We start from the raw sequence: 51,886 nt of genomic DNA on the forward strand, positions 1-51,886 counted from the left end.
GATAGATTTTATCCATCATCAAAAACTTGTAACAAGTGTGGATTTATAAAGAAAGATTTAAAACTAAAAGATAGAGTTTATAGATGTCCACACTGTGGAGCAGTAATTGATAGAGACTTAAATGCTTCACTAAATTTATCTATGTATAAATTAGCATAGTTTCACAAGCAAGAAAATGCTAATATGTAGGATTCGTTGTATCCGAATTTAAGCCTTTGGAGAATCATATCAAACGAAAGTAGCTATGGCAAAATCGGATTCAATGAAGAAGGAAATAAACAAATTTTTATATTTTTATAGATTTTTGGCAACGGCTATCTAAATGAAAAGATTATTAGTAGTTTTTGTAGTTTTATTAACATTTCAAGCGGTAGCTTTAGCTTCTCCTAAAAATATAGATTTGCGAGAATATCAGCAAGCTACTGGTACAATTAATGTATTAGCAGCACCTTTTGAAAATGATAATTTTTATTTAGCTACATTTAATTTTGATGAACAAAATAAAGGTGATAAAGTTAATTTTTATCAAGGTACTTGTATTGTAGATAAAGAAAATCAGAAAGTATTACAGCCTTTATTAGTAAAAAGAGTTATTGGTAGCGAAGATAAAGTGTCAGAAGTTGTGCTAAATAAGCGACAAGAAATGCCATATTTGCAGGATTTTAGAACAGTACAAACAAATTCTAAAAAGCCAAAAGTTTATACAGGTGGAGAGACTACAAATATTGTATTATTAGGAAGATATAAGGTAGTTACTTCAATGGGAACTTTTGAAGATTGCATAGGTATCAAAATTTATAATGAAGAAACTGGCGAAGGCATGATACAATATTTAGCTAGAGGCTATGGCGTTGTTTATTTAGAAGGTGTACATTCTGATGGTAGTAAAGTAGAAATCGCTTATTTAAGTGAAATTAGACCATTAGATGAAGCTCAAATCGAAGAATTCAAAACAAAATATTTCGTTTGATAAAAAGACAAGGAACTGGTGTAATTACTTAATTTACACCAGTTTTTTTATATAAAGATATAATATCTATCTGGATATTATGAAAAAGATTTTACATATATTTTACATTTATTTTACTTTTTTCTACTAGAAAGCATTACTCACTTATTTATATAATTAAATAGTAATCGAGCGAATTTTATTTTGAAAATATGTGTTAGAAAATTATTTTGGAGGAATATTTAATGAGTGAGGGTTTGAAAATTGCTTTTGAATTATTAGGCGGTTTGGCATTATTTATCTACAGTATGAACATGATGAGCCAAGGTTTACAGAATATGGCTGGAGAAAAAATGCGTTATGTACTTAGCGTATTAACTAAAAATCCAGTTGTAGGTGTATTAGCTGGTGCATTAGTTACATGTGTATTACAAAGTTCTAGCGCTACAACAGTAATGGCTATCGGTTTTGTTAGTGCTGGATTAATGAGATTACCACAAGCAATTTCCATTATTTTTGGTGCAAATATCGGAACAACAATGACTGCGCAATTAATTGCTTTTAAACTTAGCGATTATATTTGGCCAATCGTATTTATCGGTTTTATGGTTTATTTCTTTGCTAAAAGTGATAAATTAAAAAATATTGGTCAGACAGTATTTTTCTTTGGTTTATTATTCGCAGGTATCGAAATCATGGGCTCTACTATGAAGCCTCTTGTAAATGCACCAATCTTTACAGAACTTATCGCTAGTGTACATGATAATCCAATTTTAGGTTTATTATTAGGTACAGTTATGACAGTAATTGTACAGAGTTCTAGTGCTACAATTGCAGTATTACAGAACTTTGCAGCTCAAGCTGGTGTAGATGGTAACAGTATCATCGGTCTTCAAGGTGCATTACCTATTTTATTAGGTGATAATATCGGTACAACAATTACTGCTTTATTAGCGTCTATCGGTCAATCTAAAAACGCAAAACGTACAGCTGTAGCTCATAGTGTATTCAATATCACAGGTAGCATCGTGTTCTTATGTGTATTACCATTATTTGCTCAGTTTGTAATGTATATTTCTCCTGTTGGACCAGAAACAGCAGTTATTTCTCGTCAAATTGCAAATGCACATACTTCATTTAATTTAATAAATACTTTATTATGGTTACCACTTATTCCAATAATGGTAAAAATAGTTTGTTTTATTGTTCCAGATAGAAAACCAGCTCTATCTACAGAACAAGTTAAGTCTGAAGCTGTTTAATATAATAAATGATAATATAGAAATAAAAAGCGAAGAAATTTTTCTTCGCTTTTTTTATTTTTTATTTTGGATAAAAAATAAAACTGTGCTTTAATTTTTATTTTAAAGCACAGTCTTTTTTAGATTTTAAAGTTTTCAATGATACTATTATAAATATTATCTAGTTCTTCTTGTGTTGGTTGATTAGCAATACGAATCATATCATGGAAGATATTGAGTCCTGCTTCTTCAAGTTCTTTTTGTACGAGAGCAATGCTTTGTCCACCCCAGCCATAAGAACCAAAAGCTAAAGCTTGACGGTCGTTTTTCTTAGGTACTAGACCTTTGAGATAGCATAAGAAGGCAGCTACATTTGGCATCATACCATTATTTAAAGTAGGAGAGCCAACAGCGATATATTTACTATCAAGAACTTCAGTCATAATATCAGAATAATGATTAGTTTTTAAATCGAAGAATTTTGCACAAATTCCTTTTGCTTGGAATGCTTCTGTGATTGTTTTAGCCATAATTTCTGTAGAATTCCACATGCTGTCAAATACTACAACAGCTTTATGTTCATCAGCTTCAAAATTGCTCCATTTTGCGTATAAATCTAAAATATCTTTAATATGTTTACGCCAGCTTATGCCATGACCTGTTAAAATCATGTCAATATCAAGTGTGGAAACTGTTTTAAGAGCAGTTTGAGCTTGACGACCATAGAGCATTAAAATATTAGCATAGTATTTTTTCGCTTCATGCATTAAAACAGCATAATCAACTTCATCATCAAAACGTTCATTAGTAGCGAGATGTTGACCAAAACCATCATTAGAGAAAAGAATTTTTTCTTCTGGGCAATAAGTAACCATGCTATCTGGCCAATGAAGCATAGGTACAGGAACGAATTTTAAAGTGCGTTTACCAATATTTATGCTATCACCGGCTTTTACGCCCTGGTAAGTATGTTCACCGCAGAATTTAGCAATATTTTTTAAACCATTTGGTTGGCTGACAAAAATAGTAGCATTAGGGCATTTTTGAGCGATTGCATCTAAAGAACCAGAATGGTCAGCTTCTAAATGATTGCAAACAATGTAATCAATTTTTGCTGGATCAATGATAGAAGAAATACGACTTAAGATTTCATCACTAAAAGTTTTTTTAGTAGCGTCAATTAAAGTGATTTTTTCATCAAGTATTAAATAGGCATTATAAGTGCTACCGCGTCCAGTTTCATAACCATGAAAATTGCGAACGGACCAATCAATGGCACCTACCCAATAAATATCATCACGTATTTTAGTAGCTTTCAAGATATCTTCCTCCTGTAAAAATAGTTTTATAGAAATTAAAAATTAGCTGTTTTATTTACAGTAATTATTATACAATTTCAAAACTATAATTACAACATATAGGTAGGGTTATTTAGCAACAAATTGAGAAATATTATCATTTATTTCTTGAGCATAGATTTTTTTGGCGATAACATCACCATGTAATCCGTCCATAGCATATTCTGTTGGCAATATTGGTGGACTGTTCAAAGCTTTTGCTGTATCAATATGTGGCTGTGTGCGAATGAAATCGTTAACTAAATTTAAATTATATTGCCATACTTCAGAGGTTTCTTCATTGAATACTTTTTTTATATTATAAGGATTTATAGGTGCTAAAGTGAGCAGTATAGGTGTGATATTATTTTCATAACATTTTTCTTGGATTGTTTTTAAATCATTGATTACATTTTCGGCAGGCATACCAGCACGAAGACTATTAGTTCCTCCCATGATTAATAAATATTGTGGGTGGAAAGGCAGTACATCATCATCAAAACGTTGTACCATAGTTTCGCTTGTATCTCCGCTACAAGATAAATTAATAGTAGGGAAATTTAAATAATAAGCATAACTATATGCCCAATCTGCTGGACCAAAAGATAAATGCCCACCTCCATGACTGATACTATCGCCAAAAATTGCGATTTTCCAATTGTCTTGAGGTTCATTTTTGAAAATTTGAGCATCAGAATATACACCAACAGGATTTCCTTCATCATCTAAACCGCGTACACGCCAATAAAAAGTGCCAATACGAGGTTTTTCATCATAAAGTTCACCACCTGTGATTGTTTTGGCATAAATACGATATTTAGAAGGTGCTGTGCCATTAGGATTTTCTGGAATGTTATCGGTAACTTCTATTTCAAATTGAGTGGCATTTACATTAGGAATAAACGTATAAACAGGATAGAGAAGTGTAGTGCCGTTTTTTTCATTATAAATAACATGTGGTATAGGTGCATTCATTTGAGGTGCTTGATTAGTGGCATATAGTTCCTCTAGAGCTGAAAATTTAGTGATAGGATTGTGGTCTATATCCATAGAACGAATACGCCAATAAAGAGGAGTCTTTCCGTTCAGTGCATTTGGGGCAATTTGAGTCAAATCAAGTTGTTTAGCATTTGTATAAACAGAGGCTGTATAATATAAATGTTCAGAAGATAATTCTTCATCACTTAAATCATCAGGAATGGTATCAAATAATTCTAATTCATAATAAACAGCATTTAAATCTTCCCTCCATTCTAAAAGAGGCATATTATTACTAGGGTCTTGTAGAGGAAAGTGAGATAAAGCTACTAAGGCTGGTGCTAATGGAGTTTTTTCTGAAGTTGATATTTGGGCTGTATTTTTTGTTTCTGCATCAATAGTATCATTATTTTGTAGGGATAAATGCCAACTTAAAGTTATTAAAATTAAAATGATAAATAAAAATTTTTTGTTCATAAATAAAAATCCTTCATATATAAATAATAAATAGTTAAAAAGATTATATACCTAGGATTTGACTCTAAGTCAAGAAAAAAATAAAATTTTAAATGTTTTTGAAGAAAGACTAGATTTTTTAGAGCTTTATGTGGTACAATATATATCGCGTCTAGCTATTGAATACATAGTATTTAATCTAGCCATCTTGCAAATTGTTTTATAACATGATAAACTATTTTGGTACAATTATAATGATGAAAGGGTGAATTTCTTGCCAAACATTAAATCTTCTATTCTCAGCGTAAAAACAGATGCTATGCGTCGTGCAAAAAATGTTTCTGCTAAATCTGCTATAAAAACTGCTTCTCGTAAAGTTCTTGATGCTGTTGCTGCTGGCAATGCTGAAGAAGCAAAAGCATTACTTGTAATCGCATGCAAAAAAATAGACCAGGCTGCTGCTAACAGATTATTCCATAAAAATTGCGCAGCTCGCCGTAAATCTCGTTTAGCTCGCCGAGTAAACAGCTTAAGCAAATAATTGCTAATCAAAGTAAGGACTGATTTCCAAAAGAAAGCAGTCCTTTTTCGTTTTTATAGATAAATTAATTTATTTTAAGGAGAAAGTTTTATTAAAGATGAATATAGAATATTTTTTAATAAAAAAATGCCATTAAAATAATGGCATAATCTTGTATATTAAGAGTAAAATAAATTATTTTTATTAGATTTTAAAGACAAAATTTTATAAGAAGATTTTCGATTAAAGCAGGCTCATTAGAGCCTGTTTTTAATTTATAATCAGCATCAGCTATATCTATGATCATTTGTTGAATTTTATCTAAACTGAAATTTTGAGCTTGTTTGATGATTTTTTCAGTGATAAATGGATGTAATTTTAAAATAGAAGCTATTTGTTTTGTAGATTGACCTTCACTGAGATAAATTTTTACATGCCAAAGCTGGTCTATTTGACGAGCTAAGAATTTTAATAAACGCAGTGGATGTATACCTGCTTGTTGTTGAATGGTAAATAATTCTAAGGCAGTGGCAATATCTTTATTGCCTAAAGCTTCCCAAAGGCGAAATGTGGAAATTTCAGGGATACTAGAAAAATTATCTTCAAGAAATTGGCGATTGATAAGTGTTTTTTGTGGATAGAGTGTGAGTTTTTGTAATTCTTGGTCTAAAAAACCAAGGGAGATTTTTTCCATGGATTTTATAGCTTCTAAAAAATAAGCATAAGCTTCTCGATCAAAGCGGAGATTTAGCTCACGAAGGCGAGAGTTGAGCCAGTCATTGATGTTCCAATAAGCTATAGCTTCACATTCTACTATAGTGCCAAATTTTTCAATAGTTTTAATGAGTTTTCTACGTTTATCGATTTTGCCTAAGTTATATTGTAAAATCAATATACTATAATCAGGCATATTGGCGGTATAATCTAAAAATAATTGTTCATCTTCTTTATCTTTAGCAGATAACTTGTCTTGGAATATCTTCAAATCTTTGGCGATGATGATATTATGTTCGCTGAAAAAAGGAGAACTATCTAATGCTTGTAAAATAGCTTTTGTATCAGCTGTGCTATCAAAATATTGAACAGCTTCTTCGTCGTTTTGTGGATTTAATAAAGTCAGTAATTTTTTGAGATAATTTTCAGCTAAATATAATTCTTCACCAGTGATTAAATAGACTGACTTTAATTGTTTAGCTTGTAATTGTTTTATTGCATCATTATATTTCATGGGAAATCCTTTGCTTAAAATATATTAATTTAAAAATGTTTTGAGGGAATAATTATAGCCATCAGTATAAATTACTATAGCTCCCTTTTCATCTGTGCGGAGAATTTTTGTAGGTAGATTATTCAATCTATCAAGAACTTCTTTGTTAGGGTGACCAAAGCTATTATATTTGCCCACAGAGATGATAGCTAATTGAGGTCGTACATGTTCTAGAAATTCTTGTGAAGAAGATGTTTTAGAGCCATGATGAGCAACTTTTAAAATTGTAGAGGCTATATTTTTATTTAATAAATATTTTTCTTGTGTTTGCGGTAAATCACCTGTAAATAACACAGAAAAATTATGATATGTTAATTTTAGTACATTTGAACTATCATTGCTAGATTTTAAATTTTCTTTTTCATCATTTTGAAGAAATTGGAAATGAATATCTTCTAAATTAAAAGTAGTGTTTTCCTTAGCTATAATAGCTTTGGCTAATAAGGGATTATTCAGTGGTAATTTTAAAATTTTAGCATATAAATCTTTATCTTCATCAGCGATAATTAAATGATTTACAGGTATTTTTTGTAAAATGGAATTAGCTCCACCACTATGGTCAGCGTCAGCATGGCTCAAAATTAAATAATCTAATTTATTGATACCATAATGACGTAAATAGGGTAAATCTACGTAAGAACCAATATCAAAATCAGAATTAATAGAACCACCTGTATCAATGAGTATACTATGTTGATGGGGCGTGATGATAAGGCAAGCATCACCTTGACCTACATCAATAAAGTGTATTTGTAGAGGAGAAGGCTTTATCATAAAATAACAAGAAAAAACAATCAGGCTAATACTACAGATATAAGTGATAAATTTATATTTTTGTAAAAGTAAATATAAGTATTTGCGAATTTTGATATTTAAAGTTATAAAAATAAGGGAGTAATAAATTAAAATAGCTGGAAAATCTAATGGCGGTACATAAATACTAGCAAAGGGAATTTTGGTGAGTAAAAAAGTTGCTTCATTGCTTATGCTTAAAATTAAGCTGGCAAAAATAAATAAAATTTTAGTGATAAAAGGAAAGATAAATCCTAAGATAAAAGCTATTAAACCTAAGATGATGAGAATTTCCAATAGGGGAATAATGATTAAATTGGCTAGTAGGGAGCTAAGAGATAAACTGGTGAAATACCAAATAATAATAGGAAAAGCAAAGATTTGAGCACTCATGGTTAAAGCTAAATTATCTATTAATAGTGAAGGCAATTTTAATTTATTTAATTTAGAGCGTAATATGGGCATTAAATAGACAAGACCAGCTGTAGAGGCAAATGAAAGCTGAAAACTTATATTGAATAATAATAGAGGATCAAAGAGCAATAAAATCAAAGCAATAATACTTAATAAATGTTGAGCCGTAGATTTTTCCTCAAGATATAGAGCGATAATGCTAAGTAATCCCATTATGCTAGCACGTATGACAGGTATACTAGCACCGCATAGAATAGTATAAAAAATAATGAGGATTAATAATAAGATTAAATTAAAAAAGCGAGGCAGATGTAAAAATTTACCTAAAGATAATAAAAATAGAGAAATCAAGCTGATATGAGAGCCTGATACGGAAAGAATATGAATAATACCAGTGATGGAGTAAGCTTCTAAGATGTCTTTTTCGATATTATACCCACCAAACAGCATAGCAAAAATCATATTAGCATCATTTTCAGGCATTGTTTGATACATGGATTGCAAAAAAGATTGCTCTATTTGATAGCAAAATTCTTGAAGCGAGAATTTATCAGATGTATTTAATATTTTTAAATTTTGTTTACCAATGGAAAATGTAGCATAGATACCTTCTTCTTGGGCAGAAAGCTCACGATCGACTAAATTGGGATTGTGATAATTTTGGATTAAGCGGATAGTACCTGTGGCAGAAATCGTATCATTGATTTTAGCAAGATTATCTAAATTTTTTTGTTTTTGATAAAGATAAACTTTTCCTGTTGTAGTTTTTTCTTCCTTTTGCTTGATGGATTTAGTATCAACAACATATGTTAAATGATATATACCAGCACTGTCTTGGCGGATTTTAGGCATTTGACAGATAATACCAGTTAAAGTGATTTCTTGATTGTCATAGTTTTTTATATTGTCATCGGCAATGAAGGTAAAAGAGAGATAACGCATTACACCTAAAAGGAAAAATAAAATAAGATATAGTAAAAATGTAAGTTTATATTTACGCAAAGTAAAATAGAAGGCTAGTATTAGATTTACTATAATTAAACAAAAAAGGTGTGTATATGACTTAGAAATTTCAGGAGTTTTCATCATCATATACACACCTAAGCTGTAGAAAAGAATTATAAAATTAATGAAAAGTAAGGGCGATTGCCCATAATGTATCTTAATCATAATATGCCTTCTTAAATAATAAAATAAATTATTTGTTAGATTTAAAAGATTTTAAGTAGAAATTTTATCTTGCATTTTGCTAAATTTAGCTTCACCAATACCTTTGACATTTTTGATATCTTCGATAGAAGAAAAATTACCATGTTCTTGGCGATAATCGATGATTTTTTGAGCAGTTGCAGGGCCAATTCCAGGTAAAGTATCTAAATCTTCTTTTGTCGCAGTATTTATATTGATTAAATTAGAAGATGAATTATTATTAGGACTGTTGGAATTAGTATCATTGACCTGTTCATTAGAATTGTTGACAGGTGTTTTACTGCTCACTTGAATTTGCATACCATCAGTTAATTTTTGAGCTAAATTGATTTTGGTTTTATCTGCAAGTGGTGTAAAATCGCCACAGGCTTTAATTGCATCAGCAATGCGACTATCACTAGGTAATTCAACTAAACCAGGAGAATTGACTTCGCCAGAGACATAAACAGTGATTGTAGTATCTTCTTGTTTATCTTGAGTCTGTGTTTGCGTATTATCGGTGATAATAGGAGTAGTATCTTCTTGTGTGTAAAGATAATAAAAAGTTGAAACACTAGCAAATAGAGCTATACAAAATAAAATAAGTAGCGATTTTTTATACATAGGCATATAAATCATTCTTTCTAATTATAAAAACAAAAAGGAAATATTAATTTTTTAAATCTTGGCATTTAGCGATTAAATCAAGTACAGCGAAATCTTTATGTTTAATATCTTTTAACACTACTAAAGCATTTGGATATTCGCCATTTTGACAGAGCAGATAGCCAAGATTTTTTAAGATGAAGTCATTTTCATCATCTAAAAGTAGAGCTTGGCGCAATAAAAAAATAGCTGATTGAAGATTATTATGTGTGCGGAAAATATCAGCTAGATAATTAAATAGCCAAATTTTTTTCTTATAAGATAAAACTTGAGACATGATGCATTGACTCACTTGCTCGCAAGGTGTGGCTAAAATAGTAGAAATATTTTCTTTATTGGCTATTTGCATATCCCAAATTTGATTGATTGTATTTTGTAGAGCTGGATTTATATTGGTATTAGTATCAGGCATGATGACTCCTTTTGCACTATTGATAACAGTGGATTGATGAACAGTTAAATTGTGATTAACAGGATTTTTTTGCTTTTGTGTCTTTAAAGACTGTCTACGTTGTTTTTGATAAGTATTTAGATTAGGACAACGGCGCATTAATTTATCAGCTTTAAATATTTTTTTGAGTTTTTCAATAATCATATCTAAAAGTTGATAATCTTTTTCATTTTTTAAAGTGATTTTATTGGATAATAGATGATTTAATGTAGTTAAAGCTTCTTCTTTTTTTCCATGAACTAATAAAAGTTGAATTTCTAAAAGTAGACTACGGCAATCTTGCGGAGATTGAGCTTTTAACTTTTGTGTCCAATTGAAAGCGCGTTCATAATCATGTAAACATAAATAGGTATCAGCTAATTCGTAGATGATATCACTATCTACGATATTTTTTTCAAATAATAATTGAATGCAAGATAAAGCTTCTTCATAGAGTTTTTGTTGTTTGAATTGATGGATTTCTATAAGAAAATCATCTTTAGTCATTTCATTTGAAGATGGCTTATTATCGGTAGTGATATTTTGAGTTGATATTTCTTCTGTAGTTGTATCTTCTGAGGAAGATGGATAGAGATTTTTAAATACGCAGTAAGAAGTATCAGAAGTGTTTGGTTGATTAAAAGAGGTTTGTTGAAACCATTTTGGACGTTTTTTCAAAAAAATACCTCCTTTGAAGGTTTTGTAGGTAAATTGATATTGGCTTGACTAGCTAATACTAGACCGCTTACAGTTTTAGCGCCATGATTTTTTAAAACCATAGCACAATTTTTTAGCGTACTGCCTGTGGTGAATATATCATCAATCAATAGACATTTGCGATTTTTTACATCAACATAATCTTTTAACGTAAAAGCATTGGCTAAATTTTCTTGACGTTCATGGCGTAGTAATTGATATTGTGATTTAGTTTGTTTTGTACGCTCAAGAATATCGCAATAATTAAAATGATGTTTATCAATCCATGGTTTAAAAATTTTTTCAACTTGATTAAAACCACGTTTTTTTAATTTATTTTTGTGTAGGGGTACTGGGATTATCATATCATAAGTGGAAAAATCCCAGTCTTCATCTAAATATGAAAATAATGGTTTTAAATAAGCTAAAGTGGCAAATTTATTTTGATATTTTAATTCGTGAATTAAATTCTTAAGTCCTGTATCGTATTTACCTATAGCTATAATAGGTGAAATATATTGCCGAATATCTTCATCATAAGCTAGATTTTCATTGCGGATAATTTCTTCTAAACAAGAAGGACACCACATACCTTTTTGTTCTACATAGGCATTACAAGAAGGACAATGGCTAGGAAATAGAAATTGCATAATAGCTTGATAGATATTATTTAACATGATAAAGAACTCTTTTCTAAAATAGCTTAAATTAATTTATGGGCTAAACGTTCAGCAAGCAGTGTATATCTTTTTTGTGTTCGATTACTTTGAATAGCAGTCATCAATGCTTTTTTTGAGCCAATGATGATGACTTTTTGTTTGGCTCTAGTGATAGCTGTATAGAGTAAATTTCGTTGGAGCATGATGTAGTGGCTAGTTGATAAAGGAATGATGACTACTTTATATTCACTGCCTTGACTTTTATGCACACTTGAGGCATAAGCTAGAGTTAATTCGTTTAGTTCATTTTTTTCATAGGTAACAATATGGTCAAAATAATCTACAGTTAATTTTTCGTTGTTGATATCTTGGATAAAACCAATATCGCCATTAAATACATTTTTTTGGTAGTTATTGCGGATATGCATGACTTTATCGCCAACGCGAAATGTTTGTGAAGAATATTTTAATTCATCTTGATTTTTTTTAGGATTTAATTGTTCTTGAAGCATTAGATTTAAATTTTCTACGCCACATAAAAAGCGGTGCATAGGAGATAAAATTTGTACGTCTTTGAGAACATCAAAACCTTCATGAGGTAAATCTTTAGTACATAAATCAAGGATTTTTTGTGTAATGGAAGTATCGTCATTTAATTCATAAAAGACAAAATCGCTGTATTGTTTGCGAAGGTCAGGCAATCTACCAGCGTTTATGATATGTGCATTTTGGATAATCATGCTTGTTTGAGCTTGGCGGAAAATCTCATCTAAGCGAATAGCAGGGACTTTTTGCGAACGGATGATATCTTTAAGTACAGAGCCAGGGCCTACGGCAGGGAGTTGGTCTGTATCACCGACTAAGATGATGCGACAACCATCTGGTACAGCATTTAAAAAATGGTGCATGAGGACTATATCTACCATAGAAACTTCATCTAAGATAATGACATCAGCATCTAATTGGTCATCGATATCTTTGCTAAAGCCTAATTGTAAATTATCATCTTGAGCTAAATTATTTGCTTCTAACAAGCGATGGATAGTTAAAGCTTTTTGCCCTGTTGTTTCGCTTAAGCGTTTTGCAGCTCGTCCAGTTGGTGCTGCTAGGCGAATTTTTAATCCTTGGGCTTTTAAAATGGATAAGATGCCTTTGATTACAGTCGTTTTACCAGTACCAGGGCCACCAGTGAGTACTAAAACTCCGTGATGAAGACAAGCTTTGATGGCTTCTTTTTGTTTTTGTGCAAGTTGGATTTGATTGTCTTTTTCCCATACTTTGATAAATAAAGAAAGATTATCTTCCGATAAAGGCTCAGTTGCTTGTTGTAATTGAAGTAGACGCGTAGCAACTTTTTTTTCGGCATAATAAAGATATGGCGGATAAATTAAAGTTTCACCACCAACTACTTCAGTATTTAAAGAGCCAATATCAATGCGTTCTTTTAAAATAGTGAAGATGATTTGATTATTTACTTGCAATATTTTTGCTGTTTTATCGACAAGAGCCATTTCAGGGATACAGCAATGACCATTGTTGCAAAGTTGCATTAAAGCATAGTCTATGCCTGAGATTATGCGTCGTTTATCCTCTCTTTGTATGCCAAGATTAAAAGCCAGTTTATCAGCTGTTAAAAAACCTATGCCTTCTATATCTTGAAATAAGCGATAGATATCTTTTTCCATGATATCTATTGCAAAAGAACCGTATTTAGCAAAGATTTTACCTGCATAAGTATTGGATATACCATGATTTTCTAGCCAAACCATGATTTCAGTGAGTTCGCTTTGTTCAAGATAAGATGTAGAAATTTTTTCTGCTGTTTTTTTGCCAATACCAGGAACTTTTAATAATTCATTTGGTGATTTAGCAATTATTTCTAAAGTTTTTTCGCCAAATTCAGCGACTATTTTCTTTGCCATGGCAGGGCCAATGCCGTTGATTGCCCCAGAAGCTAAGAATTTTTCAATGCCGGATATTTCTGTAGGGGCAACAGTTTTATAAGTTGTAGCTTTAAATTGTTGCCCAAATTTAGGGTGCTTTACCCATTCCCCTTCGATTTCTAATAGTTGCCCAATGAGTGGAGCTATGCCGTTTAGGGTAACTGTTATCTGTGTAGAAAGTTTTTCTGGTGATAATTTTAAAACAGTGAAGCGATTATCTTGACTGGCAAAAATAATCGTATCGACTGTTCCACATATTTTTTCCATAAGTAAAGCCTTTCTATTATTTATGATAAATTTATTATTTTATGCTTTATTTGCTAATTCTTCAGTTAATTTATCCCATTCGATATATTTTTCTTCTAGTTCTTGTTCTTTTTGAGCATAAGCTGTAGCTATTTCATGACTTTTATTGGGATCTGCTTGCAGTGTTGGGTCATTCATTTGATATTCTAAACCTTTTAATTCAGCTTCAAACATAGCGATAGTAGCTTCGCAACGCTGTATCATCATGGTTAATTTTTCACTGCTCATAGCAGAAGCTACATGTGCATTTTTAGGTTTTGCTTTTTCTTGTTTTGTCTTAGGCGTAGTTTTATTTTCAACAGTAGCTTTTTTATTTGAAGTTTCTTGAGTAGACTCAAGTTCTTTTTGCATTTCTAATTTTTTTTCACGATAATAGCTATAATTTCCATTATACTCTGTTAAATGTCCGTTTTCTAATTCACAAGTGAAGTTAGTAACTTTATCTAAGAAATAACGGTCATGGGAAACGACGATAAATGTACCAGGGAAAGCCATCATCGCTTCTTCAATAGCTTCTTTAGCAGGAATATCCAAATGGTTTGTAGGTTCGTCCATTACGAGGAAATTTGCACCAGTTAACATCAATTTCAATAAAGCCAAGCGAGATTTTTCTCCACCGGATAAATCGCCGATTAATTTATAAATATCATCACCTTTGAATAAGAAAGCACCTAGACAGTGGCGAGCCTGTTCATCATTTAAACCAAATGAAGATAAGATTTCATCAAAAACAGTATTGCTAGGGCAAAGACCTTCATGTTGCTGGGAATAATAGCCGATTTTTACACGACTGCCGATTTTAATATTTCCTGTAGGAGATTGTAATTCGCCTAAAAGTAGTCTCAATAAAGTTGTTTTACCAGCACCATTAGGGCCTACGATAGCTACACCATCACCTTTGCGAATTAATAAAGATAGATGTTCAAAGATTTTATGATCGCCAAAGCTAACAGATACATCATCAAGTTCAGCTACACGTTGAGCACATTCTTCTGGTTTATGGAACATAAAATAATTAAAACCTGATTTTTGTGGCGGTAAGATAATGCGTTCTAAACGCTGTAATTGTTTTTCACGACCTCTAGCTTGTTTTGCTTTGACACCTGCTTTATAGCGACGAATATATTCTTCTGTTTCGCGAATATGTTCTTGCTGTTTAGTATAGGCAGATTCTAAAGCAGCTCGTCTTTGAGCTTTTACTTTCATGGCAGTGGAATAGTTACCATCATATAAAACAGTTGTTTTATTTTCTAAATCTAAAATCTTAGTGGCAACTTTGTCTAAGAAAAAACGGTCATGAGAAATTAAAAGTACGCCACCTTTATAATTGCTCAAAAAGCCTTCAAGCCATTCAATCATTTCAATATCTAGATGGTTTGTTGGTTCATCTAAAAAGAGAAAATCTGGCTCACGAAGTAATGCTTTAGCTAAACAAATGCGAGTGCGTTGACCACCTGAAAATAATGTTGGGTTTTTAGGAAAGTCTTCTTCACTAAAGCCAAGACCAAAAGCAACGCGACGAAGACGGCTTTCATAATCGTATCCGCCTAATTGTTCAAATTTATCAGAAATACGACTATATTCCTTCATTAAATCTTCAAGTTTATCATTATCATCTAAGTTTTCAATTTGTTTTTCCAATGTAGTTTTTTTCTGTCCAAGAGCAATGATATCAGCAAAAGCAGATAGGAGTTCGTCATATAAATTATCATGAGTGAAATCTGATTGCTGTTGCATATAGCCGATAGTATCTACACTATCAATACTGATGCGTCCAGTATCATATTCTTCAATACCTAAAAGACATTTCATTAAAGTGGATTTACCAGCACCATTAGGGCCAACAAAACCAATTTTATCGCCACGAGCCACATCAAAGGAGACATTATGAAATAATTCTTCTATACCAAAGGATTTTCCTAAATCTTGAATGCGTAAAATTCCCAAAATAACACTTCCTTTATAATTTATAACTATATAATATAATTTAAATTTATAGACCTATATAATTAAATCTTGCTACTCCATGAAGATATAGCAAGATTTAATTTAAAATAATTTAATTTTGTTTTTGATAATCTAAGCCAATATTGACTGTTGCTTGACCAGAGCTTCCTCCTGACATAATAGTACAAGTAAATGGCATACCATAGAAACAATCTGTTTCATGTTCATTTGCTGTAATAGTTGTATGTTCACGAGAAGATGTATTTCCTGTTTCAACACTAGAAATTTTAAAACCTTTGCGTTTTAAGATATCTGCAACTTCTGCACCAGCTCCATTGATACCGCTGGAATTGATGACTAAAACGGTTATATCTTCATTTTTTACAGGTTCAACTTTTTCTTTAGCAGGAGCGGTGTTATCTTTTTGAGTTGAAGATCTTTCTTCGCTTGAAGGAGTTTCTGTTGTAATATCGCCCATTTTTAAACCTTTAGGCAAAGATTTTTCATATGCTTTTATTGTAGATTCAGTATCTTTTTGAGCAGTTTCATTTAAGGTAATTCCCATATTTTGCGCTATTAAATTTCGTGTTTTGGCAATATCTGGTATCCAATAGCTGATATCTTCGATATAAGCAGGTTGTCCAGGAACCATACTAGAAGATAAGCCATTTTGTTGAATTGTAGGCAAATTGGATACTAAGGCAATCATTTCACTCAATGGCATATTAGTTTGAATAGCTGAGGAAATATTGCTTAAAATATCTGGTAGTTTTGGTAGGATAGATGGTGATATTGCTTGTGCAAGGAAAGCTTTCATGAATTTTTGCTGACGATTTATACGACCGATATCGCCCTCACCATCGCGATAGCGAACATATTGAATAGCTGTCTTACCATTTAAATGCTGAAGTCCTGGTTGAAGGTCGATAACAAGACCACCATTGTCGTCCCAAGGGTCTTCATAATACATGCGTTTTTCTACATCAATATCAACACCACCAACAGCGTCGATGATTTTTTCAAAAGCTTGGATATCTATAAGAATATAATAATTAATCGGTACATTTAAAAATGATTCCACTACTTTTTGCGTGAGCTCATGACCACCATAAGCGTAAGCGTGATTTATTTTGTCATAATCATTTTTTTCGATATGTACTCTAGTATCACGTGGCAAAGATAATAAAGAAGCTTTTTGTTCATTTGGATTATATGTTAAAACCATTAATGTATCACTGCGACCGACATCATCAGCGCGTCTATCTACACCCATTATCATGATATTAAGAACGTTTGTTTGTTCTGTGGTTATAGTTGGAGGATTATCAGAGGAAGAATCAGAGTTAGCAAAGACAAATCCAACTAATACTAATAATAGAATAATAATTAGAGCAATAAGACGATTATAGTTTTTCTTCTTTTTATATATTTTTTTTGGCGGTGGAGGAGAGGGTGGATCATTTTTTTCTCGCCATTCCCTGCTGAGCCAATCTGGAGTATTTAATGTATCAATATCATTTTTATCGTTATCACTAGTTGTATCGTGTTTATTTGTATCATCAATTTTATTTTCCAAAATAAAAAACTCCTACTAATTTATTCATACATTATGCTAACTAAGTTAGTATATCAAATATAAATTATCATTTCAATTTATATAAAAATAAATATTTATAAATGTTGTGTATAAATATACGAATAAAGGGAGAAAAATTTTTATAATTTTACAATATATAGTTAATTTTTGCTTGATTTTTGTTGAATAAAACTTTATACTAAAAGAAGCAAACAGCTTTTTTGTTCTGATATGAAAAATGACGTGGAAAATCATGCATTTATGGGATGAAACGGCTTGGGCTTAATTGAACTTTTTAAGGAGTTTTACAAATGGATTTTCAAGACAAAACACTAGTATGTAAAGATTGTGGTAAGGAATTTGTTTTCAGTGCAGGAGAACAAGCTTTTTATGCAGAAAAAGGCTTTGAAAATGAACCAGCACGTTGCCATGAATGCCGTGATAAAAGACGTCGCGAACGTGAAGGCGGAAAAGAACAGCGTCAGATGTATACTGTAGAATGTGCAGAATGCGGAAAAGAAACACAGGTTCCTTTTGAACCAAAAGGAGACCGTCCAGTTTATTGTCGTGATTGTTTCAACGCTAGACGCAATAAATAATTTAGTTTAATCGGCAAGGAGGCTTGGATATTTCCGAGCCTTTTTTAAGGTTAGATGTAATTATAATTTTATAAACAAATTTAAAGAAGGGAAGTTACATAATGAGTAAGAAACTATTAACTTTATGTGCTCTTTGTATGTTTGCTGTAAGTGCACTTTTCGCTGGCTGTGGACAAGATAGTTCTGATAAAGCAGCTTCTAGCGGAGAAAAAGTATTACGTGTAGGTACTAATGCTGACTTTGCTCCATTTGAATTCCAAGACGAAAATGGTAGCACAGAATATCAAGGTTTTGATATGGATTTAATCAGAGCTGTAGCTAAAGAAATGGGTTACACAGCTGAAATTCAAAATGTTAACTTCGATGGCTTAATTCCTGCTATGGAATCTGGCAATATTGATATAATTGCTTCTGGTATGACTATTAATGAAGAACGTAAAAATCAGGTAGAATTCTCTGCTCCTTACTATATTTCTGGTCTTACTATCGTTGTTCCTAAAGACAACACTGATATCAATGGTTTTGCTGATTTAAAAGGCAAAAAAATAGCTGTACAGATCGGTACAACAAGCATGGAAGAAGCACAGAAAATCGAAGGTGCTGAAGTAAAAGCTTTAAATAGTTCTGCTGATACATTTATGGAATTAAAAGCAGGTAACGTTGATGCAGTTATTAATGACCTTCCTGTAAATGATTATTATATTGTAAAAACTAAAGCTACTGATGTAAAACGTTTAGATGATAAACTTACATCTGAAGAATATGGTTTTGCAATGAAAAAAGGTAATACAGAATTAAAACAAAAAGTAGATGCAGCTTTAAAAACACTTAAAGAAAATGGTGAATATGACAAAATCTATGAAAAATGGTTTGGTACAAAACCTGCTAAATAATAGATTTTGTATTTAACATAGTAACCTAGAAGGACACTGTCTGATGGTCAGTGTCCTTTTTCTATAATAGAAGAAAGTGAGGAGGTTTTATTTTTGGATTTTAGATTTGATATTATTATCAATGCTTTTCCATTACTTATTGAAGGTGCTATTTTTACAATTCAAATTACAGCACTAAGTGTTGCAATTGGTATTATTATTGGTTTATTTGTTGGTGTTGCTCGCATTAGTAAAATTAGAATAATTAAATGGTTAGCAGCTATCTACGTTGACTTTTTACGTGGAACACCTTTATTAGTACAGATTTTCTTGATATATTTTGCACTACCTGTATTAACAGGTATAAAAATGAACCCATTTGTAGCAGCTATTGCTGCTTGTAGTATCAATAGTGGTGCATATGTAGCGGAAATTTTTAGAGCAGGTATACAATCTATAGATAATGGTCAGATGGAAGCAGGTCGCTCTTTAGGTTTATCTTGGTTCCAGACAATGAGATATATAATTATTCCTCAGGCTTTTAAACGTGTAATACCACCACTAGGAAATGAATTCATCGCTTTATTGAAAGATTCATCATTAGTGTCTGTTATTGGCTTTGAAGAGTTAACTCGTCGTGGTCAATTAGTTATTGCTAGAACATATGCTTCTTTAGAAATTTGGGTTTGTGTTGCTTTAATTTATTTAATAATGACATTATCTATTTCTCGTTTTGTAGCATATTTAGAGCGGAGGTATCAAATTGATGATAGAAATTAAAAATCTGCATAAGTCTTTTGGTCATGTAGAAGTATTAAAAGGCGTAGATGTTTCCATTGAAGAAAAAGAAGTGGTAGTTATAATTGGACCAAGTGGTTCTGGTAAATCTACATTACTTCGTTGCATGAATTATTTAGAAGAGCCTACAAGTGGAGATATCACTGTAGATAATATGAAACTCGATAAACATGCGGATATCAATAAAATTCGTGAAAATATCGGTATGGTATTCCAACGTTTTAATTTATTTCCACATATGACAGTATTAGAAAATATTGTACTTGCACCAACAAAAGTGTTGAAAATTTCACGTGATGAAGCAATCTCAACAGCTATGGATTTATTACAAAGAGTTGGTTTAAAAGAAAAAGCTAATTCTTATCCAAGTCAGTTATCTGGTGGGCAACAACAACGTGTGGCCATTGCTAGAGCTCTTGCAATGAAACCAAAAGTTATGCTCTTTGACGAACCAACATCAGCTCTTGACCCAGAAATGGTAACAGAAGTATTAGATGTTATGAAAAGCTTAGCTAATCAAGGTATGACAATGGTTGTAGTTACTCATGAAATGGGATTTGCTCGTGAAGTTGGGGATCGTGTATTATTCGTAGATGAAGGTCGTATCATTGAAGAAGGTACACCAAAAGAAATTTTTGAAAATCCTAAACAAGAACGTACAAAATTATTCTTATCTAAAATTCTTTAAAATTAAAATCAAATATTCTAGTTTAAATCGCATTTTAAGCTAGAATATTTGATTGACGCTCATCTGGTAGTATGCTATAATTTATTATTACCGGACGTGCGATTATTTGTCGTAAAAAAACTAAATAAAAATTAGTTTGAGATGAGTAACGTTCAAAATTTTTAACATAAAAAGCGAGAGTTCTTTTGATTTTATTTCAAAGAAAATAAAGCTTTATGTTAAGTTTTAGGTAAGCAAATAGCAAGCCTATAAAGTTAGTTGTTCTTTAAAAACACAAAATGTAGGACTTCATATTTTAGAAGCTACAAAGGAGTTTTGGCAGTTCCTTTAAGAGGATATACTTCTTAAAAATCTTCTATTGGCAATTATAGCTGTTAAGTATTTAAGTACTGTAGTTATCATTGTTGAGCGAAGAATGTCAATATATTTGATTACGTTATAGAAAATATTTTTCTATAGCTTTATATATTTTGGAGTGAATGAGGTGTACAAAGGAATATCTTTGTCAATTACAAAGCAAGGTCTTTAAAGAGAAAAAGTGCCTTGCCTTTTTAACGTTTAATGTATGTTGATAGTGAAAACATATCAAAGCGTGTAGACAAAAGATAAGAAAACACTTTATTCATATGTTTAATATTTAGTTTCAATTCGGTTTGAGGGGTGAAGATTTTAATGTTCAATCCTGTCTCAGTTGGTAAACGGACCAGGTATAGCTATGCCAAAATCAAAGAGGTTATGGATATGCCTCATCTTCTGGATATCCAGAGAAATTCTTATGATTGGTTTATGAAGGAAGGATTACAGGAGATTTTCCATGATATCTCTCCAATTCAGGGATTTACAGGAAATCTTGTGTTATCGTTTGAAGGTTTTTCTTTAGGAAAACCTAAATATGATATTGATAAATGTAAAGAACGCGATGCTACGTATTCTGCTCCTTTACGTGTCAATGTACGCCTGGTTAATAATGATACTGGCGAAGTAAAGGAACAGGAAGTTTTCATGGGTGATTTCCCACTCATGACAGAAACAGGTACATTTATCATCAATGGTGCGGAACGTGTTATCGTAAGTCAGCTCGTTCGTTCTCCTGGTGCTTATTACGGTGAAAATATTGATCCTACTGGTAAAAGATTATATAATGCCACAGTTATTCCAAACCGTGGTGCATGGATAGAGTTTGAAACAGATTTAAATGATGTTATTTCTGTTCGTCTTGACCGCAATCGTAAATTACCAGCTACAGTATTAATCCGTGCATTAGGTTATGGTACAAATGATGCTATTATGTCTTTATTTGATAATGATGAACGCATTAGAAACACTATAGACCGTGATAATACAGTAACAAAAGAAGAAGCATTAGTAGAAATCTACAAAAGACAGCGTCCAGGCGACCCACCTACTGTAGATAATGCTAAACAACTTTTAGAACAGCTTTTATTTGATCCTAAACGTTATGATTTAGCAACTGTAGGTCGTTATAAATTAACTAAAAAATTAGGCTGGAAACGTCGTCTTTTAGGCAAACAATTAGCTGAGCCATTAGTAGATAAAGAAACTGGTGAAGTTTTAGTTCCTGCTGATGTTACAATTGAAGCATCTATGGTTGAAGATATTACTATCGAACAAGAAAATAATATCTTCGGTGAAGATGAACATGCAATTGTTTATATTAAAGATAAAAACAATAATAGAATTAAGATGATTTGTTCTCGTACTTTACCATACAATCATCGTACAATTACTATTAACGATATTATTGCATCTATTAGTTATTTATTAAACTTAATGGATGGACATGGACATAAAGATGATATCGACCATTTAGGAAATCGTCGTATCCGTTCTGTTGGTGAATTGTTACAAAATCAATTCCGTATCGGTTTATCCCGTATGGAACGTGTAATCAGAGAACGTATGAATACACAAGATAATGATGTAATTACACCACAAGCTCTTGTAAATATTCGTCCTGTTGTGGCAGCAATCAAAGAATTCTTTGGTTCTAGCCAGTTGTCTCAGTTCATGGACCAGAATAACCCACTTAGTGAACTTACACATAAACGTCGTTTATCTGCACTTGGTCCTGGTGGTCTTAGTCGTGAACGTGCAGGGTTCGAAGTTCGTGACGTACACAACTCTCACTATGGTCGTATGTGTCCTATCGAAACTCCAGAAGGTCCAAACATCGGTCTTATCGGTTCCCTTGCAACATATGCTCGTATTAATGAATTTGGCTTTATGGAAACACCTTATCGTAAAGTCGATAAAGTTAATAAACAAGTAACAACAGATGTTCGTTATTTAACAGCTGATGAAGAAGATGATTTAGTAATTGCACAAGCCAATGAACCATTAGATGAAAATAACTGGTTCAAAGCTCAGCGTGTAACAGCACGTGTTCATGAAGAAACAATGCTTGTTGATGCAGATAGTGTAGATTACATGGACGTATCACCAAAACAGATTGTATCCATTGCGACAGCAATGATTCCATTCTTAGAAAACGACGATGCTAACCGTGCCTTAATGGGTGCGAACATGCAACGTCAGGCTGTACCTCTTTTCAGAACACAGGCACCACTTGTTGGTACTGGTATGGAATATAAAGCAGCTTGTGACTCTGGTGTTATGGTACTTGCAAAACGCGCAGGTGAAGTTGTTAGAGTAACAGCAGATTACATTGAAGTTCGTGCAGACGAAACTGGTGAAATCGACCATTATAAATTACAAAAATATTTACGTTCCAACCAAGGTACATGTATGAACCAAGTGCCAATCGTGTACAAAGGTGATCATGTAGAAGCAAAAGAACCTATCGCTGATGGTCCAGCAACTGATCATGGTGAATTAGCTCTTGGTTACAACGTTATCGTAGCATATATGCCTTGGGAAGGTTATAACTACGAAGATGCGATTTTATTAAGTGAAAAACTTGTAAAAGAAGATATTTACACATCTATCCATATTGAAGAATATGAATGCGATGCTCGTGATACAAAACTTGGACCAGAAGAAATCACACAAGATATTCCAAACGTAGCAGAAGATGCTCTTCGCGACCTTGATGCTGATGGTATTATCCGTATCGGTGCAGAAGTTCGTGCAGGTGATATCTTAGTTGGTAAAGTTACTCCAAAAGGAGAAACAGAACTTACAGCAGAAGAAAGATTATTACGCGCTATCTTTGGTGAAAAAGCTCGTGAAGTTCGTGATACTTCCCTTCGCGTTCCACATGGTGAAGCTGGTCGAATTGTTGATGTTAAAATCTTCAACCGTGCTAATAATGATGAATTACCACCTGGTGTAAATCAGTTAGTACGTGTATATATTGCTCAAAAACGTAAAATCTCTGTCGGCGATAAAATGGCTGGTCGTCATGGTAACAAAGGGGTTGTATCCCGCGTTATGCGTGAAGAAGATATGCCATTCTTACCAGATGGTACTCCAGTAAATATCGTGCTTAACCCATTAGGCGTGCCTTCACGTATGAACATCGGACAGGTACTTGAAACACATCTTGGTATGGCTGTTCGTGAACTTGGTATGCAGATTAAAGCAGGAGATCCAACAGTAGAATCTCGTTTACGTGCAATTGGTTATGATTTTGATAAAAATGGTATGCCAAAACCAGACGTTGCTGGTATTCACATTGCAACTCCAGTATTCGATGGTGCAAAAGGTAACGAAGTATTTGAAACACTCAAAGCTTCTGGTTTCTCTGATAATGGTAAGACTATTTTATATGATGGTCGTACAGGTGAACCATTTGAAAATCCTGTTACAGTAGGTTGCGTGTACATGCTTAAACTTCATCACCTTGTTGATGATAAAATCCATGCTCGTTCAACTGGTCCATACTCTCTTGTTACTCAACAGCCACTTGGTGGTAAAGCACAATTTGGTGGTCAGCGTTTCGGGGAAATGGAAGTTTGGGCTCTCGAAGCATATGGTGCAGCTTATACACTTCAAGAAATTTTAACAGTAAAATCTGACGATGTTGTTGGACGTGTTAAAACATATGAAGCTATTGTAAAAGGTGAAAACATTCCTGAACCAGGTGTTCCAGAATCCTTCAAAGTTCTCATTAAAGAGTTACAAAGTATTGGTCTTGATATCAAAGTTCTTTCCGAAGATGCACAGGAAATTATGATTAATGATATTGAAGATGATATCAATGAAACTGCAAGAGAACTCGATATGGATGCAACAGCAACAAAAGAATCTTATGGTCAAGCAGTAACAACAGATGTTTCTGAAGAAAATGTAGTAGAAGATGATTATACTACTGAAGAACCAACAGATGATATCATTGCTGATCTTGGTGCAGATAATTTTGACGAATAATATAATGGTTTAATTTAATCGATTTAAGAGCATTTATAATTATAAATGCTCTTAATCAATAAATTGAAATAGTGATATAGTAATGTAGGTAACTTTTATTTGTTTAATAAAAGTTTTTTAACAGATGCAAGGCTGAATTTTAAAGAAAGGGAGTGACAGCCCCTTGTTAGATGTAAATAATTTTGATTCTATGCGCATAGGACTAGCTTCTCCAGAAAAGATTCGTGAATGGTCTTATGGCGAAGTAAAAAAACCAGAAACTATCAATTATCGTACTTTAAAACCTGAACGTGATGGTTTGTTCTGTGAAAGAATTTTTGGTCCTACACGTGACTGGGAATGTCATTGCGGTAAATACAAACGCATTCGTTATAAAGGTATTGTCTGTGACCGTTGTGGCGTAGAAGTAACTCGTGCAAAAGTACGTCGTGAACGTATGGGTCATATAGAGCTCGCTGCACCAGTATCTCACATTTGGTACTTTAAAGGCATTCCAAGTCGTATGGGTCTTATCTTAGATGTATCACCTCGTTCTTTAGAGAAAGTATTATACTTTGCTTCTTATATAGTATTAGATCCAGGCGATACACCTCTTATTAAAAAGCAACTTTTATCCGAAAATGAATACCGTGAGTATTATGATAAATATGGCTCTAGCTTCAAAGTAGGCATGGGTGCTGAAGCGGTAAAACAGCTTTTAGAAGAATTAGATTTAGATAAAATGAATAAAGAATTACGTGAAGAACTTCGTACTTCTAGCGGTCAGCGTAAAGTTCGTGCTATTCGTCGCTTAGAAGTAGTAGAAGCTTTCCGTAAATCTGGCAATAAACCATCTTGGATGATTCTTGATGTAGTACCAGTTATTCCACCAGAATTACGTCCAATGGTTCAATTAGATGGTGGTCGTTTTGCTACATCTGACTTAAATGATTTATATCGTCGTGTTATCAACCGTAATAATCGTTTAAAACGTTTATTAGACTTAGGTGCACCAGATATTATCGTGCGCAATGAAAAACGTATGCTTCAAGAAGCAGTTGACGCACTTATCGATAATGGTCGTCGTGGTCGTGCTGTAACAGGCCCTGGTAACCGTCCACTTAAATCTTTAAGTGATATGCTCAAAGGTAAACAAGGTCGTTTCCGTCAGAACTTATTAGGTAAACGTGTTGATTACTCTGGTCGTTCCGTTATCGTTGTAGGTCCTGAACTTAAACTTCATCAATGTGGTTTACCAAAAGAAATGGCTCTTGAATTATTCAAACCATTTGTAATGAAAAAACTTGTAAATTCTGGACTTGCACACAATATTAAATCTGCAAAACGCATGGTTGAACGTATTCGTCCAGAAGTTTGGGATGTATTAGAAGAAGTTATTAAAGAACATCCAGTTCTTTTAAACCGTGCCCCTACGCTTCACCGTCTTGGTATTCAGGCTTTTGAACCTGTACTCACAGAAGGTCGTGCACTTAAATTACATCCACTTGCTTGTACAGCTTACAATGCTGACTTCGATGGTGACCAGATGGCTATTCACCTTCCACTTTCAGCAGAAGCTCAAGCAGAAGCTCGTATTTTAATGCTTGCTGCTAACCACATCTTAGCACCAAAAGATGGTGGTCCAATTATCACTCCATCTCAGGATATGGTACTTGGTTCTTACTATTTAACAATCCTTCGTCCAAATGCACAAGGAGAAGGAAAAGTATTTACTGATATAAATGAAGCTATTTTAGCTCATCAACATAAAAATCTTCAATTACAAGCATTAATTCAAGTTCGTATGGAAGGATATGGCCTTGTAAAAACAACTCTTGGTCGTATGATTTTCAATGAAATTCTTCCTCCTGAAATTCGTGATTTCTATCAAGTAACAAAAGTTTCCTTAGAAGCTGATACACCAGAAGCTCGTGAAGCTTTAATTAAAGGCTTAAAAGGTAAAAAGATGGCTGAACCAATCGTTAATAGCGAAGGTAAAGAAATCGTTCCAGCTGATACAGCTGTTGATGCTGGTTATATTAAAAACTTACTTGCTAGTGATGCTAAAGAAGCTATTGTTCATGGTGGTAACTCTGGACAATGGTATCTCGGTTACAAAACAGGTAAAAAAGAACTTGGTAAATTAGTCGCTAGATGCTTTGAAACATTTGGTGGTTCTAAAACTGCTGAAGTAATTGATAATGTTAAAAACTTAGGTTACCATTATGCTTGTCTTGCTGGTATGACAGTTGCTATCTCCGATATCATCGTTCCACCAGAAAAGAAAGAAATTTTGGCAGCTACAGAAAAAGTTGTTAACCGTGTTGAACGCGACTATAATCGTGGTCTTATCACTGAAGACGAACGTTATAAGAAAGTTGTAAAACTTTGGAGCGATGCTACAGATGACGTTGCTGATGCGATGATGGCTAACATGGATACATTCAATAATATCTTCATGATGGCTGACTCTGGTGCCCGCGGTAACAGACAGCAGATGCGTCAGCTCGCTGGTATGCGTGGTCTTATGGCTGATCCATCTGGTAAAATCATCGACTTACCAATCAAAGCAAACTTCCGTGAAGGCTTAACAGTGTCTGATTACTTTATTTCTTCTCATGGTGCTCGTAAAGGTCTTGCCGATACAGCACTTAGAACAGCTGACTCTGGTTACCTCACCCGTCGTCTTGTTGACGTTGCTCAAGACGTTATCGTTCGTGAAGATGACTGTGACGTTGTAGGTATTAACCTCGTACGTGAACGTGCAAAACTTGCTGCATCTTCTAGCGCTGCAATCAAAGAACTTGGCGATAGCTTAAAAGGTCGTGTGCTTGCAAATGATATCGTTAGTCCAAAAACAGGCGAAGTTCTTTATGCTGCAGATACTACACTTGATGAAGAAGCTCTCAATACTATTGGTGAACATAATGTTAGCGAAATCGTACTCAAAGGTTCCGCTATTTATGAAGGACTCAACTCTATGTCCACTGAAACAATAGCTCTTGGTGCTCCTGAAGAAAATGTACGTAAATCCATTAAACATGCTATGATGCATGAAATGCTTGGCAAAAATACAACTGATGCTGTTTATGATAGTACAGGCGCAGAAATCATTCCTGCAAATACACCACTTACAGAAGAATATATCGAAGCTGTATTAAATAGCGACGCGAAAGAAGTTAAAGTTCGCAATAACAACATTCGTGGTATCGAAGTTGAAGCTATTAAAGAAGGTAACGGTATTATTGAATCTCTTGAAGATCGTATCGTAGGACGTGTATTAGCAGAAGATATCATTGATCCTGCTACTGGTGAAAAAATCGCTTCTCTTAACGAAACTGTTACACCAGCTCTTGCTAAAGCAATTTGTAAAGTACGTGAAAAAGTTTCTATTCGTAGCGTACTCACATGTAAATCTCAGCTTGGTGTATGTATTAAATGTTATGGTCAAGACCTTGCTACAGCTAATCAGGTTGAAGTTGGTGAAGCAGTTGGTATTATCGCTGCTCAATCTATCGGTGAACCTGGTACACAGCTTACAATGCGTACATTCCACTCCGGTGGGGTTGCCAGTGACGAAGATATCACACAGGGTCTTCCACGTGTTGAAGAATTGTTCGAAGCAAGAAAACCAAAACATCATGCTATCATTGCTGAAATCGAAGGTACTGTTCTCATTTCTGAAGATAAAGAAATGCGCATAGTTACTATTACACCAGATGAAGGCGAATCTAGAGAATATTTAATTCCTTATGGTTCTCGTCTCATTGTTAAAAATGGTGCAAGAATTAAACCTGGTGATAAAATCACTGAAGGTTCTATTAATCCACATGATATCTTACGTATTTGTGGTTTACGTGAAACTCAGCGTTACCTCGTATACGAAGTACAAAAAGTATATAAATCTCAGGGTGTTGGTATCAACGATAAACATATCGAAGTTATGGTTCGTCAGATGCTTCATAAAGTTAAAATTGAAGATTCTGGTGACACTGATTTCCTCCCTGGTGAATATATTGATATCAATAGCTTTGAATCTGCAAATGCTAAAGCTATTGAAGAAGGCGGTATTCCAGCCGTTGCTCGTCCAATCCTTTTAGGTATTACAAAAGCTTCCTTGGCAACAGATTCCTTCTTATCTGCAGCATCATTCCAAGAAACTACTCGTGTTCTTACTGATGCAGCTATCAAAGGTAAGGTTGATCCACTTATCGGTCTTAAGGAAAATGTTATTATCGGTAAATTAATTCCTGCTGGTACTGGTATGAGTAGATATAGAAATATCAATGTAGTAGATTTAGATGCTGCTGAACATGAAGCACAAGAAGAAACTACAGTTACTGAATAAGATTAATAAAAAGCAAGATACTTTATTGTATCTTGCTTTTCTTTTTTATGAAATTAATTATAAAAAAATAAAGATTTATTGATACTTTATAAATCTATTTGTTGAAAAAAAATGAAATATCCATTATAATAAAATTTGTTTGATTAGATAAGTTGTATTTTGTTAAAGAAAGTTGTAATACAACATTAGGAAGTATATAAGTTTATATAAAATATTTAAAAATATATAAAAATATATATAAATCCTAAAATTAAAAAAGGGGTAGTAAAAAATGACAGACATTAATAATTTATCAGTTAATGCCATTCGTGTATTAGCAGCAGATGAAGTACAGAAAGCAAATTCTGGACATCCAGGTCTTCCACTTGGCTGTGCACCAGTTGCTTATGAACTTTGGGGCAAACATATGAACCACAATCCTAAAAATCCTAAATGGGTTAATCGTGACCGTTTCATTTTATCCGGTGGACATGGTTCTTCTATGCTTTATGCTCTTTTACATTTATTTGGTTATGGTTTAACTGTAGAAGATCTTAAAAATTTCCGTCAAGATGGTTCCTTAACTCCAGGTCATCCAGAATATGGTCATACTGTTGGTGTTGAAGCTACTACTGGTCCACTTGGTGCTGGTATGGGTATGGCTGTTGGTATGGCTATGGCTGAAGCTCATTTAGCTGCAACTTTCAATAAACCAGAATTCCCTGTTGTAGACCACTACACTTATGTATTAGGTGGAGATGGCTGCATGATGGAAGGTATTTCTTCTGAAGCATTTTCTTTAGCTGGTACATTAGGTCTTAGCAAATTAATCGTTATTTATGATAGCAACAAAATCTCCATTGAAGGTAGCACAGATATTGCTTTCACTGAAAATGTACAAAAACGTATGGAAGCATTTGGTTTCCAAACTATCACTGTTGAAGATGGTAACGATTTGGAAGCTATCGGCAAAGCTATTGAAGAAGCAAAAGCTGATAAAACTCGTCCTTCTTTCATCACTGTTAGAACTCAAATTGGTTATGGTTGCCCTGCAAAACAAGGTAAAGCTTCCGCTCATGGTGAACCTCTTGGTGTAGACAATGTAAAAGCTATGAGAGAATTCTTAGGCTGGGAAAGTGAAGAAGCTTTCTATGTTCCACAAGAAGTTTATGATAACTACAATAAATTAGCTGAAAATGGTGCTAAAGCTGAAGAAGCTTGGAATACACTCTTTGCTGATTATTGTGCAAAATACCCTGAATTAAAAGCTCTTTGGGACAAATACTTCGGTGAAGTTGATGCTAAAGGTCTTCTTGAAGATGAAGAATTCTGGGCTTATGAAGATAAAGCAGTAGCAACTCGTGCTCTTTCTGGTACAATGATTAACCGCTTAAAAGATAGATTACCAAATCTCTTCGGTGGTAGTGCTGACCTTGCACCTTCTAACAAAACTCATATGAATGATGCTGGTGATTTCAGCAAAGATGATTATCTTGGCAGAAACTTACACTTTGGTGTTCGTGAATTCGCTATGGCAGCTATCGTAAATGGTATTCAATTACATGGTGGCTTAATCTCTTATGGTGCTACATTCTTCGTATTTAGCGATTATACAAAACCAATGCTTCGCTTAGCTTCCTTGATGAATTTACCTGTAACAATGGTATTCACTCATGATAGTATCGGTGTTGGTGAAGATGGTCCTACACATGAACCTATTGAACAATATGCTATGCTTCGTTCTTTACCAAACTTCAACTTATTCCGTCCAGCTGATGCTACAGAAACAGCTGCTGGTTGGTATTTAGCTGTAACAAGCAAAACTACTCCAACAGGTCTTGTATTAACTCGTCAGAATTTACCACAGCTTCCTGGTAGCTCCAAAGAAGCATTAAAAGGTGGTTATGTAATCGCTGATTCCACTAAAGAAACTCCAGATGCAATCATTATCGCAACTGGTTCTGAAGTATCTTTAGCTTTAGATGCTAAAGCAGAATTAGCAAAAGAAGATATTGATGTTCGCGTAGTAAGTATGCCTTGCGTAGACTTATTTGAACAACAATCCGCTGAATACAAAGAAGCAGTTCTTCCAAAAGCTATTCGTGCTCGTGTAGCTGTAGAAGCTGGTACTGATTTTGGTTGGGGTAAATATGTAGGTTTAGATGGTGCTGTTGTAACTATGCATGGTTTCGGTGCTTCTGCTCCTGCTGGTATCTTATTCAAAAAATTCGGCTTCACTACTGAAAATGTAGTAAATACTGTTAAATCTGTTCTTTAATAAGCAGTAAATATTTTTATAGAAAAAGACGATTGTCTATGGCAATCGTCTTTTTTGTATTTTTACATAAAAATAATAAAATTTTATAACAATTTTAGTTAAAAAGTAGTATAATGTTTTAAGTTTATAAAATGCGTTTTATAAACATCATTTGTTAATGCACATCAAAGATACTGTGCGAAGAATAAGGGGAGTGTTATGAAAAGTTTTAAACTGACAAAAGAAGAAGCTACAATGTTAGCACAAAAATATGCTACACCATTAGAGGTGATTTCTTTAGAGCATATTGAGGAAAATTATAATTTATTGTGCAAACATATACCGAGGTTGAAGGTTTTTTATGCAATCAAAGCTAATTCAGCGAAATGTATTTTAGAAAAGCTGATAAAATTAGGCTCTAATTTTGATGTTGCTTCAGCCGGAGAGATAAGGCTATTGTCTAAAATGGGTGTATCAGGGGAGAAAATGATTTATGCTAATCCTGTAAAGACGATAGAAGGGCTGATTGAAGCTAGTAAGGTAGGTATAAAGCGATTTACTTTTGACAGTGAAAATGAAATTGATAAAATAAAAAAATATGTACCAGAGGCAGAAGTTTTAGCTCGTGTGAAGATTAAACAATCTGATGCTATTGTGAATTTAAATATAAAATTTGGTGCAGATGAAACTAAAATTTTAGATTTATTAAATTATGCAAAAGCAAATGGTTTAAAAGCAAATGGGATATGTTTTCATGTAGGTAGTCAGGTCTTATCTACAAAATCATATGAAAAGGCATTTTCATTAGCACGAGGTTTAATAGATAGATTAAAAGCTAGTGGACTAGATATAAAATATATGGATATTGGTGGCGGTTTACCTGTAGCATGTTTAGATAAAGATATTGATGCAGAAAAAATCATGAAAAGTATAAATGATTGTTTAGCTGATTTTGAAGATGTAGAAGTTTGGGCTGAACCTGGTCGATATATTTGCGGTAGTGCAGTAAATGTGATTACTTCTATAATTGGTAAACAAATGCGTGATGAAAAACAATGGTATTATATAGATGATGGTATATATGGTTCTTTTTCGGGAATTTTATTTGACCATTGGGATTATGATATAATATCATTGAAAGATGAAGATAATACTTATGAAAAAGCCACTATAGCAGGTCCAAGCTGTGATTCGTTGGATATAGTAAAAAAAGAAATGTATTGCCCTAAATTAGATGAGGGCGATTTATTAATAGCCTTAAATGCTGGGGCTTATAGTAAAGTATCAGCTACAACTTTTAATGGCTTTTCTTTACCAAAAACAGTGGCATTAGAATAGTATTTTTGAGAGGAGGAAATACCATAAATAAAGCATCTATTGCCAATTTATTAGTGATTGTTTTAGTTTTATGTGGTATATTTTTTGCAATGTCTCCTGAAAGCCAAGAAGGATATAGTTCTTTTATGGAAATAATGTTAGGTTTAGTAGGGGTATTTGTAGTTGTAACTGTCGTTAGAATGATAGTGGCAAATAAAAAAAATAAATAAAGTAAAATAGTTAAAATTAATTTATTTAATATTGAGATTAAAATTCCTATATTTTTATATAGGAATTTTTTTTATGATATACTAGATTTAGTTTTAAAAGGAGGTTTTCTAATGGAGCAAAATAATACACCTTTGTATACAGCAATGAAAAAATATATTGAAGATAAAGCAATGGCTTTTCATACACCAGGACATAAACAAGGCAAAGGTGCTGCAAATGAACTTCATGAAATGATAACAGATACAGGTCTTAAGATGGAAGTATCTTTGATGGAAGAATTAGATGATATACATGGAGCTTCTACTTGTATAAAACAGGCACAAGATTTGGCAAGTGATTTATATGGTGCAGATGAAACTAGATTTTTTATCAATGGAACAACAGGTGCTATTCATGCGATGATTTTAACAGCTGTAAATCCTGGTGATAAAATCATCATACCTAGAAATGCACATCGTTCCGTACTTGGCGGTTTAGTTTTAGCAGGGGCAATACCAGTATTTATTCAACCAGAAATAGATGAAAATTTAGGTATTGCTATGAGCATTACGAAAACTGAATTAGAAAAAGTAATACGTGAAAATAAAGATGCTAAAGCTGTAGTAATGGTTTATCCTACATATTATGGAGTGGCAGGGGATATACAAAGCATAGCTAATTTAGTGCATGAAAATAATATGTTATTATTAGTTGATGAAGCACATGGGCCACATTTAGCCTTTTGTGATAAATTGCCAATACAGGCATTATCAGCAGGAGCCGATATTGTTGCACAAAGTACGCATAAAATAGTTGGTTCAATGACACAAACTTCTTTATTGCATATGAAAAAACAACGCGTAGATGTAGAGCGTTTTAATAAAATGTGCAGTTTAGTGCAATCGACAAGCCCTAATTATTTATTATTAGCTTCACTTGATATAGCACGCAAACAGATGGCAATGGAAGGTAAAGATTTAGTCGGTAGGGCTGTACAATTAGCGGAAGATTTACGTGAGCAAATCAATAAAATTCCAAATCTAAGCTGTTTTGGTCGTGAATATATGAACAGTGAAGGCAAATATGATTTAGACGTAACAAAAATAACTGTTTGTGTGCGTAAATTGGGGATAAGTGGAGCTCAGGCAGAACAGATTTTGCGACATAAATATAAAATTCAATGTGAATTATCTGATATGTATAATTTATTATTCATTATTTCCTACGCTGATAGTGAAAAAGAATGTGCGTATTTATTAAATGCTTTGCAAGAATTAGCAAAATCTTTTCAGGATAAAGAAACAAATCCTTTAGTGCAGATTAATTTGCCAAGCATTCCTCGTTATGTTTTATCACCAAGACAAGCAATGTTTGTTAAGACGAAAAAAGTAAAATTTGCACAAAGTGTAGGCAAAATAGCAGGGGAATTGATTACATTTTATCCACCAGGAATACCTGTGATTTATCCGGGGGAAGAAATAAGTCAAGAAATTATTGATTATGTATTATTGCAAAAACAAAATGGGGGCAATATAATAGGCCCAGAAGATATGAATTTAGAAAATATTAATATAGTGGAGGAATAATGGTGAAAGGAAAGCTCATAATCATTGAAGCTGGTGATGGTTGTGGTAAAGCTACACAGACTAAGCTTTTATATGATAGATTAAATCAAGCAGGTTACAAGGTAAAAAAAGTAGAGTATCCAGATTATGAAAGTCCAGCATGTACACCGGTAAAAATGTATTTGCAAGGTGAGTTTGGCGGTCATGTAGATGATGTAAATGCCTATGCTGCTTCTGTATTATTTGCTGTGGATAGATATGCTTCATATCGCATGAAATGGAAAAAAGATTATGAAGAAGGCACTATTATTTTAGCGGATAGATATACTACTTCTAATATGGTTCATCAAGCTGTAAAAATAGAAGATAGTAAAATGCGTGATGAATTTTTATCATGGCTTTGGGATACAGAATTTACGAAAATGGGGCTTCCTGTGCCAGATAAAGTTATTTTCTTGAATATGCCACCAGATATCAGCAATAAATTGATTGATAATAGAGCTAAAAAAGATAATCGCAAAAAAGATATTCATGAGCAGGATAAAAATTATTTAGAAAAATGTCATGAAGTTTATCAAGAAATGGCAAATCGCTATGATTGGGATATCGTAGAATGTGCAAAGGATAATCAGTTAAGAACTATAGAAGAAATTCATGAAGATGTTTGGCAAAAAATTCAAGGTCTGATTAAATAAAAATAGTAGATAAAAGTCTATAAACTTTATAATTAAATAGCTTTATGATATACTAAGTTTTAGTCATAAAAAATAAATTATGGCTAAAACTTTTTTATTAATGAAAATTTTGCTATCTAAATATATGTAAGAGTAAAGGATGTTCAGTATGAGTCAAGAGAAGAATAGCATATTGAAAGATGATTTCTATTCCATGATACAGATGCAACGCGTAAAAGTAGATGATGAATATAAATTATTATTGCAAAATCCTAATAATGAACAGATGCAAGTATATCAAACACTCATTAAAGATTTTGTAACTATGGCTGTAAAACAATTTTATATTGTAGTGATGAGTTCTGCTAAAGAAGAATTACCACAATATAATTTATACGATTATGCAAATAAAGTAGATGATTTATTATTAAATATCAATCAATGTATTGAAAATGAAGATACAGTATCTTTGACACAATATCATAAGCAAATAGATGGACTTTTAGATAAGTTTATCTACATAAATTAAGATGATTAGTTGGCAAAATATTTATGGGCATGAGCAAATAAAAGCGGATTTACAATTATTATTGCAAGAAAATAAATTGCCTCATGCCTTATTATTTTCAGGAATTGATGGTATTGGTAAATTATTGACGGCTAAGATGTTAGCTAAATCGCTACTTTGCTTTAATTCGCAACAAGGTAATATGGCTTGTGGTTATTGTAATTCTTGCAAGATGTTTGATGAACAAAATCACCCTGATTTTTATTATTTGGAGCCAGAAGGTAAAACAAGAAAATTGATTAAGATTGAGCAAATTCGTCAAATACAAGCAAAAATAGCTTTATCGCCATATCTGTCAGATAAACAAGTGGTGATTATAAATGATGCTCAATATTTGAATGATACAGCAGGAAACAGTTTGCTTAAGACTCTAGAAGAGCCAATAGGCGAAGTGTTTTTTATTTTAATCACTTCTAATAAAGATATGATACTGCCTACTATATTATCGCGTTGTATGAAAATATATTTTGCGCCTCTTTCTTATCTAGATGTGGCGAAGGTTTTACAACAAAAAATACAGATTGAAGAAGATAAAGCTAAAATCATTGCTAGATTGTCTGGTGGCAGTATATTAAAAGCTATGCAATTTATTGATGATGATGCTCTAGCCTTAAGACAAAAGGCATTATCTTGTCTTCAAGACAATTTTTCCATAAAAGATATATGGTTATTTATTGATGAATTATCAAGTTTTGAGCGAAATAAGATAAATGATATAATGAGTCATTTACAAATGCTATTGAGAGACTTATTACTGATGAAGGTTAATAAAGATAGTGATATTATTTATAATCAGGATATAAAAGATGATTTATTGAATATACAAAACAAGTATGATGAAGTTAATCTATTAATTAAATTGACCTTAGTAGAAGAGATTTTAAAACGGTTAAATTCTAATGCAGATATAAAACTCATCTTGCAGAAATTTATTTTAGATTGGCAAAATAAATAAACGAGAAATAGACAGGAGGGCACTTTGTGCAGACCGTTGTAGGTGTAAGATTTAAAAAAGCTTGTAAAATATATTATTTTGGGTTAGGTGGATTGGAATTAGCCCAAGGTGATGGCGTAGTAGTAAAAACTGCTCGTGGTGTTGAATTTGGAACAGTTGTTATAGGGCCACGTGATGTACCAGATTCAGAAGTTGTACAGCCATTAAAAGATGTACAAAGAAAAGCAACACAAGAAGATATTGATAAATTGGCAGAAAACAGCGAAAAGGAAAAAGAAGCTTATGCTATTTGTGAAGAGAAAATTCGCTTACGTGAATTGCCAATGAAACTCATCAGCGTAGAATATACTCTTGATGTGAATAAGATAATTTTTTATTTTACTGCTGAAGGTAGAATTGACTTTAGAGAATTAGTAAAAGATTTAGCAGCAGTATTCCATACTCGCATTGAGCTTCGTCAAATTGGCGTACGTGATGAAGCAAAATTATTAGGTGGAATAGGTTGCTGTGGTAGACCACTTTGCTGTGCTACATTCTTAGGTGATTTTGAGCCAGTATCCATTCGCATGGCAAAAGACCAGAGTTTATCTTTAAATCCAACAAAAATATCTGGTATTTGTGGTCGTTTGATGTGTTGCTTAAAATATGAAAATGATTTATATCAAGGTTGTTGCAAACAAAATAGTATTATTGCTCCGCCAAAACAAGGTAGTCGTGTAGTATCTATGGAAGGCGAAGGAAAAGCTATTTCTATCAATATGCAAAAACGCACTGTAACTGTATTATTAGACTCTAAAAAAACTATTGTGGCTTCATGGGAAGATGTTGTAGAAAAAGATGACGATGATATCTGATTGGAATTTAAATTTAAAAGAAAATGAACGTATAGATGATTTATTAGCTGGCGGATTGAAAATAATTCAAAACAATAAAGAATTTTGTTTTTCCATTGATGCTGTATTATTAGCACATTTTGTAACTGTACGTAAAAATGCTAAAGGATTAGATTTAGGCACAGGAACAGGTGTTATCCCCTTATTATTATCCAATAGAGCAATGAAAATGGACGCTTTGGAGATAAATCCTGTAACTTGTGAAATTGCCAAACGCAATATGGTCATGAATAAACTTCAAGATAAGATTTGTGTTCAAGAAGGCGATTTATGCAAGATAAAAGAATATTATAAACCTCAATCTATGGATTTTGTCGTATCCAATCCACCTTATCGTCAAATAAATCAAGGTCATTTAAATATTTTAGATGGAGTGGCAAGCGCTAGACATGAAATAACAGCTACGCTTGATGATGTAGTGCGTGCAGGTAGTTTTGTATTGAAGCGAAAAGGTCGTTTTGCCATGGTACATTTACCAGAGCGACTAGGTGAAATCATGGTAGCTTTTCACAAATATAATATTGAAGCGAAAAGACTGCAATTAGTGCAACCAAAACGAGATAAAGCACCGAATATAGTCTTGATTGAAGGTGTCAAAGAAGGCGCTCCAGGTGGATTGAGTGTAGAGCCAGCGCTTATTGTCCATGAAGATAATGGTGATTATACAAGAAAATTAATGGAATATTATTATCCAGATAGATTGTAAGAGGCGAGGTGAATATATATGGTAGAAAATAAAAATGGCTGTTTATATTTAGTAGCTACTCCTATTGGAAATTTAGAAGATATGACTTATCGTGGAGTTAGAATTTTAAATGAAGTAGATTTAATTGCTGCTGAAGATACAAGAAATACACGAAAATTATTATCACATTATGATATTCATACGGCACTTACAAGCTATCATGAACATAATAAATTTGAAAAAGGACCACAGCTTATAACAAAACTTCAAGAAGGATTAAATATCGCTGTAGTAAGTGATGCAGGTCTTCCTGGAATTGCTGACCCTGGTACGCATTTAGCACAACTAGCGATACAGGAAGGTATAAAAGTAACGCCTATTCCTGGAGCAAATGCAGCACTATCGGCACTTATTTGTTCTGGTATAGATACAAGAAAATTCACTTTTATAGGATTTTTGCCCAAGACAAGTAAAAAACGCAAAGAATTATTAGAGTCTATAAAACTTAGAGAAGAAACATTGATTTTTTATGAAACACCATATCATCTAAAAGATATGTTGAAAGAATTAATGAATGTTTTAGGCAAAGATAGACAGGCTTCAACTTGTAGAGAGCTTACAAAAAAATTTGAAGAATTTAATCGTGGCACTTTAGAAGAATTGGTAAATTTCTTCCATGAAAATGAACCTCGTGGTGAATTTGTAGTTATTGTATCTGGAATTACTGAAGAAATGTTAAATGAACAAGAAGATGCAAAAGAAGATATCTCTCCTGTGAAATATGTGCAGGACTTAATGGAAAAAGGCATAAACAAAAAAGAAGCTATGCGTATGGCTGCAAAAGCTTTAAATATGAGTAGACGAGATATTTATCAAGCATTGTTAAAAGATGATTGATATTTTATGTATTTGATATAAAATAAAAACTCTGCTATATCTAAATTGATATTTTGGATATAACAGAGTTTTTTTATTAAAGCTTAGATAATAGAGTTGTTTGTGTTGGTTGAGGTAAATCTGTTTCAGGAAGTGGAAGCGCAGAAGTTTTTACTTCTTGAGGAATTTCATCGATTGTAGTGTTGTTTAGATGAGAAATTCTAATATTTAAATTGAATTTGCTGAGATTTAGATAATTTTTAAATGTATTGCGCAATACATAACCATTCACATCAGAAAATTCTTCATCAGGAATACTATCTAAAACTTCATTACCAAATTCTTGAATATTATTGGAGAAATCTGTTTTTAAATTAGTTATGGATTGAGATTTTTTATCAATGGTCAATTCATAAGAAATCTTTCTAGGTTTAGCAAGACTTTCTACTAATTGAGGATTTTTTGCTAGTAGATTATCTAGTTTTTCTAAATTTTGCTTTTGTTTATCATCTTTAGCATAAAGCGTTTTTAATTCTGCTTTCATACCTTCATCTAAAATTGGTCTAGTATAAGTTACATAGATTTTAGCAGTATTTTTATTCACATCATACATAAATATATTAGTAATATTTTGAGTGAATTTATCTAAATTAAATTGTTTTTTTTGGGAGAATAATTCATTGGCATTATCAGCAAGTGTTGTACTAGATATATACCATTGGTCAGGATTTATATCATTGATGAGAGGAGTTGTTTTCATCTTTAAATATTGATTTAGATTATTATCAGTAATCTCAGTATAAAATTGAGTTGTAGCTTCAAATTTAATAGTATCTATCCAGCTATTAAAAGAAATATTCATATTACCAGATGTATTCATCAATTCAGAGTATTTACCATCGACAATGATATCACCATCAGCAAGTGGACTTGTCATAGATAAATTGATTTTATAAGTCAAATTTTTAGCATTAGCAGTATTTTCTACAGCTTGTTTGAGGTAATCAATGGCTTCATCTTGTGCTTTATTAGCAAAAACTGTGCTACTAAAACAAAATACAAATAAAGATAATAGTAAAATTAATAAATGCTTCGATTTCATAGTATTCATAGTATCGCCACCTTTATACTTTTTCTTTAATTATACCATAGATTATTAGTAGGTTAATATTTTTATTATGGATTTTTTTGTATTTGTTGTATAATAAATTAGATACAAATTTTTAAAGGAGGAATTATTGTTGGCTAAACAATCTTTTTATATAACTACGCCAATTTATTATCCTAGTGCAAAACTTCATATCGGTCATGCTTATTGTACAACAATTGCAGATAGTATTGCTCGTTATAAACGTTTATCCGATTTTGATGTATTTTTCTTAACTGGTTCTGATGAACACGGTCAAAAAATTGAACAGAAAGCCGAAGAACAAGGTGTTACACCTATTGAATATGTAGATAAAATAGTTGCAGGCTTCCAAAATTTATGGAAAAGATTAAATATCTCCAATGACGATTTCATTCGTACTACACAAAAACGTCATGAAAAAGTAGTACAAGAAGTTTTCAAACGCATTTATGAAAAAGGCGATATTTATAAAGGTGCATATAAAGGCCTATATTGCACACCTTGCGAAAGCTTCTGGCTCGAACGTCAATTAGTTGATGGTAAATGCCCAGATTGCCATCGTGAAGTAAAAGAAGTAGCAGAAGAAGCATATTTCTTCAAGATTTCTAAATATGCTGATCGCTTACTTGAATATATTGAAGCAAATCCAGATTTCATTCAGCCAGTATCTCGCAGAAATGAAATGATTAACTTCATTAAACAAGGCTTAGAAGATTTATGTATTTCTCGTACATCTTTTGACTGGGGTATTCCTGTACCAATTGATGAAAAACATGTAATTTATGTATGGTTTGATGCACTTACAAACTATTTAACACCAATTGGATATTTAGATGACCCAGAAAAATTCAACAAATTCTGGCCAGCAGACCTTCACCTCGTAGGTAAAGAAATTGTTCGCTTCCATACAATTATTTGGCCAATAATCTTAATGGCACTTGATTTACCACTTCCTAAAAAAGTATATGGTCATGGTTGGCTTGTAGTTGATGGCGATAAAATGAGTAAATCTAAAGGAAATGTAATCGATCCAATTGGCTTAATTGATGAATTTGGCGCAGATGCTATCCGTTATTTCTTACTTCGTGAAATCAATTTAGGTCAAGACGGTAACTTCTCTCGTGATGCTTTGATTTCTCGCATTAACTCTGACCTTGCAAATGACCTTGGAAACTTATTACATCGTACACTTAGTATGATTAATAAATATAATAAAGGAATTATCGAACAGCCTGGCGATATTCGTGAAGTAGACCAAGCATTAATCAATGATGCTACAAAAACTATTGCTGAATATAAAAACTACATGGATAATATGAAACTCAGCGATAGCATCAAACTTGTATGGTCATTTATCAGCCGTACAAATAAATATATTGATGAAACTACTCCATGGGTTTTAGGTAAAGATGAAGCTAGAAAAGCTGAATTAAATCGTGTACTTTATGATTTAGTAGAAAGCTTACGTGCAATCAGTGTAATGATTGAGCCATTCATTCCTACTACAGCTCGCCGTATTTGGGCTCAATTGAATTTACCACAAAACTTTGATGAAATTCGCATCAGCGATATCGAAGGTTGGGGCAAAACTCCTGTAGGTATTCAAATCAATAAACCAGAACAGCTCTTTCCTCGTATTGAAATCGAAGAAGAAAAACCAGAAGCTAAAAAAGAAGTAAAAGAAAATAAAAAAGCTAAAAAAGAAGAACCAAAAGCTCCAGAAAAAGCCAAAGAAAATGAAGATGGCATGATTGGCATAGAAGATTTTAGTAAAATTGATTTACGTGTAGTAGAAATCTTAGCTGCTGAACCTGTGCCAAAAACAGATAAACTCATGAAAATACAAGTTTCTTTAGGCGATGAAGAAAGAACAGTAGTATCTGGTATTGCTAAATTCTATAAACCAGAAGATTTAATTGGCAAACATGTAGTTTTAGTTGCTAATTTAAAACCTGCAAAACTTCGTGGTGTAATGAGCCATGGTATGCTTTTAGCTGCTTCTAAAGGCGATGAACTTCAAATAGTAGAAACTACAATGCCTGTAGGTAGTAAGGTGAAATAATGTTAGTAGATACACATGCACATCTTGATGATTTAAAATACGAAGAAGATAGACAAGAAGTAATAGCTAGAGCAAAAGCTGAAGGTACAACAAGAATTATCACTATGGGTGATACTATGGAGTCTTCATTTAATGCTATTAAAATTGCAGATAATTTTGATGGTGTTTTTGCAGGAGCTGGAGTACATCCACAAGAAGCTTTGAGCATACAAAGCAATAAAGATTATGATACTTTAGCAGAACTTATGACTTTACCAAAGGTAAAAGTTTTAGGTGAAATTGGCTTAGATTATTATTATGAAAATGCTCCTCGTGAAGTTCAGCGTGAAGTATTTATTCGTCAATTAGATGTAGCAAGACAAATGCATATGCCAGTTAGCATACATGACCGTGATGCTCATGGTGATACTATGGCAATCTTGAAAAAAGAAGGAAAAGGGCTGACAGGCTCAATACATTGTTTTTCTGGTAGCTATGAAATGGCAAAAGAATTATTAAAAATGGGTTGGTTCTTAGGTGTTGATGGACCACTTACTTTTAAAAATTCAGCAAAATTGCCAGAAATAGTGGCAAAAATTCCTTTGGAAAGATTGCTTTTAGAAACAGATTGTCCATATTTGGCACCTGTTCCTAAACGTGGCAGACGTAATGAACCAGCATATGTAAAATATATAGCAGAAAAAGTAGCAGAGATTAGAAATATTTCTTTAGAAGAAGTAGCAAATCAAACAACAAAAAATGCTATAGAAGTATTTAATTTATAAAATAAAAGCTTTTCTTTAAGTGGAAGTAAAATTCCTTTAAAGAAAAGCTTTTTTATCTTGTTTTTATATAAATAATATTAATTTTTATAGAATGGAATTATATGTGTAATTAATAATTATACAAAAAACACGATAAATGATATATATGTGAAATAGATTAATTATAAGTAAAATTTCTGTATTTATTTTTATGAATCCTTTGCATTTAAATGCCTTATTTATTTACATGAAATACATCATATTTTAGGTGTAAACACATAGAAAAATCCTTTATTTATAAGGTTTTTTACTAGATTACAATTTACAATTTTACAAGTACAAATGTTACATATTTATGAAGAAATTTGACACAAGTGTAAATACTTGGTATAATATCTTTTCGTAAAGGAGGAATTCAATGGATTTTAAAAACCTATTAAGCCACAATTTAACAAAATGTAAACTAACTGCAGTAGTGGTTTTATGTTTTGCAATGGCTACATTAACTGGATTTGTAACAGCAAATAAAAATGTCACAATTGTAGCAGATGGTAATAAAATGGTAGTCAATACGGTCTATGATAATCCAAAGAATATATTGAAGCAAGCTGGTATAAAGTTAGATAATGGAGATGATTATACAGTATCTACAGGTAATATAACTGATAATGCTGTAATTACAATCAATCGTGCAATGCCAGTAACTGTAGAAATTGATGGAGATACAAAAGTAGTAAAAACCACAAAGAAAACTGTGGGAGAATTGATATCTTCAATGAATTTAGATGAAGATAAGTATTTTGTTGAGGGCGGTAAAGATACTCAACTACATACTGATGCAAAAGTAAAAGTTTTAAATGTTTCTAGTAAATTAGTATTAAGAGATGAAGTACAAAATTATCAGGTGATAAAAGAGCCAGATAGCTCTATGATCCGTGGTAATGAAGAAGTAATTCAAGCTGGAAGAAATGGTTTAAATAGATTATTAGTTAGAGAAAAATATCATAAAGGTATTAAAGTGGGAGAAGAAGTAGTACAAACTTCTCAATTAGTTCGTCCTGTAAATCAGGTTGTTCGTGAAGGCACAGCAGAACCGATGAATACTATTGGTTTGAGATCATATTCTCAAGTATTGTATATGGAAGCTAGTGCATATTTACCTTATGATGGTGGCGGTGCTGGATATACGGCGCTTGGTATTCCTGCTCGTTATGGTGTAGTAGCTGTAGACCCAGATATTATTCCACTTGGAACACGTGTATATATTCCAGGTTATGGTGAAGCTATTGCAGCAGATACTGGCGGTGCGATTAATGGCTATATGATTGATTTATGTATGGAAGATTATACTCAAGCTATAGCTTTTGGTCGTCGTGGTGTAGAAGTTTATATTTTAGATTGATATTTGTATAAATTGATTTAAAATAGTAGGATAGATAGAAAATTATATATAAAGATGAAAAAGAGTCTGTAAGTTTACAGGCTCTTTTTGTCTAGAGTATATGGCTTTTTACTTGCGTTTTTTGATATATTTTTGTTATACTAAAAAAATATGAGTTTATTTGTAATATTTTAGTTTAGTTGAAAATAAGTGAGAAGGTTTTTAATGATAAAAGAAGTTTTAGTTGTAGAAGGAAAAATGGATGTTGTAGCCATTAATAAAGCAGTTGAAGCCGATTGTATTATCACAGAAGGTTTTAATTTATTGCCTAAGACTATAAAAAATATTAGAGCTGCTTATGAAAAACGTGGCATTATTATTTTAACTGATCCAGATTCAGCTGGAGAGCGAATTCGCACATATTTAACAAGAAGATTTCCTAATGCAAAGCATGCTTTTGTACCTTGTGAAGAAGCTACTGCAAATGATGATATAGGTATAGAGCAAGCAAGTCCTGAAGCTATTCGCAAAGCATTAGCTAAGGTGCGTACAATGAATTGGAAACCTAGTGATGAATTTAGTGCTACTGATTTAATTTTAAATCGCTTAAATGGTTTTGCAAATTCTGGTATTCGCAGGGCAAAATTAGGTGCTATTTTAGGAATTGGTTTTGCCAATGCTAAAACTTTTTTACGTAGATTAAATAATTATGGAATTACTAGAGATGAATTTAATCAAGCTTTAGCAAAATTAAATTCAGAAAATGATACTAATGAAGTTGAAAATAAATAATAAATTGGAGGATTTTTAATTAATGAAGCAACCTACTATTGCTAATAAGAAGGTTACAAGATATATTTTACAGCGTTTTGGCATTCATATGAGCAAACGCTTAGGACAAAACTTTTTAATAGATGCTAATATTGTACAGGGCATTGTAGATGCAGCAAATGTGCAGGAAAATGATAGAGTATTAGAAATCGGCCCTGGTATCGGTACTTTGACTCAAGCTTTAGCTGAAACTGGAGCAGAGGTTACTTGTGTAGAATTAGATAAAAGATTGCCAGAAGTTTTAGCACATACTTTAGACGCTTATGACAATGTGCGTGTTATTCAAGGAGATATTTTAAAAGTAAATATTCCAGAAATCATGGGCGATAAACCATTTAAAGTAGTAGCTAATTTGCCATATTATATTACTACACCAATTATCATGGCTTTGCTCGAAAAACATTTGCCAATAACAGATATCGTAGTAATGGTACAAAAAGAAGTAGCAGAACGTATGGCAGCACAGCCAGGCGGTAAAACATATGGTGCTTTATCTGTAGCAGTGCAGTATTATACAGTGCCTGAAATCGCTTTATATGTACCACCACGTTCTTTTATGCCACCTCCAGAAGTGGACTCTGTAGTAGTGAACTGTAAAGTTAGACAGACTCCTGCCGTAGAGCTTATTGATGAAAAGATGTTCTTTAGAGTGGTAAAAGCAGCTTTTGGTCAACGTCGTAAGACTTTAAATAATGCTTTAAAATCCATGGGTGTGGATAAAAATATCATTGCTGATGTATTAGATAAAGCTGGAATAGAAGCAACTCGTCGCGGAGAAACTTTGACTATGGAAGAGTTTGGAGCTATTGCTAATATTTTGGCACAAATGGCAAAACAGGAGGCATGATTTATGAAATTTGTTTCTTGGAATGTAAATGGTCTTCGTGCTTGTATGAATAAGGGTTTCATGGAGACTTTTCAAACTTTAGATGCAGATATTTTTTGTTTACAAGAAACAAAAATGCAACCTCATCAATTAGAATTAGATTTACCTGAATATAAGCAGTATTGGAATAGTGCAGAAAAAAAGGGTTATTCAGGTACAGCTATTTTTACTAAAGTAGAGCCATTAAATGTAAGTTATGGTTTAGGTATAGAAGAACATGACCATGAAGGTCGTATAATCACTTTAGAATTTGATAAATTCTTTATGGTTTGCGTATATACACCAAATTCTAAGCGAGAATTAGAGCGCTTGGATTACCGTATGCAGTGGGAAGATGCTTTTCGCAATTATTTAGTTGAATTAAATAAGCAAAAACCTGTCGTGATGTGTGGAGATTTAAATGTTGCTCATAAAGAGATTGATTTAAAAAATCCTAAGACAAATCGCCGTAGTGCAGGTTTTACTGATGAAGAACGCAGTAAAATGACTGAATTATTACAAGCAGGTTTTGTAGATACTTTCCGCTATCTTTATCCGGATAAAACAAGCATTTATTCATGGTGGTCATATATGCGAAAAGCTCGTGAAAATAATGCTGGGTGGAGAATTGACTATTTTATCGTATCTAAAGATATTGAAACAAATATAAAAGAGGCTGGCATTCACAATGAATTTTTTGGTAGTGACCATTGTCCAGTTAGTTTGGAATTAGATATTTAAATAAAATGGCAATAGACTTTATTTCATGATAAGCCTATTGCCATTTTTTATTCTTCAAAACTGTATTCAATTATGCTACCAGATGGACAAGAAACTTCTTTTCCTTTAAATAATAATCCTGAAAAAGGAACGATGATACTACTTGCTATATTGGCATAATTTTTGCCACCTTTTAATTTTAAATCGCAAGGAAATTCTAAAATACTGCCATCAGCTAAGGTGATATTATTTAATTTTATGCGGATAATAGCACTTTCCCCAAGCAATCTACTGCCATGGATTTTAGTAATCATACCTTGGAGTTTTGTATCTTTAGGCAAAATGATTTCGTTGTTAACAACTAAATCTTGGTGAAGACGGAAGTTGATTAAATCGTATTTATGATTAGTTTTACTGTCTAAATTATCTATATTTATTATTTGCATGGTAGTTTTTTCTGGTAAATGTAAATAAGTAGTAGTATTAGTTGTGGTATTTTGGGTATTTGTATTATTTTGAGCATACGTTATAGAAGGTAAGTAAATAATACAAGATAAAATAATTATTAAAGTAAGAAAAACAGATTTTGGTGACATAAAAAAATCCTTTCATATTAAGAAATATATTAACATTATAATAGATATATTTAATTAAGTTAAGATAATTATTTATATTGACAGTATAATCATAGAATGATATAATATTAATGTTGTTTAACACAATATGCCGAAGTGGCGGAATTGGCAGACGCACTTGACTCAAAATCAAGCGTAGTCCCCTACGTGCCGGTTCGAGTCCGGCCTTCGGCACCACTAGTAAATTCAAGGCTTTACGGAAAACCCGTAAAGCCTTTTTTGTTGTCTAAATTTGAGTATATAAACTTTTAAATAATTCTATTGAATAATAAGAGGTTATGACAGGAAAGATAAAGTCAATTATAAAAAAATTTATATATAGGTTATAATAAAATTTTTAAAGATTTAAAAGTAAAAATTGGTTTGATTTTTCTTTATAAGTAGAAATAAAGAAGCTATAACAAAAAGAGTTAAAACTCAAATTGTTATAGCTTTACGAAGATTTATTCTTTGATATTATGGTAATATACTACTTTTGATTTTTTATCAATATTCCTAGTTGGAATCAGGAAAAAGTATTTCAATAGCTATAATAAATAGTACAAATCCAACTATAAACATTATAAATCACCTCTTATAATAATCATTATTTATAATATAAGGCTAATTAAAATAATTTTACCAAATGTGCCGTAAAGCCCTGTGCTTTAGCACTGGGGATATAAGTCACGTCCGACGAATTTGCGTAAGCAATTGAAGTCGGACCATTTTATTTTGTATATTCATATGCTATCATATAACTACGAATAACAATAAAGGCGGTGAGATAAATGAAAACCTATTGCTTTAAGCTATATAACTCTAAACGAAATAAAAAACTTCATAGGCAGATTAATGCGGCAGGTCTCATTTATAATCACTGCATTGCAATTCACAAACGGTACTATCGTTTATTTAAAAAATCATTGCACAAATTTGTTCTGCAGAAACACTTAACTAAACTGAAAAAACGGGCAAAATTCAGCTATCTTAAAGAAATAGGTTCACAATCAGTACAAAATATAACTGAACGCATAGACCGTGCCTATAAGTTGTTTTTCAGAAATCAGAAGCATAATGTCCGTTCAGCTCCTCCGTCGTTTAAAAAGATACGTAAATATAAATCATATACTTTGAAAACGTCCGGTTGGAAATTATTGGGTGGAAATGTTATTAGAATTGCCAATCAGAAATATCGCTATTTTAAATCGCGGGATATTGACGGAAAAGTAAAGACCGTAACCATAAAGCGCGATGCTTTAGGCGATATTTATGTGTATTTTTCCTGTGAAACAAATGAAAATGAAGTCTTAACAAGAACAGGTGAAAGCGTCGGTTTTGACTTCGGGTTAAAGATATTTCTCACAGGTTCAGAACGGAAAAATATCATCTCTCCGCTGTTTTTCAAGCAGAATGCAAAATTAATTGTTAAAGCTAACCGCAATTTATCCCGTAAACAAAAAGCTTCTAACAATCGCCAAAAAGCAAGACTGAATTTGGCAAGACTGCATAAAAAAGTAACGAATATGCGCCGTGATTTTCATTGGAAAACGGCACAGTATCTCACTGGTAAATATGCCTTAAATCTCTATCGAAAATTTGAATTTAAAAGCCATGCAGAAACGTTTCGGCAGAAAGATATCCGATTTAGGTTTTGCCGATTTTGTAAACAAGTTGAAGTATGAAACACAAAAGGCAGGTTCCAACGTTGTTGAAGTAGGAAATTTCTTTCCGTCAAGTCAGCTATGCAGTAATTGTGGCTATCAAAACAAAGAACTCAAAGAATTGAGAATAAGAGAATGGACTTGTCCAAAATGCGGTAAACATCATGATAGGGATTTAAACGCCGCTATAAATATAAAGAAAGAAGGAGAAAGAATTTTTTTCTTCCGCAAGTAATAAATAAATATGGGCAGGGCGTTGTCCATTGTGGAGAGAACTCGTAAGACTGTCTTTTGATAGCAAGGTTCGTCAGTATCCCAGAATCCCCTAGCTTTAGCTATGGGGAGTACGTCAAGGATTGTACATATTTATCATCACCACAACCTGCAACTAATACACTCATTAAAGATAATATCATTACTAATATTATTAGTCTTGGGGATTTTAACTGTTTATTCATATTAAAACTCCTTTAAAATTTATAATTATTCGCCGAATAAATCATCAAAAAGACTGTCTACGCTATCGGAAATACTGGAATCTTCTTCACCACTATCTGAAGAAATATCAGTATCTGCTGAAGGTTCAATTTGTTCTGTTGCAGTAAGTTCTGAGTTATTATCAAGATTAGAAATATGGTTTGTACCATCATCACTTGTATTAACAGGAGTTATTTGTTCACTAGCTGTACTTAGTGGGTCAATGACATTGGTAACAAATTCTTCTGGTGTTTGGATATAGTCATTGGCAGAGTCTACTGTTTGATTGATTGTATCCGTAGGATCAATTGGTGCATTGAGGTCAGGAAGAGGACTTGTATCAGTATTATGTGTGGCAGCACTAGCTGTAGAAGCGGAATGAAGCATAGAACTAGCTACAGCATCAACAGCGGCAGTTGCTACATATTTACCTACATTTTTTAAAGTGCTATTGTCATTATTTTGATTGGTTTGATTATTTGAGTTAGAAGCAAATTGTTGATTGTCATGATTATTAGGATTTTGAGGGAAAAATGGTGCTTGAGGAGAAAAAATTATTAACAGATGGCGAAGGATTATTTTGTAGAGGCGCACTTTGTTTTAATATATCCATAGCCTGATACAAATAAGCCATAGCCATATAAAATTTAGCATTTTGATTGCCGAGTAAATATTAATTTGTTGAGTTTGCTGATTATGCATATAAGATGGCATAGTATTAGAATTTGAAGTATTATAATTGATATTTGTTGGAGCTATGTTTTGTTGTGGGGTAGGAATTTGTGAAAATTTAGCTCCGCAATTAGTGCAAAAAGCATTTTCATTAGGCATTTTAGCTCCACAATGAGTACAGAATTTATACATATAAAAAACTCCTTTTTATAAAATAGATTTAAATAATGGATAAATTTTTTATAAAAACACTTATTATAGAATTATTATGCTATTAAAAAGAGTAAATTCCCATGAACTAAATAGGTTGATTTTTTCATTGGTAGAGAAAATATATAAACGTATTTAATCGTGATATTTGCTAATCTATAATTGTAAATAATGATAATGAATTTATTAAAAGTAATAGCGAAAAAAGAAGGTTTTAAAGTTAGTCTTTAAAGCCTTTTTTTATATTTGGCGATATGATAAAATATAAGCACGAATTTTAAAAATGGAGTGATATAAATGGCAAAAGATAGTTCATTCGACATTGTATCTCAAGTTGATATGCAAGAAATGAGCAATGCTGTTAACCAAACAGAAAAAGAAATTTCTCAGCGTTATGATTTCCGTGGTAGTATTGCAAGCATTGAATTAGAAGATAAAGCAATTAAAATCGCAGCAGAAGATGATTATAAATTAAATGCTATCATTGATATTTTACGTGCACGTATGGCAAAAAGAGGATTATCTTTACGTTCTTTAGAACTTGGCAAAATCGAAGATGCAGCAAAAGGTTCTGTTCGTCAAATGCTCACTATTAAACAGGGTATTTCTAAAGAAAATGCAAAGAAAATTATCGCTGCGATAAAAGCTACAAAATTAAAAGTTAATACACAAATGCAAGGTGAACAAGTTCGTGTTTCTGGTGCGAAAAAAGATGATTTGCAAGCAGTTATACAGACTTTAAAAGCTGGCGATTTTGGTATTGATTTACAATTCATCAATATGAGATAAAAAATTAACCACCGTTTTATGCGGTGGTTTTTTATTTATTTCTAGCAGTGAAATTTTTCATCTTTAAGGATTATAGAGTTTTAATATTTTTAGTAGCATAATAGTTGATAAAGGAGGAATAAAAATGAACATATTGAAAAAATTTTGTTTAATAGGTTTATGTGCATTTTCGGTAATATTTTGTGAAGCAATAATACCTATGCAACCAGCTTATGCTTATCAAGAAAATATTTCTCGTGGGTATGAATTAATTGAAGAAACATGGCAAGGTAGAGATGGCAGTATAATGAGTATAACGGATAGAGATTTTGGCGAAGCTCCATATAGTGTAAGAAGTGTATCTAATGATGGTAATTATACAGTTGTTACTATTAGTGTAAATGGTGGACGTAGTATAAATACTTTAACTTTTGACAATAACAATCCTAATTATATGATGGTGATGTACTCCCACCACTTTCGCTATCGCTTAGAAGTGGGGGCTTCTTGTTCGATACAACTTTTGTTGTAAGCATAAGCAAGCTATCCCCGTGCATCCCACGGTTCTTTATTTTTTATTTTATCCTAAGACTATTCTCATGCCTTCATTTCTTATATTTATCGCTGCATTTATGTCTCTATCATGCACTACTTTACAATTTGGGCATTTCCATTGTCTTATAGACAAATCTTTTACTTCTTTATTTTTATATCCACAATTACTACAAATTTGCGAACTTGCAAAATATTTCCCTACTTTTACTAATTTCTT

Annotated in this window: 46 protein-coding genes and 1 tRNA gene; 31 read left to right on the forward strand and 16 right to left on the reverse strand. The window is 32.6% G+C overall.

The genetic code is table 11. From position 1 onward, the window contains the following. The 3 genes from BMX03_RS06915 to BMX03_RS06925 form a co-directional block, all read left to right on the forward strand. Positions 1-159, forward strand: a 159-nt coding sequence (locus BMX03_RS06915) for a zinc ribbon domain-containing protein (protein ID WP_143052075.1), incomplete at its 5' end; no start/stop codon positions are given. Between the two features lie 163 nt (positions 160-322). Beyond that, positions 323-970 (forward strand): hypothetical protein, encoded by a 648-nt coding sequence (locus tag BMX03_RS06920; RefSeq protein ID WP_075555184.1) that lies wholly within the window; start codon positions 323-325, stop codon positions 968-970. 224 nt (positions 971-1,194) lie between these two features. Next, positions 1,195-2,211, forward strand: coding sequence for a Na/Pi cotransporter family protein (locus BMX03_RS06925; protein ID WP_015562868.1), 1,017 nt, complete (start codon positions 1,195-1,197; stop codon positions 2,209-2,211). Between the two features lie 119 nt (positions 2,212-2,330). Here the strand turns inward: BMX03_RS06925 and BMX03_RS06930 are convergent, their stop codons facing one another. Both BMX03_RS06930 and BMX03_RS06935 read right to left on the reverse strand, forming a co-directional pair. Further along, on the reverse strand, positions 2,331-3,509 hold the full coding sequence (locus tag BMX03_RS06930) for an FprA family A-type flavoprotein (protein ID WP_022228173.1): 1,179 nt from the start codon (positions 3,507-3,509) through the stop codon (positions 2,331-2,333). A gap of 108 nt (positions 3,510-3,617) precedes the next feature. Further along, positions 3,618-4,982, reverse strand: coding sequence for a GDSL-type esterase/lipase family protein (locus tag BMX03_RS06935; protein WP_075555191.1), 1,365 nt, complete (start codon positions 4,980-4,982; stop codon positions 3,618-3,620). A 253-nt stretch (positions 4,983-5,235) separates the two neighbouring features. Between BMX03_RS06935 and rpsT the strand changes: the two genes are divergently transcribed. Further along, on the forward strand, positions 5,236-5,502 hold the full coding sequence (gene rpsT / locus BMX03_RS06940; RefSeq protein ID WP_018999578.1) for a 30S ribosomal protein S20: 267 nt from the start codon (positions 5,236-5,238) through the stop codon (positions 5,500-5,502). Positions 5,503-5,692: 190 nt separating this feature from the next. Here the strand turns inward: rpsT and holA are convergent, their stop codons facing one another. From holA to BMX03_RS06980, 8 genes are all read right to left on the reverse strand, one after another. After that, positions 5,693-6,709, reverse strand: a complete 1,017-nt coding sequence (holA, locus tag BMX03_RS06945) for a DNA polymerase III subunit delta (RefSeq protein ID WP_075555192.1) — start codon at positions 6,707-6,709, stop codon at positions 5,693-5,695. 24 nt (positions 6,710-6,733) lie between these two features. Further along, complete coding sequence (locus tag BMX03_RS06950; RefSeq protein WP_091694562.1) at positions 6,734-9,124, reverse strand: DNA internalization-related competence protein ComEC/Rec2; 2,391 nt, start codon at positions 9,122-9,124, stop codon at positions 6,734-6,736. A gap of 51 nt (positions 9,125-9,175) precedes the next feature. Beyond that, a complete protein-coding gene (locus BMX03_RS06955) occupies positions 9,176-9,772 on the reverse strand; it encodes a ComEA family DNA-binding protein (protein ID WP_091694564.1) in 597 nt (198 codons plus the stop codon). Between the two features lie 40 nt (positions 9,773-9,812). After that, positions 9,813-10,916 (reverse strand): tetratricopeptide repeat protein, encoded by a 1,104-nt coding sequence (locus tag BMX03_RS06960; protein ID WP_075555195.1) that lies wholly within the window; start codon positions 10,914-10,916, stop codon positions 9,813-9,815. Continuing rightward, on the reverse strand, positions 10,913-11,611 hold the full coding sequence (locus BMX03_RS06965; RefSeq protein ID WP_091694567.1) for a ComF family protein: 699 nt from the start codon (positions 11,609-11,611) through the stop codon (positions 10,913-10,915). The genes BMX03_RS06960 and BMX03_RS06965 overlap by 4 nt, the downstream gene beginning before the upstream one ends. Before the next feature lie 26 nt (positions 11,612-11,637). Beyond that, positions 11,638-13,803: an SF1B family DNA helicase RecD2 gene (locus tag BMX03_RS06970; protein WP_091694569.1), complete on the reverse strand. Its 2,166-nt coding sequence runs from the start codon at positions 13,801-13,803 to the stop codon at positions 11,638-11,640. A gap of 39 nt (positions 13,804-13,842) precedes the next feature. Beyond that, the gene (locus BMX03_RS06975) at positions 13,843-15,789 is read right to left on the reverse strand and encodes an ABC-F family ATP-binding cassette domain-containing protein (RefSeq protein WP_091694572.1); all 1,947 of its coding nucleotides are present in this window, start codon (positions 15,787-15,789) and stop codon (positions 13,843-13,845) included. A gap of 112 nt (positions 15,790-15,901) precedes the next feature. Then, a complete protein-coding gene (locus BMX03_RS06980; RefSeq protein ID WP_091694575.1) occupies positions 15,902-17,365 on the reverse strand; it encodes an LCP family protein in 1,464 nt (487 codons plus the stop codon). Between the two features lie 311 nt (positions 17,366-17,676). Here BMX03_RS06980 and BMX03_RS06985 point away from each other — a divergent pair, with 311 nt between their 5' ends. The 16 genes from BMX03_RS06985 (at position 17,677) to rsmI (ending at position 38,999) form a co-directional block, all read left to right on the forward strand. Beyond that, a complete protein-coding gene (locus BMX03_RS06985) occupies positions 17,677-17,964 on the forward strand; it encodes a zinc-ribbon domain containing protein (protein WP_008538738.1) in 288 nt (95 codons plus the stop codon). Positions 17,965-18,065: 101 nt separating this feature from the next. Continuing rightward, positions 18,066-18,857 carry a basic amino acid ABC transporter substrate-binding protein gene (locus BMX03_RS06990; protein WP_091694578.1) on the forward strand — a complete coding sequence of 264 codons (792 nt, stop codon included), beginning with the start codon at positions 18,066-18,068 and terminating at the stop codon, positions 18,855-18,857. Positions 18,858-18,950: 93 nt separating this feature from the next. Beyond that, the gene (locus BMX03_RS06995) at positions 18,951-19,616 is read left to right on the forward strand and encodes an amino acid ABC transporter permease (protein WP_008538735.1); all 666 of its coding nucleotides are present in this window, start codon (positions 18,951-18,953) and stop codon (positions 19,614-19,616) included. Further along, the gene (locus tag BMX03_RS07000; RefSeq protein WP_008538734.1) at positions 19,603-20,322 is read left to right on the forward strand and encodes an amino acid ABC transporter ATP-binding protein; all 720 of its coding nucleotides are present in this window, start codon (positions 19,603-19,605) and stop codon (positions 20,320-20,322) included. The genes BMX03_RS06995 and BMX03_RS07000 overlap by 14 nt, the downstream gene beginning before the upstream one ends. 672 nt (positions 20,323-20,994) lie before the next feature. Further along, positions 20,995-24,672: a DNA-directed RNA polymerase subunit beta gene (rpoB, locus tag BMX03_RS07005; RefSeq protein WP_091694580.1), complete on the forward strand. Its 3,678-nt coding sequence runs from the start codon at positions 20,995-20,997 to the stop codon at positions 24,670-24,672. A gap of 163 nt (positions 24,673-24,835) precedes the next feature. Beyond that, on the forward strand, positions 24,836-28,999 hold the full coding sequence (gene rpoC / locus BMX03_RS07010) for a DNA-directed RNA polymerase subunit beta' (RefSeq protein ID WP_091694583.1): 4,164 nt from the start codon (positions 24,836-24,838) through the stop codon (positions 28,997-28,999). A 271-nt stretch (positions 29,000-29,270) separates the two neighbouring features. Continuing rightward, positions 29,271-31,256: a transketolase gene (gene tkt / locus BMX03_RS07015; RefSeq protein WP_015562846.1), complete on the forward strand. Its 1,986-nt coding sequence runs from the start codon at positions 29,271-29,273 to the stop codon at positions 31,254-31,256. Positions 31,257-31,454: 198 nt separating this feature from the next. Beyond that, positions 31,455-32,573 (forward strand): type III PLP-dependent enzyme, encoded by a 1,119-nt coding sequence (locus BMX03_RS07020; protein WP_091694586.1) that lies wholly within the window; start codon positions 31,455-31,457, stop codon positions 32,571-32,573. Positions 32,574-32,578: 5 nt separating this feature from the next. Continuing rightward, positions 32,579-32,782, forward strand: coding sequence for a hypothetical protein (locus tag BMX03_RS07025; protein WP_075555204.1), 204 nt, complete (start codon positions 32,579-32,581; stop codon positions 32,780-32,782). A 111-nt stretch (positions 32,783-32,893) separates the two neighbouring features. Next, positions 32,894-34,348 carry an aminotransferase class I/II-fold pyridoxal phosphate-dependent enzyme gene (locus tag BMX03_RS07030; RefSeq protein WP_091694589.1) on the forward strand — a complete coding sequence of 485 codons (1,455 nt, stop codon included), beginning with the start codon at positions 32,894-32,896 and terminating at the stop codon, positions 34,346-34,348. Further along, positions 34,348-35,022 (forward strand): dTMP kinase, encoded by a 675-nt coding sequence (locus BMX03_RS07035; RefSeq protein WP_015562843.1) that lies wholly within the window; start codon positions 34,348-34,350, stop codon positions 35,020-35,022. The genes BMX03_RS07030 and BMX03_RS07035 overlap by 1 nt, the downstream gene beginning before the upstream one ends. 148 nt (positions 35,023-35,170) lie before the next feature. Beyond that, on the forward strand, positions 35,171-35,530 hold the full coding sequence (locus BMX03_RS07040) for a DUF327 family protein (RefSeq protein ID WP_022228159.1): 360 nt from the start codon (positions 35,171-35,173) through the stop codon (positions 35,528-35,530). A 1-nt stretch (position 35,531) separates the two neighbouring features. Next, positions 35,532-36,524 (forward strand): DNA polymerase III subunit delta', encoded by a 993-nt coding sequence (holB, locus tag BMX03_RS07045; RefSeq protein WP_091694591.1) that lies wholly within the window; start codon positions 35,532-35,534, stop codon positions 36,522-36,524. A gap of 26 nt (positions 36,525-36,550) precedes the next feature. After that, positions 36,551-37,378, forward strand: coding sequence for a PSP1 domain-containing protein (locus tag BMX03_RS07050; RefSeq protein WP_008538724.1), 828 nt, complete (start codon positions 36,551-36,553; stop codon positions 37,376-37,378). After that, complete coding sequence (locus tag BMX03_RS07055) at positions 37,368-38,123, forward strand: tRNA1(Val) (adenine(37)-N6)-methyltransferase (protein WP_015562839.1); 756 nt, start codon at positions 37,368-37,370, stop codon at positions 38,121-38,123. The genes BMX03_RS07050 and BMX03_RS07055 overlap by 11 nt, the downstream gene beginning before the upstream one ends. An 18-nt stretch (positions 38,124-38,141) precedes the next feature. Beyond that, positions 38,142-38,999, forward strand: coding sequence for a 16S rRNA (cytidine(1402)-2'-O)-methyltransferase (gene rsmI, locus BMX03_RS07060; RefSeq protein WP_091694593.1), 858 nt, complete (start codon positions 38,142-38,144; stop codon positions 38,997-38,999). 76 nt (positions 39,000-39,075) lie between these two features. Here rsmI and BMX03_RS07065 read toward each other — a convergent pair whose 3' ends face one another. Continuing rightward, positions 39,076-40,089, reverse strand: a complete 1,014-nt coding sequence (locus tag BMX03_RS07065) for a hypothetical protein (RefSeq protein WP_091694596.1) — start codon at positions 40,087-40,089, stop codon at positions 39,076-39,078. Between the two features lie 130 nt (positions 40,090-40,219). Here BMX03_RS07065 and metG point away from each other — a divergent pair, with 130 nt between their 5' ends. The 6 genes from metG to BMX03_RS07095 all read left to right on the forward strand — a co-directional run bounded on the left by metG (position 40,220) and on the right by BMX03_RS07095 (position 46,730). Then, entirely contained in the window at positions 40,220-42,169 is a 1,950-nt protein-coding gene (gene metG / locus BMX03_RS07070) for a methionine--tRNA ligase (protein ID WP_091694598.1), read from the forward strand. Further along, complete coding sequence (locus BMX03_RS07075; RefSeq protein ID WP_018999619.1) at positions 42,169-42,933, forward strand: TatD family hydrolase; 765 nt, start codon at positions 42,169-42,171, stop codon at positions 42,931-42,933. The genes metG and BMX03_RS07075 overlap by 1 nt, the downstream gene beginning before the upstream one ends. Positions 42,934-43,330: 397 nt before the next feature. Further along, positions 43,331-44,314: a 3D domain-containing protein gene (locus BMX03_RS07080; protein ID WP_018999618.1), complete on the forward strand. Its 984-nt coding sequence runs from the start codon at positions 43,331-43,333 to the stop codon at positions 44,312-44,314. A 204-nt stretch (positions 44,315-44,518) separates the two neighbouring features. Continuing rightward, positions 44,519-45,085 carry a ribonuclease M5 gene (gene rnmV / locus BMX03_RS07085; protein WP_015562831.1) on the forward strand — a complete coding sequence of 189 codons (567 nt, stop codon included), beginning with the start codon at positions 44,519-44,521 and terminating at the stop codon, positions 45,083-45,085. 22 nt (positions 45,086-45,107) lie between these two features. Further along, positions 45,108-45,971 (forward strand): 16S rRNA (adenine(1518)-N(6)/adenine(1519)-N(6))-dimethyltransferase RsmA, encoded by an 864-nt coding sequence (rsmA, locus tag BMX03_RS07090; RefSeq protein ID WP_015562830.1) that lies wholly within the window; start codon positions 45,108-45,110, stop codon positions 45,969-45,971. Between the two features lie 3 nt (positions 45,972-45,974). Beyond that, positions 45,975-46,730 (forward strand): exodeoxyribonuclease III, encoded by a 756-nt coding sequence (locus BMX03_RS07095; protein WP_091694601.1) that lies wholly within the window; start codon positions 45,975-45,977, stop codon positions 46,728-46,730. Positions 46,731-46,777: 47 nt separating this feature from the next. Here the strand turns inward: BMX03_RS07095 and BMX03_RS07100 are convergent, their stop codons facing one another. After that, entirely contained in the window at positions 46,778-47,305 is a 528-nt protein-coding gene (locus BMX03_RS07100; RefSeq protein WP_091694604.1) for a hypothetical protein, read from the reverse strand. A gap of 129 nt (positions 47,306-47,434) precedes the next feature. Here BMX03_RS07100 and BMX03_RS07105 point away from each other — a divergent pair. From BMX03_RS07105 to BMX03_RS11400, 3 genes are all read left to right on the forward strand, one after another. Continuing rightward, positions 47,435-47,521, forward strand: a tRNA-Leu gene (locus BMX03_RS07105). Between the two features lie 593 nt (positions 47,522-48,114). Further along, positions 48,115-49,008, forward strand: a complete 894-nt coding sequence (locus BMX03_RS07110; protein ID WP_255361439.1) for an RNA-guided endonuclease InsQ/TnpB family protein — start codon at positions 48,115-48,117, stop codon at positions 49,006-49,008. Then, entirely contained in the window at positions 48,938-49,222 is a 285-nt protein-coding gene (locus BMX03_RS11400) for a transposase (protein ID WP_255361440.1), read from the forward strand. Before BMX03_RS07110 ends, BMX03_RS11400 begins: the two co-directional genes overlap by 71 nt. Positions 49,223-49,322: 100 nt before the next feature. Here the strand turns inward: BMX03_RS11400 and BMX03_RS11405 are convergent, their stop codons facing one another. The 3 genes from BMX03_RS11405 to BMX03_RS11410 are packed head-to-tail and all read right to left on the reverse strand — an operon-like array spanning position 49,323 to position 50,328. Continuing rightward, positions 49,323-49,445 (reverse strand): hypothetical protein, encoded by a 123-nt coding sequence (locus tag BMX03_RS11405; RefSeq protein ID WP_008538711.1) that lies wholly within the window; start codon positions 49,443-49,445, stop codon positions 49,323-49,325. A 25-nt stretch (positions 49,446-49,470) separates the two neighbouring features. Beyond that, complete coding sequence (locus BMX03_RS07115; RefSeq protein WP_255361441.1) at positions 49,471-50,058, reverse strand: hypothetical protein; 588 nt, start codon at positions 50,056-50,058, stop codon at positions 49,471-49,473. A gap of 6 nt (positions 50,059-50,064) precedes the next feature. After that, the gene (locus BMX03_RS11410; protein WP_022228174.1) at positions 50,065-50,328 is read right to left on the reverse strand and encodes a zinc-ribbon domain-containing protein; all 264 of its coding nucleotides are present in this window, start codon (positions 50,326-50,328) and stop codon (positions 50,065-50,067) included. Between the two features lie 315 nt (positions 50,329-50,643). Here BMX03_RS11410 and BMX03_RS07120 point away from each other — a divergent pair, with 315 nt between their 5' ends. Both BMX03_RS07120 and BMX03_RS07125 read left to right on the forward strand, forming a co-directional pair. Beyond that, complete coding sequence (locus tag BMX03_RS07120; RefSeq protein WP_008538709.1) at positions 50,644-51,135, forward strand: YajQ family cyclic di-GMP-binding protein; 492 nt, start codon at positions 50,644-50,646, stop codon at positions 51,133-51,135. A 124-nt stretch (positions 51,136-51,259) separates the two neighbouring features. After that, positions 51,260-51,646 carry a hypothetical protein gene (locus BMX03_RS07125; RefSeq protein ID WP_225091963.1) on the forward strand — a complete coding sequence of 129 codons (387 nt, stop codon included), beginning with the start codon at positions 51,260-51,262 and terminating at the stop codon, positions 51,644-51,646. A 48-nt stretch (positions 51,647-51,694) separates the two neighbouring features. On the opposite strand, the gene BMX03_RS07130 is transcribed toward BMX03_RS07125, so the two are convergent. Then, a partial coding sequence (locus BMX03_RS07130) for a zinc ribbon domain-containing protein (RefSeq protein ID WP_143052076.1) occupies positions 51,695-51,886 on the reverse strand: 192 nt, incomplete at its 5' end.

The sequence above is a fragment of the Megamonas sp. Calf98-2 genome, from assembly GCF_900110235.1.
GTDB lineage: Bacteria > Bacillota > Negativicutes > Selenomonadales > Selenomonadaceae > Megamonas > Megamonas funiformis.

What these genes read in the sequence shown, in the direction of transcription:
- BMX03_RS07065 (WP_091694596.1), bottom strand. Translation starts at nt 40,089, where the DNA reads ATGAATACTATGAAATCGAAGCATTTATTAATTTTACTATTATCTTTA.
- BMX03_RS07055 (WP_015562839.1), top strand. Translation starts at nt 37,368, where the DNA reads ATGATATCTGATTGGAATTTAAATTTAAAAGAAAATGAACGTATAGAT.
- BMX03_RS06920 (WP_075555184.1), top strand. Translation starts at nt 323, where the DNA reads ATGAAAAGATTATTAGTAGTTTTTGTAGTTTTATTAACATTTCAAGCG.
- BMX03_RS11405 (WP_008538711.1), bottom strand. Translation starts at nt 49,445, where the DNA reads ATGAATAAACAGTTAAAATCCCCAAGACTAATAATATTAGTAATGATA.
- rpoB (WP_091694580.1), top strand. Translation starts at nt 20,995, where the DNA reads ATGTTCAATCCTGTCTCAGTTGGTAAACGGACCAGGTATAGCTATGCC.
- BMX03_RS07000 (WP_008538734.1), top strand. Translation starts at nt 19,603, where the DNA reads ATGATAGAAATTAAAAATCTGCATAAGTCTTTTGGTCATGTAGAAGTA.
- BMX03_RS06965 (WP_091694567.1), bottom strand. Translation starts at nt 11,611, where the DNA reads ATGTTAAATAATATCTATCAAGCTATTATGCAATTTCTATTTCCTAGC.
- BMX03_RS06990 (WP_091694578.1), top strand. Translation starts at nt 18,066, where the DNA reads ATGAGTAAGAAACTATTAACTTTATGTGCTCTTTGTATGTTTGCTGTA.
- BMX03_RS07080 (WP_018999618.1), top strand. Translation starts at nt 43,331, where the DNA reads ATGGATTTTAAAAACCTATTAAGCCACAATTTAACAAAATGTAAACTA.
- BMX03_RS07075 (WP_018999619.1), top strand. Translation starts at nt 42,169, where the DNA reads ATGTTAGTAGATACACATGCACATCTTGATGATTTAAAATACGAAGAA.
- BMX03_RS07035 (WP_015562843.1), top strand. Translation starts at nt 34,348, where the DNA reads ATGGTGAAAGGAAAGCTCATAATCATTGAAGCTGGTGATGGTTGTGGT.
- BMX03_RS07120 (WP_008538709.1), top strand. Translation starts at nt 50,644, where the DNA reads ATGGCAAAAGATAGTTCATTCGACATTGTATCTCAAGTTGATATGCAA.
- BMX03_RS06955 (WP_091694564.1), bottom strand. Translation starts at nt 9,772, where the DNA reads ATGCCTATGTATAAAAAATCGCTACTTATTTTATTTTGTATAGCTCTA.
- rnmV (WP_015562831.1), top strand. Translation starts at nt 44,519, where the DNA reads ATGATAAAAGAAGTTTTAGTTGTAGAAGGAAAAATGGATGTTGTAGCC.
- BMX03_RS06985 (WP_008538738.1), top strand. Translation starts at nt 17,677, where the DNA reads ATGGATTTTCAAGACAAAACACTAGTATGTAAAGATTGTGGTAAGGAA.
- rsmA (WP_015562830.1), top strand. Translation starts at nt 45,108, where the DNA reads ATGAAGCAACCTACTATTGCTAATAAGAAGGTTACAAGATATATTTTA.
- BMX03_RS06925 (WP_015562868.1), top strand. Translation starts at nt 1,195, where the DNA reads ATGAGTGAGGGTTTGAAAATTGCTTTTGAATTATTAGGCGGTTTGGCA.
- BMX03_RS07100 (WP_091694604.1), bottom strand. Translation starts at nt 47,305, where the DNA reads ATGTCACCAAAATCTGTTTTTCTTACTTTAATAATTATTTTATCTTGT.
- BMX03_RS07095 (WP_091694601.1), top strand. Translation starts at nt 45,975, where the DNA reads ATGAAATTTGTTTCTTGGAATGTAAATGGTCTTCGTGCTTGTATGAAT.
- BMX03_RS07030 (WP_091694589.1), top strand. Translation starts at nt 32,894, where the DNA reads ATGGAGCAAAATAATACACCTTTGTATACAGCAATGAAAAAATATATT.
- BMX03_RS07040 (WP_022228159.1), top strand. Translation starts at nt 35,171, where the DNA reads ATGAGTCAAGAGAAGAATAGCATATTGAAAGATGATTTCTATTCCATG.
- tkt (WP_015562846.1), top strand. Translation starts at nt 29,271, where the DNA reads ATGACAGACATTAATAATTTATCAGTTAATGCCATTCGTGTATTAGCA.
- BMX03_RS11410 (WP_022228174.1), bottom strand. Translation starts at nt 50,328, where the DNA reads ATGTATAAATTCTGTACTCATTGTGGAGCTAAAATGCCTAATGAAAAT.
- holB (WP_091694591.1), top strand. Translation starts at nt 35,532, where the DNA reads ATGATTAGTTGGCAAAATATTTATGGGCATGAGCAAATAAAAGCGGAT.
- BMX03_RS06970 (WP_091694569.1), bottom strand. Translation starts at nt 13,803, where the DNA reads ATGGAAAAAATATGTGGAACAGTCGATACGATTATTTTTGCCAGTCAA.
- rsmI (WP_091694593.1), top strand. Translation starts at nt 38,142, where the DNA reads ATGGTAGAAAATAAAAATGGCTGTTTATATTTAGTAGCTACTCCTATT.
- BMX03_RS06950 (WP_091694562.1), bottom strand. Translation starts at nt 9,124, where the DNA reads ATGATTAAGATACATTATGGGCAATCGCCCTTACTTTTCATTAATTTT.
- BMX03_RS07020 (WP_091694586.1), top strand. Translation starts at nt 31,455, where the DNA reads ATGAAAAGTTTTAAACTGACAAAAGAAGAAGCTACAATGTTAGCACAA.
- BMX03_RS07110 (WP_255361439.1), top strand. Translation starts at nt 48,115, where the DNA reads ATGAAAACCTATTGCTTTAAGCTATATAACTCTAAACGAAATAAAAAA.
- BMX03_RS06935 (WP_075555191.1), bottom strand. Translation starts at nt 4,982, where the DNA reads ATGAACAAAAAATTTTTATTTATCATTTTAATTTTAATAACTTTAAGT.
- holA (WP_075555192.1), bottom strand. Translation starts at nt 6,709, where the DNA reads ATGAAATATAATGATGCAATAAAACAATTACAAGCTAAACAATTAAAG.
- BMX03_RS11400 (WP_255361440.1), top strand. Translation starts at nt 48,938, where the DNA reads ATGCAGAAACGTTTCGGCAGAAAGATATCCGATTTAGGTTTTGCCGAT.
- BMX03_RS07125 (WP_225091963.1), top strand. Translation starts at nt 51,260, where the DNA reads ATGAACATATTGAAAAAATTTTGTTTAATAGGTTTATGTGCATTTTCG.